Source organism: Niallia sp. M35 (assembly GCF_050971705.1).
In the GTDB taxonomy this organism is placed as follows: Bacteria; Bacillota; Bacilli; order Bacillales; family Cytobacillaceae; genus Niallia; species Niallia circulans_A.
The window spans coordinates 1-54,730 of record NZ_JBPCEP010000025.1; the positions used below are offsets into that span (position 1 = coordinate 1).

At 35.2% G+C, this 54,730-nt stretch carries 45 protein-coding genes and 2 riboswitches; of the genes, 7 read left to right on the forward strand and 38 right to left on the reverse strand.

The genetic code is table 11. The annotated features are described in order from the left end of the window. Positions 1-423: 423 nt before the first annotated feature. From ptsG to ppdK, 4 genes are all read right to left on the reverse strand, one after another. Complete coding sequence (gene ptsG / locus NiCM35_RS24670; RefSeq protein WP_095333068.1) at positions 424-2,493, reverse strand: glucose-specific PTS transporter subunit IIBC; 2,070 nt, start codon at positions 2,491-2,493, stop codon at positions 424-426. A 187-nt stretch (positions 2,494-2,680) separates the two neighbouring features. Further along, the gene (gene glcT / locus NiCM35_RS24675) at positions 2,681-3,523 is read right to left on the reverse strand and encodes a glucose PTS transporter transcription antiterminator GlcT (protein ID WP_095333066.1); all 843 of its coding nucleotides are present in this window, start codon (positions 3,521-3,523) and stop codon (positions 2,681-2,683) included. Positions 3,524-3,703: 180 nt separating this feature from the next. Then, positions 3,704-5,032: an NCS2 family permease gene (locus NiCM35_RS24680; protein WP_095333064.1), complete on the reverse strand. Its 1,329-nt coding sequence runs from the start codon at positions 5,030-5,032 to the stop codon at positions 3,704-3,706. A gap of 141 nt (positions 5,033-5,173) precedes the next feature. Next, a riboswitch (purine riboswitch) is annotated at positions 5,174-5,276 on the reverse strand. A gap of 93 nt (positions 5,277-5,369) precedes the next feature. After that, positions 5,370-7,979 carry a pyruvate, phosphate dikinase gene (gene ppdK, locus NiCM35_RS24685; protein ID WP_371472883.1) on the reverse strand — a complete coding sequence of 870 codons (2,610 nt, stop codon included), beginning with the start codon at positions 7,977-7,979 and terminating at the stop codon, positions 5,370-5,372. 191 nt (positions 7,980-8,170) lie between these two features. Between ppdK and NiCM35_RS24690 the strand changes: the two genes are divergently transcribed. From NiCM35_RS24690 to NiCM35_RS24700, 3 genes are all read left to right on the forward strand, one after another. Further along, complete coding sequence (locus NiCM35_RS24690; RefSeq protein ID WP_095333060.1) at positions 8,171-8,800, forward strand: CBS domain-containing protein; 630 nt, start codon at positions 8,171-8,173, stop codon at positions 8,798-8,800. Between the two features lie 12 nt (positions 8,801-8,812). Further along, the gene (locus NiCM35_RS24695; protein WP_123260026.1) at positions 8,813-9,634 is read left to right on the forward strand and encodes a pyruvate, water dikinase regulatory protein; all 822 of its coding nucleotides are present in this window, start codon (positions 8,813-8,815) and stop codon (positions 9,632-9,634) included. A gap of 262 nt (positions 9,635-9,896) precedes the next feature. After that, positions 9,897-10,658 (forward strand): sulfite exporter TauE/SafE family protein, encoded by a 762-nt coding sequence (locus tag NiCM35_RS24700; protein ID WP_433780845.1) that lies wholly within the window; start codon positions 9,897-9,899, stop codon positions 10,656-10,658. A gap of 357 nt (positions 10,659-11,015) precedes the next feature. Here NiCM35_RS24700 and NiCM35_RS24705 read toward each other — a convergent pair whose 3' ends face one another. The 8 genes from NiCM35_RS24705 to NiCM35_RS24740 form a co-directional block, all read right to left on the reverse strand. Further along, positions 11,016-11,210: a hypothetical protein gene (locus NiCM35_RS24705; RefSeq protein ID WP_326138980.1), complete on the reverse strand. Its 195-nt coding sequence runs from the start codon at positions 11,208-11,210 to the stop codon at positions 11,016-11,018. A gap of 3 nt (positions 11,211-11,213) precedes the next feature. After that, on the reverse strand, positions 11,214-12,524 hold the full coding sequence (locus tag NiCM35_RS24710; protein ID WP_326138979.1) for a tyrosine-type recombinase/integrase: 1,311 nt from the start codon (positions 12,522-12,524) through the stop codon (positions 11,214-11,216). Continuing rightward, the gene (locus tag NiCM35_RS24715) at positions 12,521-12,727 is read right to left on the reverse strand and encodes a DUF3173 domain-containing protein (RefSeq protein WP_084990903.1); all 207 of its coding nucleotides are present in this window, start codon (positions 12,725-12,727) and stop codon (positions 12,521-12,523) included. The genes NiCM35_RS24710 and NiCM35_RS24715 overlap by 4 nt, the downstream gene beginning before the upstream one ends. 20 nt (positions 12,728-12,747) lie before the next feature. After that, positions 12,748-13,776 (reverse strand): replication initiation factor domain-containing protein, encoded by a 1,029-nt coding sequence (locus NiCM35_RS24720; protein ID WP_084990905.1) that lies wholly within the window; start codon positions 13,774-13,776, stop codon positions 12,748-12,750. Next, on the reverse strand, positions 13,757-14,260 hold the full coding sequence (locus NiCM35_RS24725; protein ID WP_084990958.1) for a peptidase: 504 nt from the start codon (positions 14,258-14,260) through the stop codon (positions 13,757-13,759). The genes NiCM35_RS24720 and NiCM35_RS24725 overlap by 20 nt, the downstream gene beginning before the upstream one ends. A 309-nt stretch (positions 14,261-14,569) precedes the next feature. Then, the gene (locus tag NiCM35_RS24730; RefSeq protein ID WP_433780846.1) at positions 14,570-15,958 is read right to left on the reverse strand and encodes an FtsK/SpoIIIE domain-containing protein; all 1,389 of its coding nucleotides are present in this window, start codon (positions 15,956-15,958) and stop codon (positions 14,570-14,572) included. 17 nt (positions 15,959-15,975) lie between these two features. Continuing rightward, positions 15,976-16,338 carry a hypothetical protein gene (locus tag NiCM35_RS24735; protein WP_326138977.1) on the reverse strand — a complete coding sequence of 121 codons (363 nt, stop codon included), beginning with the start codon at positions 16,336-16,338 and terminating at the stop codon, positions 15,976-15,978. A 76-nt stretch (positions 16,339-16,414) separates the two neighbouring features. Next, positions 16,415-16,621: a hypothetical protein gene (locus NiCM35_RS24740; protein WP_326138976.1), complete on the reverse strand. Its 207-nt coding sequence runs from the start codon at positions 16,619-16,621 to the stop codon at positions 16,415-16,417. 221 nt (positions 16,622-16,842) lie between these two features. On the opposite strand from NiCM35_RS24740, the gene NiCM35_RS24745 reads away from it, so the two are divergent. Then, a complete protein-coding gene (locus NiCM35_RS24745; RefSeq protein WP_326138975.1) occupies positions 16,843-17,337 on the forward strand; it encodes a hypothetical protein in 495 nt (164 codons plus the stop codon). 224 nt (positions 17,338-17,561) lie between these two features. Here the strand turns inward: NiCM35_RS24745 and NiCM35_RS24750 are convergent, their stop codons facing one another. From NiCM35_RS24750 to NiCM35_RS24775, 6 genes are all read right to left on the reverse strand, one after another. Beyond that, positions 17,562-18,524, reverse strand: coding sequence for an Abi family protein (locus tag NiCM35_RS24750; RefSeq protein ID WP_326138974.1), 963 nt, complete (start codon positions 18,522-18,524; stop codon positions 17,562-17,564). A 420-nt stretch (positions 18,525-18,944) separates the two neighbouring features. Next, entirely contained in the window at positions 18,945-20,495 is a 1,551-nt protein-coding gene (gene guaA, locus NiCM35_RS24755; protein WP_095333053.1) for a glutamine-hydrolyzing GMP synthase, read from the reverse strand. 228 nt (positions 20,496-20,723) lie between these two features. Next, positions 20,724-20,825: riboswitch (purine riboswitch) on the reverse strand. 29 nt (positions 20,826-20,854) lie between these two features. Next, positions 20,855-23,089: a transglutaminase TgpA family protein gene (locus NiCM35_RS24760; RefSeq protein ID WP_163187721.1), complete on the reverse strand. Its 2,235-nt coding sequence runs from the start codon at positions 23,087-23,089 to the stop codon at positions 20,855-20,857. Next, the gene (locus NiCM35_RS24765) at positions 23,090-24,295 is read right to left on the reverse strand and encodes a DUF58 domain-containing protein (protein WP_123258830.1); all 1,206 of its coding nucleotides are present in this window, start codon (positions 24,293-24,295) and stop codon (positions 23,090-23,092) included. Continuing rightward, the gene (locus NiCM35_RS24770) at positions 24,295-25,248 is read right to left on the reverse strand and encodes an AAA family ATPase (RefSeq protein WP_095333047.1); all 954 of its coding nucleotides are present in this window, start codon (positions 25,246-25,248) and stop codon (positions 24,295-24,297) included. Before NiCM35_RS24770 ends, NiCM35_RS24765 begins: the two co-directional genes overlap by 1 nt. Before the next feature lie 140 nt (positions 25,249-25,388). Beyond that, positions 25,389-26,795, reverse strand: a complete 1,407-nt coding sequence (locus NiCM35_RS24775; RefSeq protein ID WP_433780847.1) for a TerD family protein — start codon at positions 26,793-26,795, stop codon at positions 25,389-25,391. Positions 26,796-27,134: 339 nt separating this feature from the next. On the opposite strand from NiCM35_RS24775, the gene NiCM35_RS24780 reads away from it, so the two are divergent. Then, positions 27,135-27,311 (forward strand): hypothetical protein, encoded by a 177-nt coding sequence (locus NiCM35_RS24780; RefSeq protein ID WP_163187717.1) that lies wholly within the window; start codon positions 27,135-27,137, stop codon positions 27,309-27,311. Positions 27,312-27,514: 203 nt separating this feature from the next. Here NiCM35_RS24780 and licT read toward each other — a convergent pair whose 3' ends face one another. The 15 genes from licT to NiCM35_RS24855 form a co-directional block, all read right to left on the reverse strand. Continuing rightward, positions 27,515-28,345 carry a BglG family transcription antiterminator LicT gene (gene licT / locus NiCM35_RS24785; protein ID WP_095333043.1) on the reverse strand — a complete coding sequence of 277 codons (831 nt, stop codon included), beginning with the start codon at positions 28,343-28,345 and terminating at the stop codon, positions 27,515-27,517. Between the two features lie 114 nt (positions 28,346-28,459). Continuing rightward, positions 28,460-29,881, reverse strand: coding sequence for a 6-phospho-beta-glucosidase (locus NiCM35_RS24790; protein WP_433780848.1), 1,422 nt, complete (start codon positions 29,879-29,881; stop codon positions 28,460-28,462). 35 nt (positions 29,882-29,916) lie between these two features. Then, positions 29,917-31,824 carry a beta-glucoside-specific PTS transporter subunit IIABC gene (locus NiCM35_RS24795; protein ID WP_095259342.1) on the reverse strand — a complete coding sequence of 636 codons (1,908 nt, stop codon included), beginning with the start codon at positions 31,822-31,824 and terminating at the stop codon, positions 29,917-29,919. Positions 31,825-32,207: 383 nt separating this feature from the next. Next, the gene (locus NiCM35_RS24800; protein ID WP_433780849.1) at positions 32,208-33,839 is read right to left on the reverse strand and encodes a mannitol dehydrogenase family protein; all 1,632 of its coding nucleotides are present in this window, start codon (positions 33,837-33,839) and stop codon (positions 32,208-32,210) included. Between the two features lie 32 nt (positions 33,840-33,871). After that, positions 33,872-35,290, reverse strand: coding sequence for a glucuronate isomerase (gene uxaC, locus NiCM35_RS24805; protein ID WP_433780850.1), 1,419 nt, complete (start codon positions 35,288-35,290; stop codon positions 33,872-33,874). Positions 35,291-35,305: 15 nt separating this feature from the next. Beyond that, positions 35,306-36,832 (reverse strand): MFS transporter, encoded by a 1,527-nt coding sequence (locus NiCM35_RS24810; protein ID WP_095333035.1) that lies wholly within the window; start codon positions 36,830-36,832, stop codon positions 35,306-35,308. A 120-nt stretch (positions 36,833-36,952) separates the two neighbouring features. After that, the gene (gene uxuA / locus NiCM35_RS24815) at positions 36,953-38,038 is read right to left on the reverse strand and encodes a mannonate dehydratase (RefSeq protein ID WP_123258828.1); all 1,086 of its coding nucleotides are present in this window, start codon (positions 38,036-38,038) and stop codon (positions 36,953-36,955) included. Positions 38,039-38,079: 41 nt separating this feature from the next. Then, positions 38,080-38,769, reverse strand: a complete 690-nt coding sequence (locus tag NiCM35_RS24820) for a GntR family transcriptional regulator (RefSeq protein ID WP_095333031.1) — start codon at positions 38,767-38,769, stop codon at positions 38,080-38,082. Between the two features lie 646 nt (positions 38,770-39,415). Further along, a complete protein-coding gene (locus NiCM35_RS24825; protein WP_095333029.1) occupies positions 39,416-40,213 on the reverse strand; it encodes a PfkB family carbohydrate kinase in 798 nt (265 codons plus the stop codon). Between the two features lies 1 nt (position 40,214). Beyond that, the gene (locus tag NiCM35_RS24830) at positions 40,215-40,646 is read right to left on the reverse strand and encodes a secondary thiamine-phosphate synthase enzyme YjbQ (RefSeq protein WP_095333027.1); all 432 of its coding nucleotides are present in this window, start codon (positions 40,644-40,646) and stop codon (positions 40,215-40,217) included. Then, complete coding sequence (locus NiCM35_RS24835; protein WP_095333025.1) at positions 40,624-41,505, reverse strand: amidohydrolase family protein; 882 nt, start codon at positions 41,503-41,505, stop codon at positions 40,624-40,626. The genes NiCM35_RS24830 and NiCM35_RS24835 overlap by 23 nt, the downstream gene beginning before the upstream one ends. Further along, positions 41,502-42,341 carry a sugar phosphate isomerase/epimerase family protein gene (locus NiCM35_RS24840; protein ID WP_095333023.1) on the reverse strand — a complete coding sequence of 280 codons (840 nt, stop codon included), beginning with the start codon at positions 42,339-42,341 and terminating at the stop codon, positions 41,502-41,504. Before NiCM35_RS24840 ends, NiCM35_RS24835 begins: the two co-directional genes overlap by 4 nt. Before the next feature lie 13 nt (positions 42,342-42,354). Then, complete coding sequence (locus NiCM35_RS24845) at positions 42,355-43,668, reverse strand: anaerobic C4-dicarboxylate transporter family protein (RefSeq protein WP_433780851.1); 1,314 nt, start codon at positions 43,666-43,668, stop codon at positions 42,355-42,357. A 58-nt stretch (positions 43,669-43,726) separates the two neighbouring features. Next, positions 43,727-44,599, reverse strand: coding sequence for a fructoselysine 6-kinase (locus tag NiCM35_RS24850; protein WP_123258826.1), 873 nt, complete (start codon positions 44,597-44,599; stop codon positions 43,727-43,729). A 12-nt stretch (positions 44,600-44,611) separates the two neighbouring features. Continuing rightward, a complete protein-coding gene (locus NiCM35_RS24855) occupies positions 44,612-45,586 on the reverse strand; it encodes an SIS domain-containing protein (RefSeq protein ID WP_095333017.1) in 975 nt (324 codons plus the stop codon). Positions 45,587-45,736: 150 nt separating this feature from the next. Between NiCM35_RS24855 and NiCM35_RS24860 the strand changes: the two genes are divergently transcribed. Then, on the forward strand, positions 45,737-46,444 hold the full coding sequence (locus NiCM35_RS24860; protein ID WP_217279800.1) for a GntR family transcriptional regulator: 708 nt from the start codon (positions 45,737-45,739) through the stop codon (positions 46,442-46,444). A gap of 544 nt (positions 46,445-46,988) precedes the next feature. Here the strand turns inward: NiCM35_RS24860 and NiCM35_RS24865 are convergent. The 5 genes from NiCM35_RS24865 to NiCM35_RS24885 all read right to left on the reverse strand — a co-directional run bounded on the left by NiCM35_RS24865 (position 46,989) and on the right by NiCM35_RS24885 (position 53,239). Beyond that, positions 46,989-47,633: an SDR family oxidoreductase gene (locus NiCM35_RS24865; protein ID WP_095333013.1), complete on the reverse strand. Its 645-nt coding sequence runs from the start codon at positions 47,631-47,633 to the stop codon at positions 46,989-46,991. 131 nt (positions 47,634-47,764) lie between these two features. Next, the gene (locus tag NiCM35_RS24870; protein ID WP_371000742.1) at positions 47,765-49,453 is read right to left on the reverse strand and encodes a M28 family peptidase; all 1,689 of its coding nucleotides are present in this window, start codon (positions 49,451-49,453) and stop codon (positions 47,765-47,767) included. Positions 49,454-49,468: 15 nt separating this feature from the next. Then, entirely contained in the window at positions 49,469-50,905 is a 1,437-nt protein-coding gene (locus NiCM35_RS24875) for a YfcC family protein (RefSeq protein ID WP_235973260.1), read from the reverse strand. A gap of 30 nt (positions 50,906-50,935) precedes the next feature. Next, positions 50,936-52,132 (reverse strand): M20 family metallopeptidase, encoded by a 1,197-nt coding sequence (locus NiCM35_RS24880; protein WP_095333009.1) that lies wholly within the window; start codon positions 52,130-52,132, stop codon positions 50,936-50,938. A 216-nt stretch (positions 52,133-52,348) separates the two neighbouring features. Beyond that, positions 52,349-53,239 carry a LysR family transcriptional regulator gene (locus tag NiCM35_RS24885; protein ID WP_095333007.1) on the reverse strand — a complete coding sequence of 297 codons (891 nt, stop codon included), beginning with the start codon at positions 53,237-53,239 and terminating at the stop codon, positions 52,349-52,351. A gap of 231 nt (positions 53,240-53,470) precedes the next feature. Here NiCM35_RS24885 and NiCM35_RS24890 point away from each other — a divergent pair, with 231 nt between their 5' ends. After that, entirely contained in the window at positions 53,471-54,655 is a 1,185-nt protein-coding gene (locus NiCM35_RS24890) for a DUF4317 domain-containing protein (RefSeq protein WP_095333005.1), read from the forward strand. The last annotated feature ends 75 nt before the right edge of the window (positions 54,656-54,730 follow it).

The following is a 54,730-nucleotide window of genomic DNA, read 5'->3' on the forward strand; positions in this document are numbered from 1 at the left end:
TGCTAGTTATAAAACGATTATTGTTGACGTTTGTTTGTTCAGTTTTCAAAGAGCAATTTATCGTTGCTATCAGAAGCAACTTTTATATCATATCAACCTTTGCTAAATAAGTCAATTACTTTTTTAATATAATTTTTATTTTACTATCAACTTAAATGAATCAATAGCATTAGCAAGGCTGTTTTCATATAATAGCAACTTTTCACAGTTTAGTCAATAATAAATATAAATAAATACTAAAAAAATAAAAACCACCCGCGATCCTAGCATCTCGCTCTCTCTTAAGCATCTTCGAATATATTATTCCAAAAGAATAAAATCTAAACTAAATGATCATTTCTAACATCATACCTCTCGTTAAAAAACTTCATTATAATATAGAAAAAACTCGATCAAGAGACCGAGTTTTTTCTATATATTCTATTACTTAGTAATAGTTATTACGCCTTCCTCTTTAAGTTCTACATTACCACGTTTATTAATTTGTACAGCTTCACCCTCAGCTAAGTTCGTAAACACAACAGGAGTAATTGTTGCTGTTGCATTTTCCTTAATGTAGTCAAGGTTTACTTTCAATAGAGGCTGTCCTTGTTTCACTTGATCATTTTCAGTCACAAGTGTTTCAAAACCTTCCCCTTTCAATTTAACTGTATCAATACCAAAGTGAATTAAAATTTCACGACCGTTGTCAGCCAAAATTCCAAGAGCATGTTTCGTTGGGAATAAGTTAACGATTTTTCCGTCAACTGGAGAAACAACTGTTCCTTCAGAAGGAATAATCGCAAAACCATCTCCCATCATTTTGCCTGCAAATACTGCATCTGGTACATCTGTAATAGGAACCAATTCTCCTTTAATAGGAGCAACAAATGAATCTTCACTTGTTATATTGCTTTGCATGGCACTTGGATTTACCTCTTCAATTTGCTCTTGTACTTCTTTATCCATAGATGGTTGTGCAGCAGGACGTGGTCTTTTCCCACTCATAATATCTCTCATCTGGCCTTTAATCGTTTCTGAACGAGGACCAAAGATAGCTTGAATATTATTCCCTACTTCAAGCACTCCAGCAGCACCGAGTTTTTTCAAACGATCTTTATCAACAGACTTAATATCATTAACAGATACACGAAGACGAGTGATACACGCATCTAAATGGGCAATATTGTTTTGTCCACCCATTGCTTCTAACACATCGTACGGAAGATCGCTAGTTGCTCCTGTTGAACTACTGTCACTTTCTTCTGTCTCGTCTTCTCTACCAGGTGTTTTAAGATTGAACTTACGAATCGCAAAACGGAAACCAAAATAGTAAATAACCGCGAACACTAAACCTACTGGAATAATAATCCATGCATTTGTTTGTGGATTAATTAAACCGAATAACACATAATCGATTAAACCACCAGAGAATGTCATTCCTACTTTTACATTTAATAAATGCATTGTCATAAAGGATAAACCTGCAAAAACAGCATGAATCCCAAACAATATTGGAGCTACAAACAAGAATGAGAATTCCAGTGGTTCTGTAATACCAGTTAAGAAAGAAGTTAATGCTGCAGATCCCATTAATCCACCAACAATTGCCTTTTTCTCTGGACGTGCTTCATGATAAATTGCAAGAGCTGCTGCAGGTAACCCGAACATCATAAATGGGAATTTACCAACCATAAATGTACCTGCCGTTAAATTTTGAACTCCATCTTTAATTTGGCTCATAAAGATAGCTTGGTCACCTTTTACAATTGTTCCTGCTTTCGTAGTATAACTACCAAATTCGAACCAGAAAGGAGAATAGAAGATATGGTGTAAACCAAATGGAATTAATGATCTTTCAATTAAACCAAAAATAAATGCTGATAAAGTTAAATTAGCACCCAACATGTTCTCAGAGAAAACATTTAATCCATGTTGTATTGGCGGCCAAATAATAATCATGATCAAGCCTAAAATAACAGCACTTGCAGCTGTCGCAATTGGAACAAATCGTTTTCCAGCAAAGAATCCTAAATAGGATGGTAACTCAATTTCAAAGAAACGATTATACATCGAGGCAGCAACAATACCAACAATAATGCCACCAAACACACCAGTTTGAAGAGTTGGTATCCCTAAAACAGCTGCATATTCTGTACTGCCTTTTAAGTCCTTCGCATCAATGCCTAGAACAGTACCCATTGTAACATTCATAATAAGGAATCCAATAATAGCCGCTAAACCAGCAACCCCTTCACCGCCAGCTAGACCAACGGCAACTCCGACAGCAAATAGTAAGGAAAGGTTACCAAATATAATGTTCCCTGCATCCTCCATTACAGATGCAACCATCTCTACCCCACTATTATTTAAAAATGGCGCAATATCTACAAGTGTTGGGTTTTGCAGTGCATTACCAAAGGCAAGCAAGATACCGGCAGCCGGAAGAATAGCTACTGGGAGCATAAGTGCTTTACCGACTTTCTGTAAAACACCAAAAATCTTTTTAAACATTTCATAATCCTCCTAAGTTATTTTTCGGCTCAAAAAGCTTTCTCAATCAAGAGTAAAAAAACAAAAAAGGCATGAGTAAAGAGAGATTGAAAAAAACCTTCAAGGGTAGGTTACCCTAAAACATTTAACTCAACCATCTTTTTCACTCATGCCTGATCGAATCAGTAACACGTTGATAAGATAATACCTATTTAATTTTTTTCTGAAGTCTTTGTAAATGCATTGTCAGATATACCGCTTCTGCGTCAAAGACTGGCCTTTTAAGTACTTGTTGCATTACTTTTATGAGCTTCCACGCAAGATTATAGCATAGGGGATACTCATTCTTCAATAGCAATGTTATTTTTTCTGGTTCTTCTACTTTTTCTCCTGTATTGACCCGTTCAATCGCAAAACGCAAATGTCTAACAAGGCGCATATAATCGATGCTATCTTTATCAATTTTCGTTTCTAGTTGATCTTCTATTAAATTCACTAGATGTGTGACTAACTGTGAATGCCGATTAACTTCTGATAAATTTTTGTTCATCATGGCACTATGAATATGCAAAGCAATGAAACCGATTTCACCCACTGGTAATTGAAGTCCTGATTGTTCTCCGATTAATTTTACAACCTCTTCAGCTATTGAATACTCAAACGGGTACAACGCCTTTGTTTCAATCAAAAATGGATTATTTAATACTAGTCCGTTCGAAACTCTGGAGGAAGCGAACATAATGTGATCTGTTAACGCTATATGAATATGCTCGTTCAACTTTGCATTTGTCTTGTTTTTAATCAATTCAATAGATGATACTATTACATCTAATAAATCATTATCCACTTGAGGAAGAAGCTTTAAATAATTGCTCTGCTCCTTTTCATCCTTTAAGACAAATAACTTTTCCACAACACTAATATCAATATAATCCCCGCTTTTCTGATTAAAGCCTATACCTTTTCCTATAAGCACTACTTCTCCATAGGTTGGATGGTCTCCAATGAGCACATTATTATTCAGCGCTTTCTTTATTAGTAAATTAGGCATACTTATTTCCCCACTTCGACAGACATCTCGGTAACTCAATGTTATTAAAGTCTTTATAGTAAGTCAACGAAAAAATGAGAAAAAGGATACCCAAAAATGGATATCCTCATCCTACTAAGAAAATATACTCTCTTAAACTCATAAAATCTCACACTATTTTTATTTCCAAATCCCTTTCTACTATTGCAAGAAGATAAAGTACAATGCAAAGATAACAAAGAATACGTACATAATTGGATTAATTTCTTTGATACGACCTTTAACAATCATTACGATTGGATAGAAAATAAATCCTACCGCTATACCTGTTGCAATACTGTATGTTAAAGGCATCGCAACAATAGTAAGGAAGGCCGGCACAGCCACTTCAAACTTTGTCCAATCAATTTTACCTAGGGACGAAACCATCAAAATACCTACTACTACTAAAGCTGGTGTTGTAACTGCTGATGTGACTACTTCCAATAGCGGGAAGAAGAACAAGGATAGCAAGAAGAATCCAGCTGTCACTACTGCCGCAAACCCAGTACGAGCACCAGCCGCTACACCTGCTGAAGACTCTATAAAGGAAGTTGTGGTAGAAGTACCGAATATAGAACCTACCATAGAAGCAATGGAATCTGCGAATAACGCTTTTCCTGCTCTTGGTAATTTATTCTCTTTCATAAGTCCTGCTTGATTAGCAACCGCAACTAATGTGCCCGCATTATCAAAGAAGTCTACAAATAAAAATGTTAAAACGACCACTAACATGCTCTGTGTATAAAATCCTGGATCACCAAGCGCAGAGAATAGCGCTCCAAATGTTGGTTTAATGCTTGGCACAGCAGATACCACAGCAGAAGGAGTATTAATTACACCGAAAATCATGCCGACTACTGCTGTAATGATCATTCCATAGAATACACCGCCATGAATCCCTCTAACCATAAGAATAATAGTAATGAAAATACCAAATATCGCTAGCAATGTACTTGGATTGGTTAAATCACCAATATGGACAAGTGTCGCTGAGTTATCAACAATAATTTTAGAATTTTGCAATCCGATAAACGTTATAAATAGCCCTATACCTGCGCCAACCGCAAGCTTTAATTCTACTGGAATAGCATTAATTAATTTCTCACGAAGCCCAGAGATTGTTAACAATAAGAAAAATACACTTGAAATAAATACTGCTGCTAACGCATATTCCCATGGATGTCCCTGTGTTAAAACAACGGTATAAGCAAAATATGCATTTAACCCTAATCCTGGTGCTAAAGAAATAGGATAATTAGCGAAAATACCCATAATAAGAGAACCCACAGCAGCAGCAAGAGCTGTTGCAACAAACACTGCTCCATAGTCCATACGCAGCGCATCAGGAAGATCAGCTACATCCCCTAATGATAATGTAAATGGATTTACCGCTAAAATATAAGCCATCGCAAGGAATGTAGTGAAACCACCTAAAAACTCTTTGCGGTAATTTGTGCCTAGTTCTTCAAATTTGAAAAACTTCTTCATTAATCTTTCCCCTCTCATAATGCTTTAATTATCTACTAAAACAAAAAAACACTCCTACGATTAAGGAGCGTTGACTAAGGGTTTGTGTTATATAGGAAGGGCAAATTACTTATAAAATAAAAATGATTTCATTACGATTCCCTATATATACACTTACCTCGTAGTCAAGCTATTTACGGTAGCTCGGTAGAAACTTTCGGGCCGTATTCCCCGATATTATACGAGTAAAATCTTTTTCAGTTGTAAATTCAGTTTATCAGCTTGACGAATACTCGTCAATACAAAAAGCGAACAATTATAATTAAAAGTTAATAATCGTTCGCTTTCTAACAAATATTTATTTATTTATACTTGCGTGGGCAATGGCTAAGCGAGCAGCAGGAATACGATATGGCGAACAAGAAACATAGTCGATACCAATATTCCGGAAGAAAGCTATCGATTTAGGATCTCCGCCAACCTCTCCACAAATACCAATCATCAAGTTTTCTTTAGTCTGTCGTGCTTTCATTACTGCTAATTTAATTAATTCCCCTACTCCATTTTGATCGAGAGTTTGAAAAGGATCATTCGTCATAACATTTTTCTCTTTATATGAATTAATAAATTTCCCAATATCATCTCTAGAAAAACCATATGTCATTTGTGTAAGATCATTTGTACCGAAACTAAAAAAATCGGCTTCTTGAGCAAGTTGATCGGCTATTATACAGGCACGTGGTAATTCAATCATTGTTCCGATTTCATACGGAAAAGGCTCCATTTGATGATTAACAAAGATATTTTCAATTGTTTCTTTTAAAAATGCCTTCACATAGGCCAGTTCTTCTTTTTCTGCCACAAGCGGAATCATAATTTCAGGAAAGACAGTATAGCCTTCTTTTGTTAACTGGATTGCGCTATGGAAGATAGCCCTTACTTGCATCTGATAAATTTGTGGTTCAGTTATTCCTAGACGACAGCCACGATGGCCTAACATTGGGTTCGTTTCTTGCAGCCTCTTAATTTGTTCTTCAACAATCGATGGATGTTTATTTAACTTTGCCGCTAACTGTTTCATCTCATTTAGGTCACGAGGCAGAAATTCATGCATAGGCGGATCTAATAAGCGAATGACCATTCGTTTATCTTCAACAACTTGAAACATCTGGTAAAAATCTTCTTGTTGGAAGGCCTGCAATTTGTCTAATGCATCTCTGATTTCTTCTTTATTCTCCGCTAATATCAAACGGCGCATTTCCAGCACTCGTTCTTCACCAAAAAACATATGCTCCGTTCTCGCTAATCCTATACCAGTTGCTCCAAACTCAATAGCCGTTTTTAAATCGTGAACTGTCTCAGCATTCGCACGTACTTGTAAATCAGCATATGCATCAGCCCAAGAAAGAAGAAGCTGTAAATTCTGGTCGTTTTCCGCTGTAACAGTAGGGACTTCGCCCAAGTACAATTTACCAGCAGTACCATCTACAGAGAGAAGGTCGCCTTCAGTCAAAATCCTTTCTCCACATGTAATTGTTTTCAATTCTTCATTGACAGTTAATCCTTCACATCCTGTTATACAGCAAGTTCCCATTCCTCGGGCAACAACTGCTGCATGCGAAGTCATTCCTCCTCGACTTGTAACGATAGCCTCGCTGACAACCATTCCCTCAATATCTTCGGGTGAAGTTTCTTGTCGCACAAGAATTACTTTCTGGCCAAGAGCATGACATTCTTTTGCTTTTTCCGAAGTAAAAACAATGGCACCAGTAGCTGCGCCAGGACTGGCCGGTAAACCTTCTGCCAGTAATTCGACGTTTTGAATAGCCTGTGGATCAAATATAGGATGGATCAACTGATCAATCGTTCCAGGTGAAATACGTAATAAAGCTTCACTCTTTGTAATTAATCCTTCCTTAACTAAATCTACTGCAATTTGCAGTGTCGCTTTAGCCGTCCTCTTTCCGTTTCTTGTCTGCAGAATAAATAATTCCCCTTTTTCAATCGTGAATTCAATATCTTGCATATCTTTATAATGCTGTTCCAGTATATTGGCATATCTTTTAAAATCTGCATATGCTTTCGGAAGGATTTGTTGTAATGATTCGATAGATTCTGGTGTACGGATACCCGCTACCACATCTTCCCCTTGAGCATTTAGCAAAAATTCACCAAACAATTTATTTTCGCCAGTGGAGGGATTCCTTGTAAACACAACACCTGTACCGCTTTCATTTCCGCTATTCCCAAAAACCATTGATTGAATATTTACTGCTGTTCCTAAATGATGAGGAATTTCATGTAATTCACGATAAACCTTTGCTCGATGATTATTCCATGATTTAAAAACAGCTTTAGTAGCTTCAAATAATTGATCTATTGGATTTTGTGGAAAAACCCTATTGTTTTCCATATATAGCTCTTTAAAAGACTCGATTAATTGCAAATGGTCCCTTTCTTGAAATTCTGAAACTGTTTTACTAAGTTGTTTTTCCATTTTTCGGAGTCGTATATTAAATTTATCCTTATGTATGCCATAAACTACATCACCAAACATTTGCAATAATCTTCGATAACAATCAAATGCAAAATCTATACTAGTTAATTGAGCTAAAGATTGAACTCGTAGATCATTTAATCCTAAGTTAAGAATCGTATCCATCATACCTGGCATAGAAAATGCTGCACCACTTCTTACAGAAACTAATAAAATATTTTCCTCGCCTGTAAAGGATTTTTTCGTCTCTGTCTCCAATTTTATAACCGCTTCCAAAATATCCTCTTTTAACCAGCTTTCAAAAAAAGAAGGTTCTCCCAGATACTTCATGCAGCTTTCCGTTGTGATCGTAAATCCTGCTGGCACCGGTAACCCTAAACGAGTCATTTCAGCTAAATTTGCCCCTTTGCCGCCTAATAATCCTTTATCTTCACTACTTCCTTCCTCGAAAAAATAAATCAACTTTGCCATCGTCTACCTCCATATTTTAAATATGTATCACATTAACTTTATTTACACTTTAATATGATACATATATAGTTGTCAATATTAAAAATAACACACATATTAAAGTTGAATAATTAAATTATCGATGTATAATAGAGCCATAATGATGATAATCCTATTATCTATTTAAACTATCTATTTTTCGGGAGATAATAATGAAACTAAGTGAAAGACAAGAAAAAATTATTAAAATAGTCAAAGAATATCAACCTGTAAGTGGAGAAAAGGTGTCTGATTTGTTGGATGTATCAAGAGCCACCCTGCGATCAGATTTATCTTTTTTAACGCTTGTTGGAATCTTACAAGCTACCCCCAAAATTGGGTACACCTATTCGGGATCAGATTTAGAGAAATTTTTCTTTTTTAAAACTTTCAATACAAAAGTAAATGAGATAATGATGCCGCCGTTAATGGTTAATCAAGATACTTCCATTCGAGATGCTATAACAACTTTATTTATGTATGATGTAGGTTCATTATATGTCACTGGAGAAGAAAAGCTTCTATTAGGGGTTTTATCAAGAAAGGACCTATTAAGAGCCTCATTAAATACGAATATAGATCAGACACCTGTAGCGGTCTGTATGACTCGCGTACCTCATATTAAAGTTTGTAAAAAAGACATGGATATCTTAGAAGCGGCAAGTATTCTTCAAGATTTTGAGGTGGACTCATTACCTGTTGTGGATGATGAAAATGAAAGAAAAGTGATTGGAAAAATCACTAAAACCAGAATATTAAATTTCATTATTCAACAGGCAAGAAAGGCAGAATTAAATGAATAGAGGAGATTTTTTATGAAAAATGAAATCATTGTATATACCATTTCCGATTCAATAGGAGAAACTTCACAAAAATTATTAGCAGCTGTAACTGCTCAATTTCCAGATTTGGTATTCAACAACAGCTACCGTTTTTCTTTTGTTAACAAAGAAGAAGAGTTAGTTGATATATTAAATGACGCGTTAAAAGATGATGCAGTAGTAGTTAGCACATTAGTTGATAACCATTTAGCTAATGTTGCTAAAGACTTCAGTAAGCGAACAAAGTTACATTACTTGGATTTAATGAATCCCTTTTTTGAGATTATTAAATCTAAAACAGGTTATACCCCCATAGAAGAACCTGGTATTGTACATAAGTTAGATACAGAATATTTTAATAAAATAGCAGCAATCGAATTTGCAGTAAAATATGATGATGGAAAGAACCCGCAAGGATTTCTTCAATCCGATGCTGTAATACTCGGTGTTTCCCGTACTTCCAAGACTCCTTTGAGTATGTATTTAGCCAATAAAGGTTATAAAGTATCAAATTTACCACTTATACCTGAAGTCCCCTTACCTACCATATTAGAGAAGCTAGAGGGGCGGAAGATAATCGGCTTGATTTGTAATCCAGAAAAACTATCCAGAATCAGAAGTAATCGCTTAGATTCTTTAGGATTGAGTCACTCATCTAGTTATACAAATTTAGAAAGAATTTATGAAGAGCTAGAGTATTCAAAACAAGTATTTAAAAAGCATAATGCCTATGTTATTGATGTAACAGATAAATCAATTGAGGAAACAGCTTATCTAGTAGAAAAACATCTAAAAGAAGTAAGTATCCACTGGTAGAGCCGGTGGATACTTACTTCTTTTTGAATCAACGCATTCTCGATTATTCAATTACATGAAATAATGATCCGTTTTTTCCGATAAAACAATATTGCATACCAGCACTTATTCTTATTCCTCTATATTTCCACCTTCTTTTCTTAAGAAATTCAATGAATGACAAACAGCTTGAATTAGCCCAACTTCTCTTTGTAGTATGCTAACATTATATTGATTCTAAGAACAATTTTTAATTAATATAAGTAAAGAGAGATGATTTTTAGTGGAATTATCATTTTTAATGTTTGCATTAATTGGTGTTATTATTGGAATTCTATCAAGTATGTTTGGCTTTGGGGGTGGATTCGTAGTAGTTCCTATCCTATTTGCATTTTTACCAGATTCTATTCCAAGCGAATATTTAATGCATACAGCTATTGGTACATCATTAGCAGTTATGATTATAAATTCATTCAATTCAACATATAATCATGCGAAAAAAGGCAATGTGACATGGTCAGTCTTCAAACTATTAGTAGGGTATATTGCAATAGGTTCTTTAATAGGTGGTATGCTTGCAGTCTATATTGATAGCGATTTCCTTAGGTTTGCGTTCATTGGTCTCTTAATTTACGTTTTGGTTTCAAACATTTTCAAAAAATCATTCACCAGAGAGATTGATGAACAATCATTTCATATACCTAAGCAAAGTTCAGCATCTTTTATTGGAATAGGCATTGGATTTCTTTCGACCTTGTTAGGTATTGGCGGAAGTACCATGACAATTCCTTACCTTAGAAATAGAGGTATGCGTATGATACACTCTGTAGCTCTGGCTACCCCATTAGGTCTGCCAATTGCTATCGTTGGAGCCCTTACTTATTTAATTACAGGAATACAGATAGATACAATGCCTTCATCCACTCTAGGGTTTATATACTTACCTGCGCTAATCGGGTTTACAATCGGTGGTTTTGTTGGCGTACCTATTGGAAGATCTTGGGCTCAAAAGTTATCTGACAAACTTTTTCCAAAATATACTTAATTCTGCTGTTTATTGTGGTCATTATGATGATTACAAGCTAATTATGGAATAACATTATACATAGAGATATTTATTATAATATAACCAAGTTATCTCAGAAAATGTTCCCTACCAAAATTCAATGAAAAAACAAAATTCCCTACCAAAATTGTTTCTTGGTAGGGTTTTTGGTAGGGAACCATATTATTTTATATAGTAATTGATCATTTTTTACAAGGTTAAATCCTTATAAATCGGTGTTCCCTCTTCAAATGTATTCTTATTCCCACTCAATTGTATATAGTGTATCCAAAAACCCTTTAAAATTCTAGGTTTCTCAACTGTATAAATTAATTTGGTGGGGTTCTCGGTGGGATACTACTCTTTTTCCTCGCCATTCACCAATGGTGGTTTAACGATTCCATGAAGTATGATGCCTTTTTCTTTAAAATAGCTAAAAAAATCATGCTGGTTAGCAAACTGTGGTAATCTGTCTATTTCCTGTTCGTTCATGTTTGATGTAAACACCACTATTTCACCATTTTTAAGTGAAAGCTTATATGTACTAGCCATATCTCAATGCTCCTTAGACAAATGATTATAAAGTTCCTTCTGCTCCTTTATAGCCGTTTCACCTCTTACGTTAACCTTATTTAATGCTTGATTTCCATTAAATTTGATTTTTGTTCGTTCAGCAGTTTTGATTTCAATATTTCCAGTCATTGCATCAGCAATTGCAGTATCAGCACCACTCCACATATGAGCATAATGTTTTAAAGTGATTTCTGGACTTGAATGCCCCATACGTTGAGATAGAACAAGAACCGAAACGTTAAATTCATTAATAAGGTATGAAGCATGGGAATGCCGCAACCCTTTAGCTTGTATCTTTTTTACTCCTGCAAGCTTAGAATAACGTGCAATAATTCGAGCTATCGTTGATTTAATCATCGGTAACCCATCATAACTAAAGACAAAATTATTTTCCTTACCTAAACCAACTTCTGTTTGTCTATCTTTCCAATCTTTTAAAATTTTTACAGTGTCATCATCAAGCGCAATTATTCTCTTTCCATCTTCTGTTTTTGTATATGAATTTCGTTTCCAATCCGTTCTGTTTTTCATAATAAGCATATGATGAACTCGTATACGTTTCTTTGTTAAATCAATGTCATTCCAGTATAAAGCTGTTCCTTCATTCACACGAATCCCTGACATATAATAGACCCACAACATAACGAAATTCAAATGTTCATAAAAATCACCAATATAGATTTGATTTATCACTTTTTCAAATTCTAGCTTGGTCCAATAGGGTACAATTGCTTTTCCTTTTGGGATTGCTTTAACTTTTTTCGAAATATTATGCTCCAAATATTGCATTTCCACAGCTTTATCCAAGCTTTTGCGAAACACCCCAAAAATTAGACTAGCATAAGACTGAGCATACCCAGCTCCGCCATTTTTTTGACTTGTTAATAACCACGTACGAAAATTTTGCACGTCCTCAACTGAAATAGAACGAAGGGGGATAGAAGCAAATCTATCCCTTATCTTTTCCAAAATTCTTTGCTTAACAGAGAATGTACTTTCTTCAACGTCTGTTTGATAGTACGGTATATACACATTATTCATAAATTGCTCGTAAGTCATTTTATAGTTAGCGTAACTGTTGACTTTATGATATTCTCTTTTTAAACGAGTTAACTCTTTGTTAGCTTCGAAGGCGGAAGAAAAGGGTTTGCCATTAACGTCTTTTCTTCCTTTTTTTCGTATTCGTTTTCCTGTAACCCGATCAATACCAAATTCTGATTGATAAAAGTAATTTCCTTTATCATCAACATATACACCAGGATACTTCGTTGTTTGTTGCGTTTTATTTTTCATTGGGAGTTGCTCATTTCTTTTATAAGAGACACTCCTAAAATTGATTCAACCACGTCTCTAGGAACTCTCCCCAGTCTTTTGTTGTTATAATAAGGACAACCTTTTTGCACCATGATTGCTTTTGCTTGCCTAATTAGTGAAATAGCTTGATATTTTTTATATCCCAGTTTAATTAGATCATCTTTACATATTGTTGTACCCATTACAACACTCCCTTTCCACGCTAATATTCATCTTCGCTCATAAGTTCTAATACACGTTGCTCGATTAATGTTTGGTCAGATTCAGTGATTTTTCCTTTCCCCATATGTATTAACTCTTTCAAATAGAGATCAGCATATTCTTCCCCATACAATCTAGCAAATGACTCATAAACCATACTGATTGATTTTACGGTAGACTTTTCAATCCAGCCTTTCTTTTTCTTTAAAGTGATCTTGTCACGAGTTACTTTTAAAGGTATCGTTTCAATGCCATCTATAAATTTTTGCCACCATTTCATAGTTGGCAACCTATTTTTATTATGAAAATCACTAGCTTTTTTAGGCTGAGTTTTGAAACAATAGTGAGCTGACAAAATTCCTTTGACTATAACACTAAGAGGCTTTCCACCAGTCATATGAAAGCCTACTTGCATAGCCTTTCCGTCAGTCAACTCAAGTTCCCACCTTACCCACTTTTCAACATTTACAACCTCATCAGTATTATCTTTTCTTTCCTGTTTCTTATCATAAATTCTCAATATTTGAGGAGATGAGCCAATATACAATGAAAAACCTGTCAATTTTCCATCAAGTATTCTACCACTGTTGATTTCAATGAATTTGTGACTTTTTGTACTCAACTGCCCTCGTTTTATATAGTCTTGTAATACTTTAACGCTTGGTGTTGAATCATCAAAAATATCTAAAGCGAGGTCAATTCTTGTTATTTTACCTTGCCTATCTAAAATAAATGAAATGAATCCATGCCAGTGCCACCCATCTACCCTGGACATATATTCTTCATATTGCCGACAGGCTTGTCCTGACATATCTACAAGAATACTGCTATGATTTTTAGATGAATGAAGTTTAATATTTGCAAAACTTATAGATTCGTCATAAGTGGGGTAAGGTGATCCCTTAACCTCCGAAGAGAATTCGGAGATAGGGATTCCTAATATTTCATTAGCAATTATCGTAAAATCGCTATTTGGAATTGAAAATCGCAAATAATCAATTAAACACTGATTACTTAGCTTTCGGCTCATTGACTTCTCCAATAGTATAACTGTCAGCCTCAATTTTTATTTCGGAATATTGCCATGTATCTACCATAGGTTTTCCTTGTCCCACAAAAGATTTCTTTTGAACCTTTCGTGGTTTCACATTAAGTCCTTTAAAAGTGATAGGAATAAATTCACCATCTTCATAATTATCAAAGATAGGTAAGCTATCTTGTTTTTCAACTACTACAGTGATAGGAGAACCAATTTCTGTACTACCATTCCCCAAGACCATTTCTATAAAATTTCTGTCATAGACTTTGAAAGTAATAGTATACTCTCCAGTTTCTACGAGTTCACCATTTGCATTTCTCTCTCTTGCCACTCTAGATGTAAAATCATCTTTCTGCACTACCATAGCTGAGGGAACTTTGAATTGTGAAATATCAAAATGCAACTCACCTAAATCGATATTTTCTGAATCGTTTAAAGAGATCAGCTTTGAAGATTTCAAGATTAATTTTGCCATGTTTTTTAGCTCCTTTTTCAACAAAAACTTTATAGTAAGTTAGTCCCCAGTCTCGGGATTTCCGACAGCTCTTCATGCCTAGAGCCCCAAAGTTTCCCACGATTTCCGCTGAGGGAGAATCACCCGTGTTACTCAACGGGTGCGACCCTTTTTTCGATTCATGTTGAGCAAAAATCGCTCAACTGGCCATCACTTTTTCTGAACGTTTTCGACCACTCCGTTCGGATGGCTCTGCCACCGCCTCAAACCTTCACAAAAAGTGACGGTCAATGTTGGCTGTAGCTGTTTAACAAGAATAGCATTAAACATTTAATTTGCTCTTTGACTCATTAGTTTTTCTATTTCTGCTATAAAATCAAAATTTTTGTCTATATAAGGCGTTTCGAAATAAACTGGAGAAGTGTGTTTGCCATCTAGTTGTATGTAACCTCCACCTTTTTCTGTGACAGTCTTATATTCAACGTTTTTCGTATCAAATATCATATTATAGCCAATGGAATCCATAGCACCTAACCCAGCTTTAAACCCCATTTGTGCCCTTATATTTGTAGGTAGATCATCTGCCGATGGACGTTGCATAAGGATCTCGATCATTACTCCTGCTTGTCTACCTTTCATTACTAGAGTAAATACATAATCTAATGCTTCTTTAGCAATTTTCTTATCAACTGAATGCATAAAAGCTGAGAATTCATCAAATATCACAATAACGACAGGCAAATTGAAGTCTCGATACGTTTTTCCGAAAGCTGATATATCATTAAAATACTCCGTATATCTTCGTTCCATCAATTCAACAGTTTCTCTAAGAATTCGACATATTTGGTTGGCATCTGTTGCAACTTTATTTTCAAATCCAGTAACAAATCTAAACAGACTCAAATCAGCTTTTTTAGGGTCTATAATTCGCAAATCAGCTTGCGGAGTCAACTTCAGATAATTAACAATTTTACCTAATATAAAGAAAGACTTGCCCGATCCAGTACCTCCTACAATGAGAGAATGGGGAACCTTATGAAGCTCATAAGATATATTGCCAGTTATTTTGATTTCATCTGAATCATTTACGTTAGTTACAGTAGAATTTAAATCTATACGTTCATCTTTATGCTTTAAAAATACATATTCAGCATAATCTACTGACTTATTGGTGGAGTCTAGTTCCAAACCTAAAGCAGCTTCTAAATTCTCTCCTAGTTTCGTTGCTTCTTTGGTAAACCTGTCACCATCACGTAAAATTCTTACGACCACATGCCTACTTGTTTCCCTATATTGGATGCGGATTACTCTGACAATTCTCTTTTCCCTAACAACTTTATCGTTTTTAATAGATTCAAAGTATTCCTCGTCATATAATTTCAAAGTATCAATCATATAAGCTAAATTATTCGCAATCCATGATTTAGGATTCTTAACAAAGTTAAAATAGAGCCTTATACTTTTATAAATGGATACCGTCCAAAAAATGATGATGATTAGATTAACGAAACCATTAAAACTGACTGAGCGATACACCACAGGAATATTAATTATTAGTGGAGGAATAGCATTAGACACCATTCCACAAAAAGCTGTCAGCACAAAAATGAATACTCCAAGGAGATATTTTAATAAATTCATTTTCCTGCGCGGAAAAACAACATGATGCCATTCACTCTGCCTTCTACTAAGGATATTCTTTAGTGCCTCTAGCTTCACGGATTACTAACGCCCTTTCAAGTTCTATTTTTTATATTTACTCGATTCATTAATAATTTTACAAGGACCACATGAATTAGCTTGCCAATTAAAACTAGAAGAATTGCAGATACTAATCCGCCCCAAAATACATAGGAAACATCAAAACTGTAATTTTTAAAACCTTGACCAAAGGTATCAAACTCTATCCAGCCATACTTTACTCCTGTCCCATAAACTTCACGAAAATCAGTTACATCAGATGGAAACACATAAGATCTACCAAAATCCGTAAACCCGGACAACCAATTCCCCATCATCAAATAAACAACTGTAAAAGGTAGGAGAATTACAGCTGTTTCAAAGATCAATTTGTTTAACAATTTGATTATGTTTTTCATTTTCCCCTCCAAATTTTTAAATATAGAGTAACTAGTTAACTACTCTTTAAATAGTCGTTAAATCAATGAAGGAAATTCATGATTTTTTATTTAAATTTTTGCGACGTTTGAAACACTCAGCAACATAGGAACTTTTAGACTCAATTGCTGAAATAATAGAATCTAATTCTTCATTTGTATATGAATAGCGAGCTGTTGATAAATTAGAAACTTGATTTAGTATAAAATCAGCATTCTCTAATCTCTTTTTCATCAATCGTAAAGACTTTTCTCTATTGCGCACAAACTCACCTCCCCACCAACAAAAACATACACTATAACAAAACCCCATAAAATATATTATTTTATAATATATTAGTTTATTTGGGTTGATTTGAGTTTAACATAATCAATTGACAACGTAAAGAAAAAACCTCAATTAATTTGATATTTTATAATTTTTATATTAATATGGGCTAAAGACATTATTTAAGGTTGTATTTAAAAGTACATGGAGGGGGATTTATGGAAAAAGAAACTCGACTAGAAAAATTTCGAAGAATTGCAGAAACAAGAATGAATAGGATTTTTACAAATATGAACTTAATTGCTAATCTTTCAAACAAAAAACACTATTCTTATTCACAACAAGAAATAGACGAACTTTTCAATGCTTATCAAAATAAAGGAACTGAGATACGCAGTTTATTTGAAAATAGTTCTAGTAGTGAGATTATATTAAGCAAAGAATTCTCTTTTTCAAGTAAAGAAAACAAAAATGATGACGATGAACAAAATAATAAGTTCAGAAGAATAGCTGAAAATAGAATGAATAGAGTTTTTGTAGATATGAATTTAATTGCTAATCTATCCAATAAAAAGCATTATTCTTATCTTTCCCAAGATGTAGACGAATTATTTCAGGCTTATGAAAATAAAGGCATTGAAATCGGAGCATATTTCGAACCACTGAAAGAAAAATTCACCTTTTCAAACAATAGTACGTATTCAAAAACCTAACAAAGTTATTCCCTAATATTTCGCTAATAACCTCATTTACTGATTCAGAAATAAAAAGCCCCCAAAAATTTTTTTGGGGGCTTTTTGGTAAAATGATTATGTAGTTGATACCGCTATTTCTGTTCCAAAAAATAAAAAGAAATAATTTAACCAAGTTTTATTATATATATTTAAGAATTAACTAAAAAGGCCACAACAATGTGGCCTCAATTAAAAATTCATATTTAGTTAAAGTAAGTTTCCCAAGTACTATCAAAACCCATTGCTACTAAAATATCATTCATACTTGTTGAACAAATCTTTGCTGAATAAAAAGCAAAGATTTTTTTTAGTTTTCGTAATAGCTCTTTGTGTTCTTTTTTAGGTAAGACTAATTTCAGAGCTGCTACAGCTGAAAATAAGTTACCTTGATTTAATAGTGTGGTCGGAATACTTAATGCTGTCGAAATACCTGTACTTTTTGAAGGATTGTGAATAGTATAATTATACAATCTTTCCTCATGTGCACAAACATTTCTAAAGAAGTTTAATGTTTTCAATATACTCTCCAACATATCAGGAGTAAAATGAATCGAATTGCCGTAATCTCTTTTAAAATTAATGGCATAATCTTTAACAATCTTGTTTTGTACAGAAGTGTTAATGCATAAGTAGAAAAATTGGATATTTCCAAATGTAAGATAATTTACAAGCACCCATAAAGGAACCCCATCATGTTGATCTAGATAGTGCTTTATAGATGTCCTTCTCTTACCATGTTTGGATATAATGCCAGAAAGTGTTGCCATAACACCCAGTACGTCTTTCAATTTACTAGCATCACGAGAATAATTTTTAATTTCAAGGTATGAGTTTTGACTTTTGTATGCTTGAGAAAATCTATACGAAACTTCAGATTTAATACTTGTCTCAAATTTCAATATGTACTCAAGTAGAATGTTTCTTAAGTCTCTATCGAATGAATACAACTCATAAATCTCTTCAATTGTTACGCCCGGTTTATATTCATCAGGATAAAGAAATTTCCCGGCCGAGTCCACTTTTAAAAAAGGTTGTTTGTATCCATTTATTAAACCATAATAATTTTCACGTTCTAATATACGCATAGCTTTAGAACCATCGTTTATTATTAAGCCTCTGTCTCTCAGTATTGATATCTGTTGTCTGTGTGTTTTAAACGGTTTCAATTAATTCACCCCATAAAAACAGCCCAGTCCTCGTAAGGAACATGGGCCCGATCACTTATGATCATTATATTATATGCTAACCTTCCCGTCAAGATGACAGGGAGATAGTGGGAATTTATTTGTTTTTCAAATTACTACATTTAGCTATAAAACACGATACAAAGCTTACATTAATACAATATGTGCTATTCCAATTAACATATACATTGTTTTTAAAAATTTTTTAATAGTTTACTCAAAGTTTAAAACAGATAATATTTAGGGATTTCCATTTTATTCTCTTCCAAAAATAAAAAGCCCTCCCAAAGAAAATTGGGGGGGCTTTTGGTGGGAAACTATTTATTTTCAAACCTTTTTTACAGTTTAATTAATGTAGAAAGCACTTGAATAAGCTTCCACCAATCAATTTATTTAATGAACTTATTCCCACTCAATCGTCGCAGGCGGCTTACTAGTAATGTCATACACGACGCGGTTAATATGGGCTACTTCATTAACGATTCTTGTCGAAATCACTTCTAGTACATCCCATGGCAGTCTTGCCCAGTCAGATGTCATTCCATCGATAGAAGTAACTGCGCGAATACCGATTGTATAATCATACGTACGTGCATCTCCCATAACTCCAACACTGCGGATATCAGGAAGGACAGTAAAGTATTGCCATACATCGCGTTCTAAGCCAGCTTTTTTAATTTCTTCGCGTAAAATGGCATCTGATTCACGGACGATTTCTAGTTTTTCTTCTGTAATAGCTCCTAATACACGAATCCCTAAACCTGGGCCCGGGAATGGCTGTCTCCACACAATATCATCAGCTATTCCTAATTCAGAACCTAAAGCACGTACTTCATCTTTAAATAGCGTATTTAAAGGTTCAATTAATTGGAATTGCATGTCTTCAGGAAGTCCGCCTACATTATGATGGGACTTAATGGTTTGTGCAGTAGCTGTACCACTTTCAATAATATCTGTGTAAAGAGTACCTTGTGCTAAGAAATCAATTCCTTCTAATTTTGCTGCTTCATCATCAAACACATAGATGAATTCATTTCCGATAATTTTTCGTTTTTTCTCAGGGTCACTTACACCTTCTAACTTAGACATAAAACGTTCTTTCGCATCTACTTTAATGACATTCATGTTAAAGCCTTCTGTGAAAGTTTTCATTACCCCTTCCGCTTCGCCTTTGCGAAGAAGTCCATGGTCTACAAATATACAGGTTAATTGATCGCCAATAGCTTTATGAATCAACACAGCAACAACAGAAGAATCTACTCCACCACTTAAGGCGCAAAGAACTTTCTTGTCGCCGACTGTCTGGCGAATTTTTTCCATTTCAATTTCAATGAAGTTCTCCATTGACCAGTCACCTTTGCAGCCACAAACACCGAATACAAAGTTTTTCAATAATTCATTTCCATATACAGAGTGACGTACTTCTGGGTGGAATTGAACAGCATATAATCCTTTTTCTTCATTACTCATCGAAGCAATCGGACAAGAAGCGCTTGTTGCATCAATTGTAAATCCAGCAGGAGCTTCGACCACTAAATCACCATGGCTCATCCAAACAATTTGTTCTGTTGGAAGGTCAGTGAATAACTTAGAGTTGTTTTCAATATTAATTGCTGCTTTTCCATATTCACGATGCTTTGCTTTTTCCACTTTTCCGGCAAAATGCTGGGTCATCAATTGCATTCCATAACAAATGCCAAAAATAGGAAGTTCTAAATCGAATATTTTTTCATCTACGCCAAATGCATTTTCATCATATACACTATTAGGTCCGCCTGAAAAAATGATTCCAGAAGGGTTTAATTCCTTAATCTCTTCAGCTGTAATGGTATGTGGATGCAACTCACTATATACTCCAAATTCTCTAATTCTTCTTGTAATCAATTGATTATATTGACTACCAAAATCTAGGACAACGATCATTTCCTGACCTTCTATATGCGCTTTCCCCATTCCTATTCACCCCAACTACTCTATTTGAATTTCTCTTCTTACTATTTCCAAATACCTTCATTATTCATGCTTATCTTTTTCTCTTAATCAGATTTTGTTTTTTACAAAAAAGCTGATTTCGAAAGAAAACAACCACCTTTTATAAAATACCAACAAAAAAAGACTAGAATCCGCCTCAAATAAAAACGAAGGCAGAATTCTAGTCTTCTTCATAAAAGCTAAATAAATCAAAGACTTATCTGCCTTCATAGTCAGATCATTTAAGGCGACCCGGTAGAGACTCTCGAACCATATCATCGAGGATATATGAAGGAATTATATATAGATGTGAATATTGTAACAACATGTCGAATCGATGGTCAAGCTGTTGTTTTTTTAATTAAATTTTCCCACAATTCTTTCACATCTTCCCAAGTCTCTTTTTGTATATAACCTTTATACAGATATTCCTCATATTTAGCAGTCAATTGGCTCATTTCTTCACTTGAATAAATATGATCTATTTGCTTTGCATACTCTCTTAAGGTAATTTCTTCCTTCTTGCGGAGTCCGGCTATCTCTAGTAGATGCAGCAGCACCATATAAGCTTTTGGAAAATTAGCTTCCTCTGTTGTATTTCGGAATTTCCAAATGTAATAATAAGGAAGCCATTTATAGCGAAATTTATAGGCTGCTAATCCTGCTGTAATGATGATTACTAGAACTATAGTGACCCACTGCCAATTTTCTTTAGCAGTAGTTTTATAACTTTCCCATCCTTCTGTAGATGGTGATGCTTGCTCTATTGTTTGCTCTGGAGTTTCTGGTTTTTGTTCTGGCGTTTTTGGCTGTTGTGCCTTTTCCTCTGGTGTTTGTGTTTCATTATTCTCAGTATTTCGATTGCTTTCCACATCATTAATATACGTATTCGCATTAGAGAATCCTTGCGTTGGCTCAAAGGAAACCCAGCCTACTTCTGGAAAATAAACCTCTACCCATGAATGTGCATTATTATTTGTAACCTCATAGCGGCGAATATCCCCGTCCGCTTCTACAAATTCTCCCTCTGTAAAACCTTTAACCCATCTTGAGGGAATCCCAATAGAACGCAGCAGGGTAACCATAGAAGTCGAATAGTTATCACAATAACCCAGCTTTGTTTCAAATAAGAATTGATCCACATAATCCTCTTCCTCATTCGGGACTGCAACATTATTTTGACTATAAGCAAAACCATTAGAGGAGAAATAAGTTTCTATCGCACGTACCTTTGCAAATAGATTTTCATCATTTTTCGTTATATCAACAGCAAGATCTTTCACTCTTTGCGGCAATGAATCGGGAAGCTGAAGGTAGCGTTTCACCATGTCTGGATTATTTCTTATAAAGTCTTCCATATCAGCTGTTGTTAACGCATTTAGACTGTATTCCGGCACATCAAATTTAACCGAGTAACTTTCTACATATCCATTAAAAACACCACGTTCATTCCCACTTTCAATTTCCATGAACGAATTAGCAGCAGATACTTCTTTTACCCCTAATGGGTATAGTAAATAAGAAAAGCCATTGGTAAATTGCACGGTGCTTTCAGACTCTGTCCGCTTCACATTTTCCCCTTCTACAAAAGAGACAAAAGGAATTTCGCCACCTTGATCTAATACTTCAAAGTTGTCCCGATTTAATTTTAAAGATTCCTCTGATTGGACCCAGCCTTTTCCGGTATAAGTATCTTTCGTTTCTACCTTCCAATAATGAGGCTCTTCTACCTCCGCAACAAAGACCAAGGAAGAATCACCAATAAAGTCTCCCCCTAACCTCGAATCATCGACACTATAACCAACTCGATGAACACCGCTTCCTGGAATATCTCCGTCCTCTTCTCCTCCTTTATCCCCCATTGTCTGGATAAAAGGAACAGGATCTGGCCAAATAGGATCTGCCTTTGGTGATAAGTAGCCAATCCCAGCACTTCCAATTACGAATAAAAGTAAAGGAATCATCCATTTTACGATCGAACTGTTAGTATTTCTAGCTCCTTCTTTATCACTTAATCGAAAGAATGTTAACATGCCCATTGCTGTAAAACCTATGATTACCGTACGAATAATTGCCGCATCAGCACTATAAATCGTAAAAGTATCTAATACGGTAATATAAATAATTGTCAGCAAAAAGAATGTAAAAATCTTTCTTCGCTTAATTAGCCAATAATCAATTAAATACGCCATCAGCCATAATAAAATGAAACAGAGACTGCTTTTAAACATATTTGTCATTTCCGGCCACTTTGTATTAAATACCAATGCTAAATTATCGATAAATTCGGCTGCAAAAGGTTGAATCCATTGAAAAGTAAAAAATGATTCCTCATAATATAAATATTGAAGAATAAATATAATATAAACAGTCTTTAATGTGCCGCTTACCCAGCTCGGTGTCCGGAAAAAGGCTAACAATAAAGATAACGCAAGAAATAAGTGAAAAACAATCACATTCTCTGTATTCGTTAATGCTTCCAACGGTCCGAGCCATTCACAAATTAATAAAAAACCTAAAATATATAATAAAAAATTGGCAATTGTGATATGTTGTTTGCTATAGGGTGTTCCCATTTATGCCACCCCCTCTCCAAGAGCCTCTTTAAATCTCCCCTTAGAAACAGGAATGATTCGAATGCCCTTTTTTCCAGCAAATGCACTTAATGTTCTTTCTTCATTAGATAAACCTTCCTTTTGTCCCGTGATGGTAAATATCACAATATTATATCTTTTACTTGCCAACCACCCAGCTTTATCTATAAGTTCTCTCGTTACTTGGGAAGTAATTAACATGATAGTGGCCTGTGGGGGCAATTGACTACTTTCATTATCTAAAACCTCTGCTAATGTGATTTCCTTTGTAGTACGTACTTTCGCTAAATGATGGAGAAGGTATTGTTGGTGACTTTCCCCTCCTCTTATTGGAAAAATTTTACGATCCGTATCTACCGATAATAAGCCTACTTGCGCACCTTTTTTTAAAATAGCTCGAATGATAGAAGCGGTGAAAGACACTGTCGTTTCCATTCTTTTATTTTCTTGGCAATCCATCACAATCATAATGTCATGCGACTGCTTTTGTTCAAATTCCTTTGTCATCATATTATTGCGCCTTGCACTTGCTTTCCAGTTAATCCATGAAAAGCGGTCACCTGGCTGATACTCTCTCACACCAACTGCCATTGTCGTATCTCGCTGCACTCGCTCCTTCGATGAAGTCATTCCCTGCTCATAGTGATTTTCCAGCGGTTTATATATCATTTCTTCAATAGGAGGATACACTAGAATCCGTTCTACTTGAATATAGACCTTCTCCTTCTCAATCAGACCTAAAGGGTCGCCTAATTGGAGACAGATTTGATCAAATACATGCTCTCCTCTTGGCAACTCCTTCACTGTATAATTAAAGCGTAGTCTCCGCTTTAATCCAGGCATTAGCATTCTCTTTTCTTCTATTTTCTGCCCCACTGTGGAACTAAAGGAATCTCTCACCACCATATAAAAAACAGGAAAAAAAGAGTTTCTCGTTAATTCAATTTCTACATGCATTTCTTCTTTCGCACTATATTCATATTTCAAAATCTTTCGTTTCACTTGCCAATCCCGCATTGGATAGACTGCAATAAAAAGACCATATAAAGCAAATGGTAAAAAACTATAAAATAAAAACCAGCTTACAAACCCACCTTGAAACATAGCATAGGAAAATACCATCACTATTAATAAAAATAGCAAAATTAATTTCCAAATCCGATTTAATTTTTGCAAAGATCTTTTCATTACTTCACTAACCTTTGTACCGGGACAGATACTTGCCCAATAATTCGATTAATAATTTCTTCTGCTGTTATCCCATCGAACTTTGTTTCTGATTTTAAAATCATTCGATGAGCAAAAACAGCTTTTACTAAGAATTGCACATCATCTGGGATGACATAATCTCTTCCTTGAATAAAGGCATAGCTTTGTGATGCTCTCATTAATGCAATGGAACCCCTCGGACTGACCCCTAGATAAACACTCGCATTTTCTCTTGTTGCAGTAGCGAGTTCCACAATGTATTTTTTAATCGTCTCATCCACATACACTTGTCTTACTTCATTTTGAAGAGTAAGTAACTCATCTAAGCTAACAACTGACTCTAATTTTTCAATTGGCGCTGCTACTTGGACTCTAGTTAACACTTCTATTTCTTCTTCTACAGTTGGATATCCCATATTCATTTTCAATAAGAAGCGATCTAATTGTGCTTCTGGTAGAGGATAGGTTCCTTCATATTCAATTGGGTTCTGGGTTGCCATAACAAAGAATGGCTTTTGTAACTGATGTGTCACACCATCAATCGTTACACTACTTTCCTCCATCGCTTCCAAAAGAGCTGACTGAGTCTTTGGAGATGTCCGATTTATTTCATCAGCTAGAATAATATTTCCCATGATTGGTCCTGGCACGAATTGAAATTCTAGCTCTTTCGGGTTATAAATAGACACTCCCGTTACATCAGAAGGTAAGAGGTCTGGAGTGAATTGAATTCTACGAAAATTAGCTCCCACTGATTTCGCTAAAGCTCGCACCATCATTGTTTTCCCAACTCCTGGAACATCTTCCAATAAAACATGCCCTTGGGCAAGCAAAGCAATTAAACTCAGTTCTGCTACATCCCTTTTCCCAATCATCACCTTTTCGATATTACCGATTATTCTGTTAATTACCAAACTATGATTTCCTGCCATTCTTCTCCTCCTGTTGCATTTCTAGTAACTTGCTAGTTTATGTGATTGTTACGACCCTATCTTTCAACTAAGCAATCATTTTCTTACTAGTAACCAATCGATTCTTTTCATCTAGCTTCTATATCTAGCATTGCCATTTTTTAAGATAAAAATTCCTGTGGATTTAAACCTAATTCTCGACAAATTTCTGTCACCACTTGTTTTTCCCTTTGATCGAAATGACCATCTGCATATCCAATCGCAATACAATACCGAGCTACAAGTCTAGCAATCTCTGGCTTTGAACGAACTTTTCCTAGTGCTCGAAAGCTTTCAGCTCTACCAATAATTTGATCATATTCTATTTTTCGGACAAAGTAATTAAATTGCTGAATTACTTTATTTGTATCAAAAACACGTAATTCCTCACTTTGATGGATAAACTCCATCATTTTTTGTTCTTCTGCATGGTCTAGCCTTCCATCAGCCATTCCTACTAATGCACATGCAGCGACAACAGCGTCAAGTACATCTGGATTTTTATAGCGCATAAAGAGATCTCTAGCTCTTTGTTTCTGCTGCCTTCCCCATTCAGCATAATCCGTCTGAGATGGAGACCAACTATAGCCACAACTATTGCAAGTTATTTTCAGCTGTCCTTTTCCGATAAATCCACCTAATAAACCGACAGGTCCTAAAATCAATCCTCCAATTGCCGCTTTGCCAATTCCGAAGCCTTTTTCGCCGGTACGGACATTTGTACTTCTACATCTTATACACTGCATATGATCACTAGAATAAGCGTCATTAACAGCATCTTGTCCATACATTTGTGGATTTCTATTAGTATAAGACTGTTGCCAGTTTGGCTGATAAGCCCCGCTACTTGAAGCCGGATAAGTTTGCGTTTCAAATGACTGGTAGTAAGGCCTATTAGGTTCTTGATAAGCTTGTTGGATAGAATCATTAGGATAGGCAGGTGCTTGGGGTTCATCATCAACTGTTACTCCAAAATTGCGGCATAAGGCAGCTAACCCACCTTGAAAGCCACTTCCGACAGCATTAAATTTCCATTCTCCGTGATGTCGGTATAGCTCTGCAGCAACAATAGCAGTTTCAACTGTATAATCTCTTCCAAGATTAAAACGAAGAAGTTCTACTTGATCTCCCTCATTAAATACTCTGACATAGGCATTAGATATTTGTCCAAAATTTTGTCCTTTATTATAAGCGTCATGAATGGTAATGGTAAAAGCAATGCGTTGAATAGTGGAAGGTACTTGGGATAAATCCACTCGAATTTGTTCATCGTCCATTCTGCCATGCCCGCTCCGGTTATCTCCACTATATACTACCGATCCATTAGGACCAGTTGGATTATTATAAAATATAAAATCATTATCACTCCATACTTTATGATTATCGCCCAACAAAAAAGCTGACGCATCTAAATCATAGTTGGCACCATGCTGATTGATATCCCAGCCTAAACCAATTACTACATTCCTTAACCCAGGATGTGATTTTGTCAAATCTATCTTTTGACCCTTGCTTAGCATAACCCCCACAAAGAACCTCTCCTTTTTTACATTCAAATTCTTCCAACTATCGATACCTATTATTTTACAGCATTATCTAGGTAATTGTACGTATATTCATTTACAGTTATATTACAACTACCCCTTTTACGATATAAAACATGAAAAAGTTTCTTCTTTTAGCAACTCCTTATTATCCTTTTTCTTTCTATACCTTTTCTCTTCTGATTTGTAATTTTTTTTGGAGGTTTGTCATAAAAAAGATAAAGTAGACATGTTTGTCATGAATTTGGTAGGTTCGTAACGGTTATTTAACCGAACAAAATTCACTTGTACTGTAGAATGGAATAGGTAAAGGAGTTGTTATGTATGTTATTGGGTTCCCTTATTTGTAAGATACGAAAATATCATAAATATAATTATTATTACAGTGGTATATGCATCACTTGCGGAGAAGTAAGAAAAGAATACGAGAAAGTACAAGAAGACACCATAGAGGAACAAGCAGAGGAAAAAGATATTACAGATCGATCGATTACACAGTAATCATTTATCATATAAAATTCTATCCCTTCTTCATTTAAGGCTTTGTTCAATGAATCGTTTTGGCAAAAAATAAATACTTTCTAAACAATATTTTACTTGAACAAAGCCTAAATGATTTAACTTATCTTCAATAATTAAAACTTCTATCAGCGGGAGGTTCTTCCTCCGCACTGATGGTTATATTTGGATCACTAATGGAATAACTAACGATTAACAACTCTTTGTATATGAATAGCTAAATATAACTTTTCATTATCTGTTAAAGAATAATTGAATTGACTTTCAATATATTCATTTATTTTTTCCGTGCATCTAAAGGCTTCTCTATGCTTATGTTTCACCATTTCGAATAGATATGGATCATCATCATCCATGTATGTCTTGCTATAGAGCCTTTGTGCAAAGAACTTCAAATGAGTAAGAAATCGAAAATAGTTTAAAGAGTCCTCATCAAATTCCATCTTATAATGGTATTTAACAATATTTAATATATTTTGCATAACCTTTGTGATGTTTGCAATATTAGGCATTTCTTGACTCAGGTCTGAATTAACTAGATGCATTGCAATAAAACCAGCTTCATCTTCTGGCAGCTCAATGCCTAATTTCTCTTTCATTAGTTGAATGGTCTCTAATCCAATAGCAAACTCTTCCTTATAAAACCTTTTTATTTCCCATAATAAAGCGTTCTTAATTTCAAACCCCTTTTGGATTCTCTGAACAGCAAAATGCAAATGATCGGTTAAAGAGATATAAAAACTATCATTTAACTTTCTGCCTAGCCTGCTGCTAGCAATCTTAATGACTTCCTCTGTGATTTCGATATATTCAACAGGTACTTCATATAAAAGTGTTTTAAACTTTTCCGACATATCATTATTTTTCAAAGCAAATACTTTTTCTATTTTTGCTTCTTCCACTAAATCACCAGGCTTCTTTTGAAAAGCTATACCTCTACCCATTACTACTAATTCTTCGTCTTGTTCATTAAACGCAGCAATTACATTATTGTTATATACTTTTTCTATTTTCATTTGACCACCTGTAGTTTAATATGGCTTTTTTTCCTTATCATGGATAAGTGATCGTGATAATGGTTTAAAAATAGGAAAGAAGGAAAGCTGAAAAATCAACTTTCCTATTTCCAATTATACATTCTCTCCATTGGAGGCTATAACCTCTTTATACCAATCAAAGCTTTTTTTCTTTGATCGCTCTAATGTTCCGTTCCCTTCGTTATCTTTATCTACATAAATATAGCCATAGCGTTTTTTCATTTCACCAGTAGAGGCACTTACAATATCAATTGGCCCCCAGCTCGTATATCCGATCATTTCTACACCATCCTCTATGGCCTCAGACATTTCTAACACATGCTTTCGTAGATAATCTATCCGATAATCATCCTTTACCTCTCCATCTTCCGAAGGAATGTCGACAGCACCTAACCCATTTTCTACTACAAATAGTGGCTTTTGATAGCGATCATACAATTGATTTGCAGTGATACGGAAACCTTTAGGATCAATCGTCCAACCCCATTCCGACTTTTCCAAGTATGGATTTTCAATAGAGCCAAACACATTGCCCGAAGTCTGCTTATTGACCTCTGGATTTGTACTTGTCGTACGACTTGCATAATAACTAAAGCCTATATAGTCAACCGTATACTTCTCTAATAACGCTTCATCCTGCTCTTCCATTTCAATCTTTAAATTCTTATCTCGGAAAAACCTTTTCGCATAGCCAGGATATTTCCCACGAGATTGAACGTCTATGAAAAAGAAAGAATCTCTATCTTTTTCCATTGCATCCAAGACATCATCTGGATTACAGGAATATGGATATGTTTGACCCGCCGCCAGCATGCAGCCAATTTTCATATCAGGATTAATCTCATGTCCAGCCTTTACAGCTAAGCTGCTAGCAACCAATTGATGATGGGCTGCTTGATATTTCACTTGAAGCTTATCTTCTCCTTCTTCAAATACCAAACCTGCTCCAACAAACGGTAAATGTAAAAGCATATTGATTTCATTAAAGGTCATCCAATATTTCACTTTATCCTTATATCGCTCAAATAAGGTAGTTGCATATTTTTCAAAGAAATCGACTAATTTACGATTTTTCCAGCTGCCATAATTCTTTACTAAATTTATTGGTACATCAAAATGAGCAATGGTTACGACTGGCTCGATTCCATATTTTAAGAGCTCATCGAAAACATTATCATAAAATTTCAATCCCGCTTCATTTGGAGCAACGTCATCTCCATTTGGAAAAATTCTAGCCCATGAAATCGATAAGCGCAATGCTTTAAATCCCATTTCTGCAAATAGAGCAATATCTTCTTTATAACGATGATAGAAGTCAATCGCTTCATGCGAAGGATAAAATTCCCCTTCCAGTGGTTGATAAGAAGGAAGCTTGCCCATCATAATTTCAAATCTTTTATTACCAGTTGGCAATAAATCAACCGTAGTTAAGCCCTTCCCATCCTCTAAATAGGCTCCTTCTGCTTGATTAGCGGCAATTGCACCGCCCCATAGAAAACCTTTTGGAAATGCCATAATGTCTCATCCTTTCTCATAATTCTTGCTTATTTTTACTTAGTTTCGAGGTGGAATAAAGAATCTCCTTGTTGAATCTGTTTTTTATCTGTTACCTCTAAATGAAACTCTCTATAATTTGTAATCACAATTGGTGTCGTTAAAGGCTTGCCGGAATTAGCTATTTCATCTATATCAAATTCAATAAGCAATTGTCCTTTTTTCACTAACTCACCTTGTGTGGTGTGTACAGTAAAATGCTGGCCTTCTAATTGCACAGTATCCATTCCGATATGAATCAAAATATCGGCACCAGTATCTGTTGTAATCCCAATTGCATGTTTCGTCGGAAATAAAGCAGAAACCGTCCCATCAGCAGGAGCATATAATTTCCCTTCACTCGGTTCAATAGCAATTCCATGGCCAAGTGCACCAGATGCGAATGCTTCATCTTTAACTTCTGATAAAGGTTTTACCTCGCCCTTTAGGGGGCTTAACACTTCCTCTTTTTCTACCTTTGTTGCTGCTACTTGGTTCGATGCTGTAGTATTTCCTGTTGAATTTTGGCCTTTGTTAATGCCGCCAAAGAACAATGTCAATAAGAACGCTACGATAAAGCCAACAATGATGGAAATAAGTGCTCCCCATAAGTTCATATTGATTCCCTCAGGTGTAATATAAGAAGGAATACCAAAAATTCCAAGACCACCAACGATGTAACCCTTTACATCTGTTAACCCGGCAATAGCACCACCAATACCTGCACCAATACAGCTAATAATAAATGGTTTCTTTAAAGGTAAGGTAATTCCGTAAATAGCTGGCTCCGTTACACCAAAGATACCGGAAATAAACGCTGGATAACTCAATGTTTTTAACTTTTGATTTTTTGTTTTGATCAAAATTGCAAGAACTGCCCCGATCTGTGCAAAAGACGCTGCGAAGACGGGAGATAAAATCGTATCATAGCCAAGTGTCGCTACATTGTTAATAGCAATTGGCACTAATCCCCAATGAAGACCGAAAATAACAAGCACTTGCCAGAATCCACCAATCAATAAACCTGCAATAGCGGGACTTAAATTATATAAGAATAAAGATCCTTGACCGATTAATGTACTTGCCCATGTTGCAATAGGCCCAATAACAAGAAATGTGACTGGAACTACAATCACTAATGTAAATAATGGCACGATAAATGTTTTCACTACATCAGGAATGACATTTCTTAGCCATTTCTCTACTTTAGATGCAAAGAATGTCGATAAAATAATTGGGATAACCGAAGAAGAATAACTCATTAAAATTACTGGTATCCCTAAAAACGTAACATGGATCGGCGATTCAAATAATGTACCTCCAAACAAAGTATATAATGGATCACCCGTCGTTAAAGTGGATAAGGTTGGATAAACTAATGCAGCCCCTATCGCCATTCCAATAAACGGTGTTCCTCCAAATTTCTTAATCGCAGTATATCCTAAGAAGATTGGTAAGAAATAAAATAGTGCGTCACCTGTGGCATTTAAAATTTGATAAGTACCAGATGATTCTGTTAACAATTTTGTTGATAGAAATAGTGCATTAAACCCTTTAATCATCCCTGAAGCTGCTAAAACACCAAGAACTGGCGTAAAAATACTTGAAATCATGTCGATAAATCGATTGAAAAGTGAACCTTTAGAACCTTCCTCTTCCTCTACAGGCTGCTGGCTCTGGAAACCTCCTACTGAAACAACTGCTTTGTATACATCTGGAACATGGTTGCCGATAACGACTTGGTATTGACCGCCGCTTTTCATGACAGTTACAACATCATCCATATTTTTTAGGACTTCTGTATTCGCTTTACTTTCATCTTTAAGCTTAAAGCGGAGACGTGTAATACAGTGCACAACACTGGAAACGTTTTCTTTTCCACCTACATTCGCAATGATATCTTTTGCTAATTGCTCATATTTCATTTTTTTACCCTTCCTTCAGCTATGGAATTTGGTTTTTACAAATAAAAAAACCTGACCTGACTAAAATACACGCAAAACAATAGCATGTTTTTCTAGTCAGTTCAGGTTATGCCCACTTAAGGTAACATTCCTTCACGGAACTTTTAAGTTTTGTTATTTGATATCTGTAATTTATCACGTCTTGCAAAATATGTCAACGCTTTCTTTTTAGAAAAGTTAATTTTTTATTCCCTACTTAAATGCCATTTCAATCCATCTTTCAAATTTTATACTTCTCTTTGCTTAATCTCTTTTTTATTGTGTCCTTGACATAGTGCCGGTTTAGTTGTGCCTCTTCTTTTTCTTTTCCTACACTTTCGATAATTTTTTCACGGCGTTATGCATCAAGCTTTTAAACTTATTTGATTATGAAGTGTTTTTCTAACAGCTCCTAATCCCTGTATGAATTGTTTAAAAAACAGCTCTACTTTGTCTCCTAACCCTATTGCATATAAATTGCTACCAAATATTCGCTCATTTGATAGAATTGGCTGTAAGTAATTTCCTACTGAGCCAGGGCTGCCAAACTTTATTTTTTTTATTTGCTTTTGTAATTCCTCTAATAAAGGGTCAGGACTTAACGACATTTCCTTACCACCATCATTAATCCCCATCAAATATCGACACCAGGCAGCAATCGTTAGTGGGATAAAGTGTAAATCCTCAACATCCAAGTCATCTCTTTTTACATATAATTTAATAGTTTCTCCAAAACGAATAGCTAGTTTCTGAGAGGTGTCAGCTGCTATTCTCTGTGGTGTATCTGGATTGTTTGGGTTGGGGAAACGTACTTCTATTACTTCCTTTATAAACTGCATTGGATGAATAATTCCGGGATTAGTTACGACTTTCATCCCCTCTTCATAGCCTATTTTCTCTACTAAACTTTTAAGATCGTTGTCTTTCATTTCATCCGCAATGGAAGTATATCCTAGTAAACAGCCAAATATAGCCAATGCAGTATGAAGAGGGTTCAAACACGTACATACCTTCATTCTTTCAATTTGATCCACTGTATCTCTATTTGTAAAGAATACACCTACTTCTTCTAATGTTGGTCTTCCATTTGGAAAACAATCTTCCATAACCAAATATTCACTTTCTTCGGTATTCACAAATGGAGCAATAGCTGGACCATTTTCTCTTATCTTAATCAATTCTGTACTTCCATAACCAAGATCAGATAACTTTTCTTTTACTGTAACAGAAGGAAGTGGCGTAATCTTATCTATCATGGTCCATGGGAAAGTAATTTTTGTTTGATCTGTTAGATATTCAATAAATCCTTTGTCCACAACCCCTCTTTTTTGCCAATAAGCAGCAACCGTGAGAATAGCATCTTTCAGCTTATCTCCATTATGGGAGAAATTATCTGTGCTGACTAATGCTAAAGGTATCTTTCCAGCCTTATATCGCTCATTCAACAGCGAAGTTAACATAACCATCGTATGTTTTGGTTGATAAAGTCCTTGTTCTAATTCTGTTATTATAGTTGGTTGAAGATTTCCTTTTATATCTCTTAATTCATACCCTTTTTCTGTAATCGATAAAGTAATGAATTGTAAGGATGAAGTTGTAAATATCTCTATCAGACGCTGCCACGAATAATTATTACTATAGGCAGCTATACTTTCCGCCACACTTGCAATGACTTCCATATCTAGCGTACCGTTACTTTTCATTACTACATTTAGACTTAAGTTATCATATGGATGGTAAATTTTTTCGATTAATCCATCATCCATGGTAGATACAACGATTATTCCTTTTTTTGTTTTTTGTTTTTCAATTAAATGCTGCTGTAATACCGAATGAAAAGCTCTAAATAAATTCCCACCCCCTATATGTAACCAAATAGGTTCTTTCTTTGTCTCTTCCCATATTTCTCTATAATCATAATTAGGTGTTTTTATTCCAATTCTTGAAAAACTATCTTTCTTGGATTGAATAGCCTCTTTATCTAGTAATAACAACATTCTTCGCCTTCTTTATTTTTATTTGCATCGATTCAGTAATCCATTTTTAACTGAAAATCAAAATAGCGCCGAGCATTATAATAAGATATATCTTGAACAATTTGCCCGAGCCATTCTATATCATTTGGGTACTCTCCATTTTCCACCCAATTCCCTATTAGATTACATAGAATTCTTCTAAAATACTCATGACGGCTATAAGATAAAAAACTGCGTGAATCTGTCAGCATTCCAATAAATCTCGATAATAGCCCTTGGTTTCCAAGTGTTTTCATTTGTGCTACCATACCTTCGATATGATCATTAAACCACCAGCCAGATCCAAATTGTACTTTGGATGGAATTCCACCTTCTTGGAAATTCCCAGCCATTGTTGCTAAAACTTCATTAGCATTCGGATTTAATCCATACAGAATGGTCTTAGGGAGGTTGTCATCTCGATCCAGCTCATCTAATAATTTCGCTAATGGAATAGCAATAGGACTATCTTGCATCGAATCACAGCCTATATTTGCACCAATTGATTGAAATAAACGAGAGTTCGCACTTCTTAATGCTCCGATATGATATTGCATCACCCATCCTCTTTGGCTATATGCTTTACCAAGGCTAACAAGTAAACTAGTCAAAAACTGATTATTTTCTTTTTGAGTAATAGCCTCACCAGTCAACGCTTTTTTTACAATCATATTTAACTCTTCCATCGTTGCTGGTTCATATACAACCATTTCTAAACTATGGTCAGACAATTTGCAGCCAATCCCATGAAAATACTCTATCCTATGATCTATTGCCTCCATCAAAGTGCTATAACTCGTTATTTCCACTCCTGTAAGATTGCTTAGTTTTCCAACATATTCTGCCCAATAATTGCTTTGAATTGCCATTAGGTGATCTGGACGAAATGCTGGTAAAACAGTTGGCGAAAAAGTTTTGTCTTCCTGTAATAACTTATGAAAAACTAAATCATCAATCGGATCATCTGTAGTACCAATAAGAGCTACATTTGACCTTTCAATTAAGCTTCTTGCTGAAAAATCTGGACTCTGTATTTTGCGATTACAAATTTCCCATATTTCCTTTGCTGACGTTTTTTTTAGAATTGCTTCCACTCCAAAATATTGTTTTAACTCTAAATGCGTCCAATGATAAAGTGGATTTCCAATTAACCTTTCTACGGTCTCAGCCCATTTCTCAAACTTACTGTAATCATCTGCATCTCCAGTTATATAGAATTCATCTATGCCATTAGCACGCATGGCACGCCATTTATAATGGTCCCCTTCTAGCCACAGCTCTGTAATATTTTCATACCTTCGATTCTCATAAATTTCCTTTGGCTCTAAATGACAATGATAATCATAGATTGGCATTGTTGCCGCATAATCATGAAATAATTTTTTCGCTGTTTCTGTCTGTAATAAAAAATCTTTATCCATAAAACCCTTCATTTTGTTATCCTCCTCTTAATTAATCTTCACTTGTGTTAAAGCCTCATCTGTCTTTCCACCCCAAAGCTTTTCATAGGAATAACCTGTTAAAGATTCGACCACTTTCTTCGTTTTTGGATCTACATCCTTTTTTAAACCGTTGTTCTTTAAACGTTCAATTTCCTCTACAAGAACACCATGCGTTTCTTTATTTAATTTAAAGGTGAATGCTGTAATTAATGAAATAAAAAGCAGAAGACCTACCCCAATAATCATGATAGACATTATAGTATGAACAGCACTCTGTGGCTGCGTTGCCGAGCCTTGTACAAATCCCCCTGCCTCTAAGATGGCTCCAACTAAAAAGGTGGCAAGCGCTACAGAAGACTTTCTAAAGAACGTCATTACAGAAGCAAAAATTCCTTCTCTTCTTTTCCTCGTAATCATTTCATCTACATCTGGAATAAATGGAAATACATTCCAAGGAATGAATTCCAGCATACTTCTTCCAATTTGATAAAAGAAGGAAATAACCCCTAACACTAGGATTAAATTACTAGGATGATATAAATAAACCGCCCCATATCCTAATAAACATAAAATCATGGTAGAATACGATATTTTAAATAAATTTGCTGGTCCAATTTTAATCATTAAAAATCCATAAAGAATAGCTCCAGGGAGCCCAATAATACTAAATGAAAGTAGATTCGCTGCTACAGTGGAAGTACTATTTAAAGCGTATACACAAAAGAATACAAATACTGCGTTAAAAGCATCTTTCGCTGTCATCGAACAAATATAAATTAATAAATGTTTACGAAAGCTTTTCACCCTGAAAGTGGAAGCAAAATCCACAAACGTTTGTATCACTACCTTTAAACCATTTTTTCGTTCTTTCTTCTGGCTCATCAGTATCTGTAATTCTTCAGGCGAAACTTCTCGTTCCCATGTAGAACGGAAAGAAATATACACACATATAGCAAAAACAACTGCAAAAAAAGCACCATTAATGAAGAAAGCAAGGGAATTATCTTGTCCTAAAATACTAAAGAGCTGTCCAGGTATAAATGTTGCTAAAAAGGTTCCAAGTCCTGAGATAAACATTCTAGCAGTTGATAATTTCGTTCGTTTATTAAAGTCAGTTGTCATTTCAGAAGGGAGTGTTTCCCATGGAATTAAAACCATCGCTGCAATAATTTCAAATGCTAAATAAGTAAGGAGATAATATAAATAATTCATTCCCGAAGTCCAGAGTAATACATATACAAGCATAAGTGGTGAACCAATCAATAAGAAAAATCTTCGCCGTCCAAATTTTCTTCCTAACTTAAATTTTAAAAAGTTATCTGAAAAGCTTCCCATAAATAAACTGACGACTGCATCTACTATACGAGCAATCGCAATAATAGAAGCACCTTCAACTGGCGTCAAACCAGCATAACTTGTATAAAAGAACAAAAGCCATGCGCCTATAATGGTAAAAGCCCCTCCACCCATCATGTCTGTTAAGCCGTATCCAATACTCCTTGCAAGCGTAACGTCTTTTTGTTTTTTTCCCATTTCTAACGCCTCCTATTTTTATTATCAATACGAATATAGGTAAAACGTTTTCATTTATCTGAAAGCATAATAGGAAAAAAGAAAGTACCAGGAACCTCTCCTTTTCCTATTATCTTTTCTTTATATTTTTTGCATTTTCTCTTTTGTTAAAATTTTGTTTGTATCCCAAGCTCCTAATAAGTACATTACCCCTAACGCGCGATCATATAACCCATATCCCGGCCTGCATACTTCATCCCAAATATGTCTCCCATGATCTGGTCGAACATACCCACAGAAACCGTTTTCATATAATCCATTAACAATTTCAGTAATAGGTACAGATCCATCCTCCACATGATGAGAAGTTTCTATAAAACTACCATCTTCAAAACGTTTAACATTTCTAATATGGGCAAAAGGGATTCTCTTAGTGAATGATTTCACAATATCAACTAAGTCATTACTTGAATTTGCTCCAAGTGAGCCGGAGCAAAAAGTTAAACAGTTAGCTGGACTGTCTACACTAGTTAAAATCCGTTCGATATCTTCTCTGTTTTTGACAATCCGCGGCAACCCAAAGATAGAAAAAGGCGGATCATCCGGATGAATAGCCATTTTAATTCCATATTGCTCTGCAACAGGAGTAATTTCTTCTAGAAAATACACCAAATTATCGAACAAATCCACTTCTGATACATCTTTATATAAAGTAAATAAATGCTGTAAATCTTTTAGTCTCTCTGGTTCCCATCCAGGCAGCGTTAACTCTTTTGTATTTTCTTCCATGTTTTTTACTACTTGCTCAGGTGTAAGAGAAATGACTTTTGTAGCATCAAAATACAATGCCGTACTGCCATCTTCTGTTTCTTTAAATAAATCTGTACGCAGCCAATCAAAGACAGGCATAAAGTTATAACATACTACTTTTACGCCAAATTGACTAAGATTCTTTAATGTTTGTTTATATGCATCAATATATTGCTGTCTGGAATTTAATCCTAGTTTTATATCTTCGTGAATATTAACGCTTTCAACAACATCTGTATGAAAGCCATACTCCTTTGCCTGATTTACTACTTCCGCAATACGCTCCACTGGCCAAACTTCTCCAACTGGTACATCATGCAGAGCCCACACTAGCCCTTTAACCCCTGGAATTTGGCGTATTTGTTTTAAAGTGATGGTGTCATTCCCTTCTCCATACCATCGAAACGTCATTTGCATATTTTGTTTTCCTCCTTTGTCGCACCATCATACTTTTTCCATTAGTATTGCTGCGGATAAAAATATTCAGGAAACTCTTGTAATAAAACACCTTTTTCAGAAAGCATTAATCTCATATGATCAGACATTAATTGTTCTGCTTTTGTCCGATTTCCTTCTAAGATTGCTTCATAAATTTCTTTATGATGACTAATTAATATTTCCCAGTCTAAATCCTTTATGTCTTTTAATCTTAATAAGCGAAATCTATTCAAATGGCCAGCCATATCTTGAATCATTTTCCAAGTTCGCTCTTTGCCACAGCAAATAAAAAGTTCCTTATGAAAACTTTCATCCAAATCGAAGAATTTTTCTTTTTCCTGTTTTCCTACTTCATTGCTTGCCAGCATTTCCTGCATCTTTAAGTTCATTTCTAACTTCAGGGAAATTTCATCAGTTATATTCTCACAACATAGACCAACGATATTTGTCTCAATTATCTCACGAACAAAGCGCGCTTCTTCGGCAAGGCTAAGGTTAATTAGAGAGACAAATGTACCACTCTGCGGAACAATCGTTAATAACTCTTCTTGCGCTAATCTTATAAATGCTTCTCTAATAGGTGTTCTACTGACTTGCAATTCATCTGACATGATTTTTTCACTGATCTTTGTACCAGGTATAAGCTTTAATTTTAAAATTTCATCTTTCAATTGGTTATAAGCAAATACTTTCGCACTATTATTTGACATGAGGGACCCTCTTCTCCTTTTTATATTTTTTTAGTATATAAAAAGGAGGGGGAAATGTCATTCCTTTTCATTAATTTCAATAATCGCCTCCTCCAAAACATATTAATATACTAATATGGTAGTTATGAGTACATTATAACTTCATTTCTTTTGGAATACAATTCAAAAATAGTACTAAAATGTGACAATTGCATTAACAACTTTTGCAATTTATTTACACTTTTATTAGAATTAATGAATTATTATGGGAATACTTAATAATTATTGATGCTTTTAAGGAGGAATGAAATGCTAATACAGAAGAGGAGAGCGTGAAACCAATACGATGAAAAAAGTAAAAAGAAGTATTTATAAAAATTCCTTTATTTATATTGAAAAAGAAGAAGCGTGGTTAAAGGAAAGTATAATCTTTAGACATAAGGATACTTCTTTCTGATTAAATTTTGTGTGGTAACTTAATTTCATCAGAAGTTGTCCTTATTTTTATTGTAAAAATAATCAAAACCGATGAAATTTTACTTGTCGTAAAATTTCACCGGTTTTTCCATCTTAGAGATGTTTTTGTCCCAGTCTCGTATACACATCACGTACCTAAAGGTTTCCGGAAAAAAGAAGGTATTTCCTGTTACGAAGACTAAATTCACGTTTAATATGGTTCAAACTTAGATATAGTTTCTGACGCAATATTAGTACCTATTTCCATACACTCTTGCAAACTCCTATCATTGTAAATTCCTGAAATAAAGCCAGATATATAGGAATCTCCTGCACCGACAGTATTAACAATGTGAGAAGTCTTTGCTTTTTCATAAGTAAACGAATTGCCATCATAAGCTAAACTGCCATCTTCCCCTAACATCGCTATTACAACACCATTCTTTGTTTTTGATTGAGTGATTTTCAGAAATTCTTTGATTCTTTCATCCTTCTTTTCATATGAAAAGAAGGAATAATTCATGTACGGGAGAATTTTATCATTTAATTCATCATCTAACCTTTTTGAAAAATCATGAATCCAAATCTTATTTTGATCATAAATTGAATCTAAATATCTATAAATCTTTGAACGCTTTTCTGAGTAGATAATACTAGAATTCTCTATAATTTTAGAGATAGATCCAGGTAGTTTAAAATCAGCTAATACGTTTTCATAGAAAGACTCGTGAAATCTATCATTATTGATAAGTTTCATCTTTGCCATAGCAGTTGGCTCATCTTTGTTGTATGAATTGCTAATATCGACGCCGTTCTCTTGTAAGGTCTTTTTTATGAATTCACCAAATATATCATTACTAAAAACAGTTATTAAAGAAACATCTATACCTTGTTTCTTTAAGTTGATCGCAAAGTCAACAGCATTTCCTGTAGCGTAAAAAGTTTTCTCTTTTAAATAAATATCTACACAGTTATCACCTATTGCCAATACCTTTTCCTGTTTCTTCATTTTATTCACCCAATAATTGAATAAAATATTTTCTATTTTTTATTCCATCAAATTCTGCGAAATAGATGTCCTGAGCATGACCTAGAACCAGCTTTCGATTTTTTATTGGTAATACACAATTATTGCCCACAATCATCTGTTTTAAATGCCCCGGTGAATTTCCACTCGTCGTGCCATAAGACATTAAAAAATGTGCGTGAGTATAAGGAGAATCTACTGGGACTATAGTATCCAAAAAGTCAAGGATATCCGTTTCTACGCATTCCAAACTTTCATTTATTGTAATTCCGCAAGTCGTATGAGAGCAAATAATAAACACAACACCATTTTCAATCGAACTATTAGAGACTGCTTTTTTTACTTCTTCGGTGATTTTGATTAATTGTGTTTCCATATCAGAACAAAGATGTTTAATCAGTAGCTCTGTTTTCATCAATATCCCCCTTTTCCCCCAAGAATCGCATAGCATTTTTATAAAGAACCTTTGAGCGAGTTTTTTCAGACATATATACTTTCTCTAGGCCGCGCAAAATTCTAATGGGTCTAAATCTAGGAGTATTAGAGCCAAACATTACTTTATCCGGAAAGTTATGATCTAACCAGTATTTCCCCATGTCTCTTGTGAACACCTGTTCAAAGAACAGCTCAGGACTATCCATGTAAAGCATTGATGTATCAGTGTAAACATTAGGGTATTTTACGAGTAGTATCGCTGTTTCTTTTACAAATGGCCACCCAAAATGAGCTAAGCACATTCTTAACTTGGGGTACTTAATTGCAATTCTTTCAAATCTAAAAGGATGAGCAAACTCGGATATCGAATTTTTATCCCAGGAAAAACCCGCGTGAAACATGATAGGCTTATCATATTGCAAACATTTTTCATATATGGGGTAATAATCTGGATGATCAGGTGAAAATTGTTGTTTCGCTGGGTTAAGTTTTAAACCACTCAAACCAAGTGTGCCAAAAGCATGCTCCAATACTTCTAGAGCATCAGCTCTATTCGGATCAACACTTGCAAAACCGATAAATCTTTCTGGTCTTAAATAAACCAGCTTCTTAATTTCATCATTAGAAATAAGGGTATCACCTGTTGTTGTCGTTGTGTCTAAAGGAAGTAATATTGTTTTACTGATTTTCGCAAGATCATTTTGCTTATCTATGACAGTGAGATCTGATGGACTCATCAAGCCTAGACCCATTTCCTTCATTCTAAAATTCAGACGTTCTTCACTCTCACTAATAGGGCTATACAGGGAAGGATGGGCGTGTACGTCAATTATAGTCATTGCTTTGCCTCATTGTTATTATCTTCTAGCCATTTTATCGTCTTAATTAAGGCTTTCTCGGGTTCTAAGAAGTACCTTCGATCAAGAAACTCAAGACCAAGGCACCCCTGATAACTTGTTGATGCTATTTTCTCCAGTGCATGTTGCATATTTAAGCTTCCATCGCCTGGCACTAAATGTCCACCAGGATTACCATCTACAAAATGGACGTGATGCAGATTGTCACCTAATGTATCAATGAAACTGTCAATCGATTCCTCACCTGTTGAAGCGACTACATCGATATCTATAAGTCCCTTTAATGCATGACTCCCCACCTCTTCAATCATTTTTACAATATGTGAAGAAGTATTAAATACATGTGTTGAATACTTTGTAAATGCTTCAAGAACTAAAGTGACTCCTTCGTTTTCCGCCGCTTTAGAAATAGCTTCTAAAGATTGTCTACACCATTCCCATTGCTGAATAATAGGTATATCAAGATATGCAATACCTGTTGTTACTAACACTTTTTTACAATCTAATACTGTAGCTGCTTCAATATGTCTCTTAAAAAAATCAATACTATTCTGTCTGTATTGTTTATCGGGGTGACTTATGCTAATTGGATAGACAGCTTGTTCTGGAGTTAAACAATCCACTTTCAGATTCCTATAATCAATTTTTTTCTTCAGCTCCTTAATGTCGTTCAAAGTAAAATAATCAAGATGAAAATGAGGACCTGAAGCCCATAATTCAATATATTTAAAACCTAACTCACTTACAGAATCCAAAAAATAATCAATCGTGTATCTCTTAAAGTGATAATTACCAGGTGCTATTCTATCTATCTTCATAAATACACTCCCTTTATAGAATAATACTTCCTAAAATTGTGGCTACAATTACTGATATTATAGTGTTTATTAATCCAGGAACCATAAAGCTGTGGTTAAGGACATACTTACCAATCTTTGTAGTACCCGCTGTATCAAAGGATATTGCTGCTAACGTTTGAGCTGAAACAGGTAGAAAATAGTTCGCGTTAACCGCCATCCATGCACCTATTATTATTGCTGGAGGTAGATTTAATCCTATGGCAATAGGAATCATGATGAGCGTTGTCGCTCCTTGGCTTGTTATCAAGGCAGCTACTGCGAATACAACAACTGCAAATAGCCATGGATATCTGTTGACAATTTGAGCTACATTCTCTTCGACAAATTCCTGATGTGCTAATATAAAAGTATTACTCATCCAAGCTAAACCAAAAGCACAAACTATAGCTAAAGCACCTGCTTTAAAGATAGAGCCACTTAAGATTTCTTCAATTTTCGGCTTACATACTATTATTATTAGAGCTGCACAGGTCAACATGATAATCTCAATAGTATATGGCATTGATAATGGAGTAACTTTTCCCTCAATTACCCAAGAAGGTCGTAAACCTGTAAATAATCCCAAAACAATAACAGAAACCACAGCAAGTAAGAAAATTAAAACAGACCATTTTTGAGAATTCGCTATATCCTTAATTTCTTTCCTCTCAAACTTCTTGATAAAACCTTCTTCCAACCGTCTTATATATTCAGGATCTTGGTGAAGTTCTTTGCCCTTTTTTATTGTTAAAACAGAACTTGCTATTACTCCAACAAGAGTTGCTGGAATCGTTATCATTAATAATTTTGAAAAAGATACATCAATAGTTGCCATAAAACCAATCATGGCTGCCGTTGCTGCTGACATAGGTGAACATGTTATGGCTTGTTGAGATGAAATGATACTATTAGAAATTGGTCGTTCTGGTCTAATACGGTTATCTATTGATAATTCATTCATTACTGGCAGTAAACTATATACAACGTGACCTGTTCCAGATAAGAAAGTGAATATCCAAGCCACTATTGGTGCTATTATAGTAATATTGCTCGGGGATTTTCTCAGTATCTTTTCAGCTATGATCACTAGATAATCCAACCCTTTGGAGGACTGTAAGGCCGAAGCGGCTAAGACGACCCCCAATATAATGAGCATAACATCGATTGGCGGACTAGCAGGTTGCATACCGAATACAAAGACAAATATTCCCACGCCAACTCCACCCAACAATCCCATAAAGACATTACCTACTCTAGAGCCAAAATAAATCAGTACAATTATTAGTATCAATTGTATCCAAAACATCGGAATCCCTCCCGCCTCATTGTAAGCACTTTCATTTATTGCTAAGCAAGTAAGAATTTTAAACTCTTACTTGCTTACCATATCCGAATGCACCTTCGATTTTGCAAATTTCAGCTGCAAACTTTGAACCCTTTTTCATTGCATTCTGTATTACTTCAAAGGTTAGATCGTCATCTTTAAACCTAAATGAACCATTTGATTGATCTAACAATTCAATGAGGAAGGCGGTTAAATAAGCATCTCCTGCTCCCATAGTATCAACAACGTCTTCATCTATAATTGCTGGTTGATATATAAAATCACCTTTATATAACGCGTATGAACCATTCTCCCCCACAGTGCCGACTATAAGATCGGCTCCAAGCTCTTCAGCCTTTTTCATTTCCCTTTCTCTTTCAGAACTTGTTAAATGACTGCAAGAGAGGAAGGCTATATCTATATAGGGGCATACTTCCTTCAAATATTCGTCATTCCATCGGACAGAAAAATCAAAGGATATTGGAATATCTAGAGATTTTAAAGTCTTCAGTTCTGATTCAATATAGCTATTTAGGCTTGTATGAATTAGGGAAAATTCACTTATATAAGAAATCATCTGATTAGTAAGTTCCCATTTTTTTTCTTTGGCGACACCGCCTTTATTAGAGCCTAAAAACACTCTTTCATTCTTATCTAGTTTTACCTTCGCATACCCATTCTCACCACTATAAGTTTTAGAGTAAGAATAATCTATTTGAAGTTCATCCAAAACAGCTTTAATATATTCAGCAACATCATCGTCGCCAAATTTCCCAATGTAAGCAGATTTAATATTATTCATTTTGGCATATACACTGAAATTCAGAGCATTTCCTCCCGGGTACATCTTTCCTTCCAAGACATATTTATCGACTACATTATCCCCTATACCAATAACTTTATATTTTCGCATATGGGGCCTCTCTTAATATTCTACTTTCCACATATATCTTCTTGTTGAAAGCGGATGCTCTCGAACTGTTGCTAGTGCCTCATTATAAACAGGATACACATTATTAAATAATAAGTGGTTAAAGTAATCAATTACATCAGCATCAATAGTAGATAATCCTAACTCTTTAGCATCCAATACTTCAATACGTCTCGCATATTTCTTTAAGAACGTAAGTGCACGCTCATCAAGAGCCCGTGTACTTCCTTCGGAAACCTGGATGACAAACGGAATTTCAGCATCTGCAATTTCAAAAGGTCCATGGAAGAACTCTCCTGTATGAATTGTAGATGAATTAATCCACTGCATCTCCATAAAGATACAAATACTTTGTAAATAAGCAGCTCCATAACTTGCTCCACTTGCCAAAGTATATATAACATTGTCATCTTTATGCTCATCAGCAAATCTTTTTGCACGCTTTTCAACATGTTTGCGTGCATTTTTTACGATAAGATCAATCTTTTGACGACCATCCATAAATTTTTCGTAATATGGGTAACCTTCCACTTGATTCAGAAGTTCGACAGCTGTCAGTAAAGCTTGCATTGTTTTTTCTTCAGCTATATCTTTGTCTGGACCAAAAGTATAATCAACAATATAGTCTGCTTCTTTTGTTATAGGTGAATCAGATATCCAAGTTAGGGCAATAACTGGTACTCCTTTTTCCTTTCCAATTGCAGCTGCTTTAACAGTCTCAGGTGTATTCCCTTTATGCGATGCAACTACAAGAACAGAGTTTTTTCCAAATGCTTTTGGAAGGTTGTGTACAAACTCATTACTAGAATATAGCCCCACTTTAATTTCCTTGGACTCTTTCTCTAAAAATGCTTTAGCTGGGTAAAAAGCAGCGTAAGATCCTCCGCATGCAACGTAATAAACTTCCTTAACACCCCCATCTTCCTTTTTATCACTAATAATCTTTCTGATAATCTCTTTAATATTCATTATGACTCCTCCTATCCTAATTTGTATTGCTTTGTATATTTCGATTATAATACAAAGCAATACAAATTGCAACAGCGCTTTCATATTTATTTTCACTCTCTTATTTGTTATAATTTAAAAAACAAAACGAGCTAATGAGGGATTATAATTATGGATATTAATGAATCAATACCAAAATATGAGCAGTTGAGAATGAAAATACTGAATGATATTGAGAGAGGCATTTTGAAGAAGGGAGATAAAATTCCCACTGAAAATGAATTAAGTAAAAATAATCAAATTAGCCGGGTAACTGTAAGAAAAGCTCTAGACTCCCTAACAGAAGAAGGTTATCTGATCAGAATTCCAGGTAAAGGAACTTTTATAACTGAAAACAAGCTATTAAAAGACATTGGTAATACAATAGGATTTAGCGAAAATACTAGAATGCAAGGAAAAAAACCTGGTGCGAGGGTAATTGAAAATAAAATAATTGACTTAGAAGAAGAAGAGCAAAACGTATTCGGTACTCTTGGTAATACAAAACAAATTAGTATTGTCAGAGTTAGAACTGCTGATGACATCCCTGTTTCAGTTGAATATTCTCGATTTCCAATGGACTTCGATTATCTACTAACTGAAGACTTAAATAACACCTCACTTTATGACATCATAAAAGAGAAGAGTAACATTAAATTTGGTAACTCTAGAAAGGCAATTCAGATTGTAAGTGCCTCTTTTGAAGAAGCCATGTATCTGAACGTAAAGGAAGGCCATCCTGTCTTATGTATAGAAAGTTTGGTAAAAGATATTAAAGGTAGCACAATTCATTCCTCAAAACAAATTATGCTCGGTGACAAATTTACATTAATTGTTTAAAAAGGGCTTCCAAGACGATTATCCTTGTAAGCCCTTTTCCCAATTAATGTATAAGAAAAAATAATGCCACTGTTGATAATACATAAATTAACAATAACACGCCTATCTTTAGTAATTCACTAAGTTCATTTTTTTCACATGCATTTTTAAAGTCCATAATAACACTCCCTTATTCACTAATATTTTTTTTGATAAAGCTCCTTTTTGATGGAGAGGCTTCAAACTAGATACTATAGCTAAAATTCATCCTTGGCTACAAACAAATAATAACAGGTACATACCCTTTTGGGTCATTATATACACCCATCAAGTCAGATATAATAACTTGGCAAAAGGGTACGTATCACAGAATTTATTACCTAGATGAACCAACAACTGATCTAACTACTTTCTTTTTCTATGCGACTGCTAAGCTACATGAAGAAGTGGGCTGCATAGCGAATTTCCTAAACGACAGTGATTATAATTTACAAAATATTACGAATTTGACTGATCTACCAGCTAAAACATCCTGCTGCATAGACGCTGCTTCACTAATTACTCTTTATAAATTCTTCACTGCTTTCTCCATTTCCGTTTCACCAGAGACTAAATCAAATGATTTATTAAACACATTTTTTTCTTTTATAGAAGCCATTATTGTCGCTGCTACATCTTCTCTTGGGATCACTCCTCTTTCCAGATTCTCAGCAGCTGCAACCAAACCAGTACCAGCTTCATTTGTTAATCCGCCCGGACGAATAATGGTATAGGTTAATCCACTCTCCATAAGAATGCGATCAGCATAGTGTTTTGCTACATAATATGGCTTAATTTGTTCATTCCAGTTTTCTCGATGATGCGCCTGCAACGCACTAACCATTACAAACCGTTCTACCCCTGCATTCTTTGTTGCCTCCATCATTTTCACAGCACCATCAAGATCAATCAATAATGTTTTATCATATCCCGTTTTCCCACCTGAACCTGCTGTGAATACGACGGCATCACAACCTTTCACTGCAGACTCTAGCTGTTCCACCGTTTCTTCCAAATTACCTAAAGCAGTTTCTATTCCGACTTTGTCAAAAGCTTTCTGCTGTTCTGACGTTCTTACCAATGCTCTAACAGAAAACTCATTACTTTCGTGTAATAATGTCACAAGCTGTTTACCTATTTGCCCGTTTGCTCCAACCACTAATACTTTCACAGCACTGACTCCTTTCTAATCCATTTTCTACTATTATTTCATCCAATTGTTTCTTTTTCAAATAGCGTGCTTTCTAAGGGATAGGAAAAAGGCTTCCACTTAAGTGAAAACCCATTAAATTTAATACCATTTTAGTCTAAATATCTCTTTATCTCTTTTATTACTTCTTTTATCTCATTTACAAGGCGATTTCGTTGGCGGACAAATAATGTGCTTAGAAAAAGAAATTCTTCTGGAGACGTATTGCTCCAATAAACCGATTTCACCTTCGCTAAGCCAGGATATGGCTGAAAAGGGTCTGTATTATCATAATCATACTTACTAGAAGAAGAGAATTTAAGTCTATTCAATATCCCACCAACTGTTTTTAAAAGTTGATTATAGGAATCAACATCAGTGACTTCTTTTTCTAAAAGCTTTTCAACCATAGTTGTGACCTTTTCAAAAATAGAATGAATCATTGTAAAGTCAAAAGCCTCATCCGAATCTGCATCCAGTTCGTTAATAATCGCTTTGCTTTTACTCAAAAAGCGAATAAGGTTAACCGGTAAAAGAGAAATATTCGCTAAATAATCCACTAGCTCTATATGCATTCCAGTATCTCTCACCAATAGATTACTATCCACTTTATCTATTAAATCCTCTTCTGTATGCCACCACCAGTTTCCTCCTGGTGTTTGATAGCTTTTTTTCTGATGTGGCGGTTCGTATTTAAGCATTAAATGAATTGGGATATTCGTCCCCCAAAAAGATTGATCGGCTCCTCTAGGTAAATACTCTATCCTAGACGGCTCTCTATCTGTGTATTTACGAATGATGTTTATTAATAACTCGTGATTTTCCATCGCAGTTGATCTAGGTACTACTTCAACATTTTCTTTTGTTCCAGGAAAATCAATATTAATATGTGCTACACAGTTCTCATTAATTTCCTCCCAAAATTGATCACAATACCAAGCAGATCCTGCATATCTTCCATTCGAATGTCCTGGCCACCATGCTAGTTTAATGGTTCTTCTACTATTTTTTTTAGAAAATATCCTGGCCATTTCCAGCATAAGCGCATTTGCGGTTGCGTTATCTGTTGCTCCCTTATGCCAAGAATCATAATGACCAGAAATCAGAATATAATCCTCTGATTCACCTCGAAGAGTAGCAACCGGCAAACTCGTCTTTTTAAGCGCATTTTCTAATTTTGTTTTCACGACCGCTTCCAAAGAACCATTCTCTTTTATCCAATCAAGTAGGGTAACTCCATCCTCATAATTTATCCCAACAACCGGAATTTTTGGAAGTTGATCAATATTTTCCGATGTAGGTGTTCCCCAGATAGTTCCTACTGTTTCTTCATGGATAGCAATTTCCTTCGACGGCCATATATGAATGAGTCCAATTGCACCAGCGCGCTCTATTTTTTTTACATAATCTTCATAATAATTCCAGCTGATTATTATTTTATCTTTCATTTTTTCATAACGATCAGCTGGTCCGTTTATTCCTCTTAGTGTTTCACTATAACGATCATATAAAAGGTTACCCTTTATCCCTTTTGGAAAGTGACCGCCAAACGATCTTGCTTTCGCTATAATCACTTTTTTCTTCGCTCCACCCACATATACTTCTCCATGAATAGGATTACTAAAATACCCAACAAACTGATAACGATTATACGACACTTCATATTGCTTTAGAGTTTCTATTATATAATCTGCGGCTCTCTCCGCCTCTTCTTCTCCAGTTAACCTTTCATACTTAGTAAGTACTTGAATGTGATCATACAAAAGATCTTTATCAATTAAATCTATATACTGGCTTGTCACTTATTTTTCACCCCATTATGAATAGTGAATAACATCTGCCACGATAACAAAAATACCTCCAATAATAAGCCATACTAATAATAATGGCCAGAAAAATTTTACCCATTCTTGATATTTAATTTTGGACACTGCCAAGCTTCCCATTAACATGGCAGACGTAGGAAGGATACAATTGGATAATCCGTCTCCTAGCTGATAAGCTAAAACAGCCGTTTGTCTTGTTACATCAATCAAATCGGCTAACGGCACCATAATCGGCATCGTCGTTGCTGCCAATCCTGTTCCAGAAGTAATAAAGACATTCATGATTGTTTGGAAGAAATACATTCCTAGTACTTGAATATAGCTAGGCATGTGATCAACCATTATTGCTAGCCCGTTCACAACAGAGTCAATAACATGGCCATCCTCTAAAACGATCACAATCCCTTTCGCTAATCCGACGATGAAAGCGCCAAAGGTTATATCTTTTGCACCAGCTACAAATTCACTGGCAATTTTACTAGGGCCATATTTAGACAGAAATCCTACTATAACACCAAGGGCTAGGAAAAATGCTGCTAATTCCTGCATCCACCAACCTTTTTCCGAAACACCCCAAATCAATAGACCAAAACCAGCTAATATTACCATGATAGTTAAATAGTGGCTTATCTTCATAGATGATAAGGATGATATATCTACATTATTATGACTTTCCTCTGCTTCCAGTTGAGCAACAATACTTGAAGATGGGTTCTTTTTCACCTTTTTCGCATAACGAATAATATAATAACTAGTGGCTATTAATAGAACAACAAGGATAATAGCACGTAACCACATACCAGAAAACATTGGAATTTCGGCAATTGACTGAGCAATCCCTACATTAAAGGGATTTAGTAATCCCGCTGTAAACCCTGCTGCTGCACCCAACATAACCATCGCTGTCCCTGTTAACGCATCATATCCTAATGCTCTAGCAATCGCGATTCCAATTGGAACAAACGCCATTACCTCTGCAGACATCCCTATCGTAAATCCGCCGAATGAAAACAAGGTCAAGAAAATGGGAATAATTACGAGGCCTCGATTCATAAAGGTTTTTCCGACTCTACCAGCAATCGCCTCAATTGTTCCAGTTGAATTAATAATTTGAAACACACCGCCAACAATAAAAATGAAAAAAACTGTATCACTTGCACTAACCAATCCTTGAACAACTGCTAACGGAAGATTAAATAGACTGATAGGATTCTGTTCAACATGATGATAAGAATCTTGAACAACAACGGTGTTACCTGAGCTTGCATCTTCAACTCGATCAAACTCTCCTGCTGGAAGAATATAGGTCAGAACTGCCGCAAATAATACCATCGTTAATATAATGACAAATGTATGGGGCATTTTTACTCTTTTTGGTCTCGACTGTTTAATGGAGTGCATCTGAGAGACTACTTTATTGGTTTTCAATATCTTCATCCTTTACCATTTTTTAATTTACTATTTTAGTATTTTGCTGCTTTTCCAATCTTCAAATTCACTGCGGATAGCCTGTAAATATTCACGATTGGAGCACACATCGTAAGCCGTCATAGCTAATGCTTTTGCTGCTTTATTTAACCCCTGCATACCTTCCTCTGAACCTGCTGCCTCTACAAACTCTGGTGTATGTGTGTTCGCTGAATCAGTAATTTTAATATAAGGATGAATGGTAGCTGTCACTTGGCCAACATTGCCAATATCAGAAGAGCCTATTCCCCCTTTTTTAGGTGGATCGCTTACTTCTTCATCTAGGTATTCCAAATTTTCTTTAAACATCTTGGCAAGTGCGTGATTATTATTCCTTTCCGCATAAATAAGTCCTTCTTCAATCTCTAATGCTGCACCTACTGCTTCTGCCGAATAGCGAGCGGCCGCATAGACCTTTTCTCGGACAATTTCGAGCTGCTCTACATTCTCTGCCCTTAATAAAAATTCAGCCTCACAATATGCTGGTACCACATTTGTCGCCTCTCCACCCTTTGTAATGATTCCATGGATTCTTACATCATCTTTAAAGAATTGACGTAAAGAATTGACTGCAACAAACGTATGAATTACCGCATCCAATGCACTTATTCCTAATTCAGGACTTGCAGCTGCATGAGCCGCCTTGCCATAGTATTTGAAAGTCGCATCTACACAAGCTAAGCCACCACGTAAAACCATCGATTTCTTATGGGGATGACACATCATTGCAACGTCAACTTGATCAAAAATGCCATCCTCTACCATCATAATTTTTCCACCGCCTAACTCTTCAGCAGGTGTTCCCAGTACAACAATTTTCCCTTGCAAATGAGGCACCGCCTCCTTTAACGCGATAGCCGCACCTACAGCAGATGTGCCAATGATATTATGTCCACAACCATGCCCTAATCCAGCCAATGCATCATATTCCGCAAGCAAGGCAATGGTTGGTCCTCCAGCTTCGCCTTCCCATGTTGCCCTAAATGATGTTTCCAGATTGGCAAGACCTGTTTCTATCATAAATCCAGCCTTTTTCAATGGTTCTGTAAGCCAGTTCATTGCTTGATATTCTTGGAAACTAACTTCTGGATTCTGATGGATTTTCAACGATAATTCTCGTAATTCCATATCCATTGCATCCACTTTATCGATAAGTGTCTGTTTTTCTTGAACACTTTTATTATGCATAAAATATACAACCTCCTAAATATTCTGACTAAACAATAATGTATATACCATTTTAATTCTCTTATTAAATTAAGTAAAATTAAGCTTTTTTTTATAATCTATAAAAATTTTTTATAGATTATACAGACAAAAATATGTATTTACTTTTATTTTTATACAAAATAAAACAAAAAAAGAGAATCTTAAAAGTTCTCCTCTTCTTCCTTGTTAGTACCATTAATCTATATTCATTACATATTGAACAAATGCTGCTACTGTGGCCAGACTCATCGATGCTTCACGATAATATATCCAGGTTCTTCTTTTCATTTCCTGACCATTTTTAAAAACTAGAGGACAAGAATATAAGTCATCACTCTTCTTCAGAAATACACTTGGGATAATGGCATATCCAAGTCCCTTTTTCACCATTTCCTTACAGGTTTCATAACTGTCAACTTGCATTGTTATCAATGGTGGATCACTAAACCTTTGATTCCACCAATACTCGATACTTTGCTCAAAGGGATTATAAGGACTTGTCTTATATTTAAGAAGCACTTTAGGCTCTTTTCGATTAATCATCGCCATTTGCGGAAGTTTGTGAATAGCAATTGGTTCGTTTGCAATAACACAGACATTTTCTTCATCAAGAAGATATTTAGCGTCCGGCCAATTATAATCTCCTCTAACAATCGCTACATCAATTTGCCCATCCACTAATAAATCCATCATTTCTGTACTAAATCCCGTATCTACATTTAATTGAACCTTCGGAAAATTTTTTCTATACTCTTTCAGAATAGCTGGAAGAGTATGCAATCCAAAGTGACTATTAACACCAATTTTCAAATGTCCAATCAGTTCATTTTCTATATTCAATAAAAACTCTTTTGTTTTGCGCAAATCATTCAGAATTCTTTTCGCATATTCTACCAAATATTCACCAGCTGGCGTCATTTTTATATACTTACCATTTTTCGAGAGAATTTCAACCTGAAACTCCTTTTCCAGCTGTTTAATACGATAGGTCAAAGCAGGCTGCGTCATAAACAGATGTTCCGCTGCTTTTGTTATATTTTGCTCTTTCTGTAAATAAATCAGCAGCAAGCAATCCTTCTCATTCATTTCGTACCCCCGCCCGTTTTTAAGATTATCTTCTATTTAAGCATACAGCATTCCTATTGACTAGATGCTAACAGCATATTGTTTTTCTAGAAACAACAGATTGATTCTTATAATAGGGAAACCAAATATGATAGAATGGATAAATGACTAAAATGAGTGTGAACACAGAGCTCTAAGGCTAATCAAACATCCATCATTTACTTTCAAAGTAACTTAGGAGTGTAACTTAAAATGAATAAAAAAGATATCGCAAACATCCGAAAACAATTCAAAATGAATAATGATCTACTTAGAATAACAGATATGTTTAATGTTTATGTCATGAAAGAATCAAGTGATATATTCCATTATCAAAGTCAGCCCTTTGGCATGCTTGATCAAGATCAACAAGAGTTATTTTTACATAACTTCAAGAAATTACTTGCCGGTAATTTGGATGAAAAGCTGTTTGAATTAAAGTTTCAAAGAGAAGCAGAAAATAATAGCCAGCTTATTTTACATAAAGGATTACTTAGCTCAGAAACAGAGGATTGGAAAGAGCAAATGCTACTGATGGTAGACAAGATGCTTAATAGCAGACAATATGACAAAGATATTGTCATCACATTTATTCGCGGGGAATATTTAAAGCCAAAGAAGCGCCGCAGTGAAGAGTCTGAAGAAAGTGACCGAGATACAGTTTTCTCTCATCCTTTCATTTTATGCAGTATCAACAACACCCAAGAGCCGAAAAAAGAATTGCTTTTTGATTATGTAGAGAAAGAATTTAAATACAATATTGTTGTTGACCCCATTATTAATCTGAATGCGCCAATGGGTGGATTTCTTTTCCCAAGCTTCACAGATAACGCAGCAGATGTTAATCATATTCTCTATGCTGCCGGCAAAATCCATGAGCCAGATTACCAATTTATCGAGGAAGTTCTCAACGGCGAGGAAATGATGACTGCTCAAGATGATAAAATTGTGTTTGAGGAAATCATTAAAGATGTGACTGGAGATCAATTGAGCACTTCTACTCTTTCGAATGTATACGAGGAAATTAACCGAATGATTGTCGAAAATGAAGAAGAAGAGGTTCCAAAATTAGACTCCAAAGACGTGGAACAAGTCTTAAAGATGAGCGGAGTAGAGGACATTAGTCCAGAAAAAGTCGAGTTTGCCTTCAAAAAAATTATTGATGATGATAAATATGAATTAAAAGCAAGTAATATCTTGCCAAAATTCACATCAAAATCGATTAAGATCAGCACCAAGATTGCTAACATTGCGATCAGCCCTCCTGACTTAAGATATGTGAAGCAAATCGAATTTAGCGGCAAACGCTACTTAATGATTGAAGTCGAAGAAGACACCGTAATCGAAGGATTTACAATGATTCCCGAAGCCTTCGGCGGAAATCCAGAAGAAGACTAAGATTCAAAGAGAGAGTGGGACATAAGTATTTCAACCAAATCTAACCCCCGAACAATAAAAAAATTCGTATAATTG

What these genes read in the sequence shown, in the direction of transcription:
- NiCM35_RS24720 (WP_084990905.1), bottom strand. Translation starts at nt 13,776, where the DNA reads ATGAGCCGAAAGCTAAGTAATCAGTGTTTAATTGATTATTTGCGATTT.
- glcT (WP_095333066.1), bottom strand. Translation starts at nt 3,523, where the DNA reads ATGCCTAATTTACTAATAAAGAAAGCGCTGAATAATAATGTGCTCATT.
- NiCM35_RS24825 (WP_095333029.1), bottom strand. Translation starts at nt 40,213, where the DNA reads ATGAAGAAACAGGAAAAGGTATTGGCAATAGGTGATAACTGTGTAGAT.
- uxuA (WP_123258828.1), bottom strand. Translation starts at nt 38,038, where the DNA reads ATGCAAATGACGTTTCGATGGTATGGAGAAGGGAATGACACCATCACT.
- NiCM35_RS24800 (WP_433780849.1), bottom strand. Translation starts at nt 33,839, where the DNA reads ATGTTGTTATTACTAGATAAAGAGGCTATTCAATCCAAGAAAGATAGT.
- NiCM35_RS24830 (WP_095333027.1), bottom strand. Translation starts at nt 40,646, where the DNA reads ATGAAAACAGAGCTACTGATTAAACATCTTTGTTCTGATATGGAAACA.
- NiCM35_RS24745 (WP_326138975.1), top strand. Translation starts at nt 16,843, where the DNA reads ATGGAAAAAGAAACTCGACTAGAAAAATTTCGAAGAATTGCAGAAACA.
- NiCM35_RS24855 (WP_095333017.1), bottom strand. Translation starts at nt 45,586, where the DNA reads ATGAATATTAAAGAGATTATCAGAAAGATTATTAGTGATAAAAAGGAA.
- NiCM35_RS24795 (WP_095259342.1), bottom strand. Translation starts at nt 31,824, where the DNA reads ATGAAATATGAGCAATTAGCAAAAGATATCATTGCGAATGTAGGTGGA.
- licT (WP_095333043.1), bottom strand. Translation starts at nt 28,345, where the DNA reads ATGAAAATAGAAAAAGTATATAACAATAATGTAATTGCTGCGTTTAAT.
- NiCM35_RS24725 (WP_084990958.1), bottom strand. Translation starts at nt 14,260, where the DNA reads ATGGCAAAATTAATCTTGAAATCTTCAAAGCTGATCTCTTTAAACGAT.
- NiCM35_RS24715 (WP_084990903.1), bottom strand. Translation starts at nt 12,727, where the DNA reads ATGGGTACAACAATATGTAAAGATGATCTAATTAAACTGGGATATAAA.
- NiCM35_RS24695 (WP_123260026.1), top strand. Translation starts at nt 8,813, where the DNA reads ATGAAAAATGAAATCATTGTATATACCATTTCCGATTCAATAGGAGAA.
- NiCM35_RS24880 (WP_095333009.1), bottom strand. Translation starts at nt 52,132, where the DNA reads ATGCATAATAAAAGTGTTCAAGAAAAACAGACACTTATCGATAAAGTG.
- uxaC (WP_433780850.1), bottom strand. Translation starts at nt 35,290, where the DNA reads ATGAAGGGTTTTATGGATAAAGATTTTTTATTACAGACAGAAACAGCG.
- NiCM35_RS24885 (WP_095333007.1), bottom strand. Translation starts at nt 53,239, where the DNA reads ATGAATGAGAAGGATTGCTTGCTGCTGATTTATTTACAGAAAGAGCAA.
- NiCM35_RS24890 (WP_095333005.1), top strand. Translation starts at nt 53,471, where the DNA reads ATGAATAAAAAAGATATCGCAAACATCCGAAAACAATTCAAAATGAAT.
- NiCM35_RS24710 (WP_326138979.1), bottom strand. Translation starts at nt 12,524, where the DNA reads ATGAAAAATAAAACGCAACAAACAACGAAGTATCCTGGTGTATATGTT.
- NiCM35_RS24705 (WP_326138980.1), bottom strand. Translation starts at nt 11,210, where the DNA reads ATGGCTAGTACATATAAGCTTTCACTTAAAAATGGTGAAATAGTGGTG.
- ppdK (WP_371472883.1), bottom strand. Translation starts at nt 7,979, where the DNA reads ATGGCAAAGTTGATTTATTTTTTCGAGGAAGGAAGTAGTGAAGATAAA.
- NiCM35_RS24765 (WP_123258830.1), bottom strand. Translation starts at nt 24,295, where the DNA reads ATGAAAAGATCTTTGCAAAAATTAAATCGGATTTGGAAATTAATTTTG.
- NiCM35_RS24760 (WP_163187721.1), bottom strand. Translation starts at nt 23,089, where the DNA reads ATGGGAACACCCTATAGCAAACAACATATCACAATTGCCAATTTTTTA.
- NiCM35_RS24770 (WP_095333047.1), bottom strand. Translation starts at nt 25,248, where the DNA reads ATGGCAGGAAATCATAGTTTGGTAATTAACAGAATAATCGGTAATATC.
- NiCM35_RS24850 (WP_123258826.1), bottom strand. Translation starts at nt 44,599, where the DNA reads ATGCGAAAATATAAAGTTATTGGTATAGGGGATAATGTAGTCGATAAA.
- guaA (WP_095333053.1), bottom strand. Translation starts at nt 20,495, where the DNA reads ATGGGGAAAGCGCATATAGAAGGTCAGGAAATGATCGTTGTCCTAGAT.
- ptsG (WP_095333068.1), bottom strand. Translation starts at nt 2,493, where the DNA reads ATGTTTAAAAAGATTTTTGGTGTTTTACAGAAAGTCGGTAAAGCACTT.
- NiCM35_RS24680 (WP_095333064.1), bottom strand. Translation starts at nt 5,032, where the DNA reads ATGAAGAAGTTTTTCAAATTTGAAGAACTAGGCACAAATTACCGCAAA.
- NiCM35_RS24840 (WP_095333023.1), bottom strand. Translation starts at nt 42,341, where the DNA reads ATGAAGATAGATAGAATAGCACCTGGTAATTATCACTTTAAGAGATAC.
- NiCM35_RS24820 (WP_095333031.1), bottom strand. Translation starts at nt 38,769, where the DNA reads ATGTCAAATAATAGTGCGAAAGTATTTGCTTATAACCAATTGAAAGAT.
- NiCM35_RS24835 (WP_095333025.1), bottom strand. Translation starts at nt 41,505, where the DNA reads ATGACTATAATTGACGTACACGCCCATCCTTCCCTGTATAGCCCTATT.
- NiCM35_RS24845 (WP_433780851.1), bottom strand. Translation starts at nt 43,668, where the DNA reads ATGTTTTGGATACAATTGATACTAATAATTGTACTGATTTATTTTGGC.
- NiCM35_RS24735 (WP_326138977.1), bottom strand. Translation starts at nt 16,338, where the DNA reads ATGAAAAACATAATCAAATTGTTAAACAAATTGATCTTTGAAACAGCT.
- NiCM35_RS24810 (WP_095333035.1), bottom strand. Translation starts at nt 36,832, where the DNA reads ATGGGAAAAAAACAAAAAGACGTTACGCTTGCAAGGAGTATTGGATAC.
- NiCM35_RS24690 (WP_095333060.1), top strand. Translation starts at nt 8,171, where the DNA reads ATGAAACTAAGTGAAAGACAAGAAAAAATTATTAAAATAGTCAAAGAA.
- NiCM35_RS24780 (WP_163187717.1), top strand. Translation starts at nt 27,135, where the DNA reads ATGTTATTGGGTTCCCTTATTTGTAAGATACGAAAATATCATAAATAT.
- NiCM35_RS24860 (WP_217279800.1), top strand. Translation starts at nt 45,737, where the DNA reads ATGGATATTAATGAATCAATACCAAAATATGAGCAGTTGAGAATGAAA.
- NiCM35_RS24790 (WP_433780848.1), bottom strand. Translation starts at nt 29,881, where the DNA reads ATGGCATTTCCAAAAGGTTTTCTATGGGGCGGTGCAATTGCCGCTAAT.